This is a genomic window from Caulobacter sp. P1_D6, assembly GCF_056406095.1.
Genome location: NZ_JBFUAW010000006.1, coordinates 55,232 through 107,914 on the forward strand (window position 1 = coordinate 55,232; position 52,683 = coordinate 107,914).

59 protein-coding genes (1 of these 59 running past the window's edge) are annotated in these 52,683 nt (G+C 68.0%); 26 read left to right on the forward strand and 33 right to left on the reverse strand.

The features are described from left to right. The first annotated feature begins 52 nt into the window (after positions 1-52). The gene (gene secB, locus AC1DYP_RS03805) at positions 53-547 is read left to right on the forward strand and encodes a protein-export chaperone SecB (RefSeq protein ID WP_477034445.1); all 495 of its coding nucleotides are present in this window, start codon (positions 53-55) and stop codon (positions 545-547) included. Between the two features lie 56 nt (positions 548-603). Here the strand turns inward: secB and AC1DYP_RS03810 are convergent, their stop codons facing one another. After that, positions 604-873 carry a hypothetical protein gene (locus AC1DYP_RS03810; protein ID WP_477045200.1) on the reverse strand — a complete coding sequence of 90 codons (270 nt, stop codon included), beginning with the start codon at positions 871-873 and terminating at the stop codon, positions 604-606. A gap of 57 nt (positions 874-930) precedes the next feature. Continuing rightward, a complete protein-coding gene (locus AC1DYP_RS03815) occupies positions 931-1,617 on the reverse strand; it encodes a response regulator transcription factor (protein WP_477045201.1) in 687 nt (228 codons plus the stop codon). Positions 1,618-1,702: 85 nt separating this feature from the next. On the opposite strand from AC1DYP_RS03815, the gene AC1DYP_RS03820 reads away from it, so the two are divergent. Further along, the gene (locus tag AC1DYP_RS03820; protein ID WP_477045202.1) at positions 1,703-2,233 is read left to right on the forward strand and encodes a L,D-transpeptidase family protein; all 531 of its coding nucleotides are present in this window, start codon (positions 1,703-1,705) and stop codon (positions 2,231-2,233) included. On the opposite strand, the gene AC1DYP_RS03825 is transcribed toward AC1DYP_RS03820, so the two are convergent. Further along, complete coding sequence (locus AC1DYP_RS03825; protein ID WP_477045203.1) at positions 2,230-2,874, reverse strand: YggS family pyridoxal phosphate-dependent enzyme; 645 nt, start codon at positions 2,872-2,874, stop codon at positions 2,230-2,232. The two genes, AC1DYP_RS03820 and AC1DYP_RS03825, sit on opposite strands and share 4 nt — an antisense overlap. Between AC1DYP_RS03825 and AC1DYP_RS03830 the strand changes: the two genes are divergently transcribed. Next, positions 2,873-3,502, forward strand: a complete 630-nt coding sequence (locus AC1DYP_RS03830) for a thiamine phosphate synthase (protein ID WP_477045204.1) — start codon at positions 2,873-2,875, stop codon at positions 3,500-3,502. The two genes, AC1DYP_RS03825 and AC1DYP_RS03830, sit on opposite strands and share 2 nt — an antisense overlap. A 32-nt stretch (positions 3,503-3,534) precedes the next feature. On the opposite strand, the gene AC1DYP_RS03835 is transcribed toward AC1DYP_RS03830, so the two are convergent. Beyond that, entirely contained in the window at positions 3,535-3,930 is a 396-nt protein-coding gene (locus tag AC1DYP_RS03835; RefSeq protein WP_477034449.1) for an NtrZ family periplasmic regulatory protein, read from the reverse strand. A gap of 280 nt (positions 3,931-4,210) precedes the next feature. Between AC1DYP_RS03835 and AC1DYP_RS03840 the strand changes: the two genes are divergently transcribed. From AC1DYP_RS03840 to holA, 4 genes are all read left to right on the forward strand, one after another. Next, positions 4,211-4,738 (forward strand): DUF3576 domain-containing protein, encoded by a 528-nt coding sequence (locus AC1DYP_RS03840; protein ID WP_477034450.1) that lies wholly within the window; start codon positions 4,211-4,213, stop codon positions 4,736-4,738. Positions 4,739-4,886: 148 nt separating this feature from the next. After that, complete coding sequence (leuS, locus tag AC1DYP_RS03845) at positions 4,887-7,487, forward strand: leucine--tRNA ligase (RefSeq protein ID WP_477045205.1); 2,601 nt, start codon at positions 4,887-4,889, stop codon at positions 7,485-7,487. 3 nt (positions 7,488-7,490) lie between these two features. Continuing rightward, positions 7,491-8,003 (forward strand): LPS assembly lipoprotein LptE, encoded by a 513-nt coding sequence (lptE, locus tag AC1DYP_RS03850; protein WP_477045206.1) that lies wholly within the window; start codon positions 7,491-7,493, stop codon positions 8,001-8,003. Positions 8,004-8,015: 12 nt separating this feature from the next. After that, on the forward strand, positions 8,016-9,068 hold the full coding sequence (gene holA, locus AC1DYP_RS03855) for a DNA polymerase III subunit delta (protein ID WP_477045207.1): 1,053 nt from the start codon (positions 8,016-8,018) through the stop codon (positions 9,066-9,068). Between the two features lie 252 nt (positions 9,069-9,320). On the opposite strand, the gene AC1DYP_RS03860 is transcribed toward holA, so the two are convergent. From AC1DYP_RS03860 to AC1DYP_RS03885, 6 genes are all read right to left on the reverse strand, one after another. After that, positions 9,321-10,214 carry a ParB/RepB/Spo0J family partition protein gene (locus AC1DYP_RS03860; protein ID WP_477045208.1) on the reverse strand — a complete coding sequence of 298 codons (894 nt, stop codon included), beginning with the start codon at positions 10,212-10,214 and terminating at the stop codon, positions 9,321-9,323. A gap of 86 nt (positions 10,215-10,300) precedes the next feature. Then, entirely contained in the window at positions 10,301-11,113 is an 813-nt protein-coding gene (locus AC1DYP_RS03865) for a ParA family protein (RefSeq protein WP_477034455.1), read from the reverse strand. Further along, positions 11,097-11,762 (reverse strand): 16S rRNA (guanine(527)-N(7))-methyltransferase RsmG, encoded by a 666-nt coding sequence (gene rsmG, locus AC1DYP_RS03870; RefSeq protein WP_477045209.1) that lies wholly within the window; start codon positions 11,760-11,762, stop codon positions 11,097-11,099. The genes AC1DYP_RS03865 and rsmG overlap by 17 nt, the downstream gene beginning before the upstream one ends. Then, positions 11,762-13,618: a tRNA uridine-5-carboxymethylaminomethyl(34) synthesis enzyme MnmG gene (mnmG, locus tag AC1DYP_RS03875; RefSeq protein ID WP_477045210.1), complete on the reverse strand. Its 1,857-nt coding sequence runs from the start codon at positions 13,616-13,618 to the stop codon at positions 11,762-11,764. The genes rsmG and mnmG overlap by 1 nt, the downstream gene beginning before the upstream one ends. Before the next feature lie 167 nt (positions 13,619-13,785). Then, a complete protein-coding gene (gene mnmE / locus AC1DYP_RS03880; RefSeq protein ID WP_477045211.1) occupies positions 13,786-15,129 on the reverse strand; it encodes a tRNA uridine-5-carboxymethylaminomethyl(34) synthesis GTPase MnmE in 1,344 nt (447 codons plus the stop codon). Then, on the reverse strand, positions 15,126-15,383 hold the full coding sequence (locus AC1DYP_RS03885; RefSeq protein ID WP_477045212.1) for a DUF6489 family protein: 258 nt from the start codon (positions 15,381-15,383) through the stop codon (positions 15,126-15,128). The genes mnmE and AC1DYP_RS03885 overlap by 4 nt, the downstream gene beginning before the upstream one ends. A 127-nt stretch (positions 15,384-15,510) precedes the next feature. On the opposite strand from AC1DYP_RS03885, the gene AC1DYP_RS03890 reads away from it, so the two are divergent. Beyond that, positions 15,511-16,218, forward strand: a complete 708-nt coding sequence (locus tag AC1DYP_RS03890; RefSeq protein ID WP_477045213.1) for a dienelactone hydrolase family protein — start codon at positions 15,511-15,513, stop codon at positions 16,216-16,218. A gap of 5 nt (positions 16,219-16,223) precedes the next feature. Further along, a complete protein-coding gene (locus AC1DYP_RS03895) occupies positions 16,224-17,189 on the forward strand; it encodes a quinone oxidoreductase family protein (RefSeq protein WP_477045214.1) in 966 nt (321 codons plus the stop codon). Positions 17,190-17,301: 112 nt separating this feature from the next. Here the strand turns inward: AC1DYP_RS03895 and rho are convergent, their stop codons facing one another. The 4 genes from rho to hemE form a co-directional block, all read right to left on the reverse strand. Further along, positions 17,302-18,714, reverse strand: coding sequence for a transcription termination factor Rho (rho, locus tag AC1DYP_RS03900; protein WP_477034462.1), 1,413 nt, complete (start codon positions 18,712-18,714; stop codon positions 17,302-17,304). Positions 18,715-18,988: 274 nt separating this feature from the next. Beyond that, positions 18,989-19,456, reverse strand: a complete 468-nt coding sequence (locus AC1DYP_RS03905) for a CopD family protein (RefSeq protein WP_477045215.1) — start codon at positions 19,454-19,456, stop codon at positions 18,989-18,991. After that, positions 19,453-20,496, reverse strand: coding sequence for a ferrochelatase (hemH, locus tag AC1DYP_RS03910; protein ID WP_477045216.1), 1,044 nt, complete (start codon positions 20,494-20,496; stop codon positions 19,453-19,455). The genes AC1DYP_RS03905 and hemH overlap by 4 nt, the downstream gene beginning before the upstream one ends. Then, on the reverse strand, positions 20,493-21,533 hold the full coding sequence (hemE, locus tag AC1DYP_RS03915) for a uroporphyrinogen decarboxylase (RefSeq protein ID WP_477045217.1): 1,041 nt from the start codon (positions 21,531-21,533) through the stop codon (positions 20,493-20,495). Before hemE ends, hemH begins: the two co-directional genes overlap by 4 nt. Positions 21,534-21,987: 454 nt before the next feature. On the opposite strand from hemE, the gene AC1DYP_RS03920 reads away from it, so the two are divergent. From AC1DYP_RS03920 to dnaQ, 5 genes are read left to right on the forward strand one after another with little or no spacing between them, the layout of a single operon-like run. Further along, positions 21,988-22,890 carry a pyruvate, water dikinase regulatory protein gene (locus AC1DYP_RS03920; protein WP_477034466.1) on the forward strand — a complete coding sequence of 301 codons (903 nt, stop codon included), beginning with the start codon at positions 21,988-21,990 and terminating at the stop codon, positions 22,888-22,890. Beyond that, entirely contained in the window at positions 22,887-23,486 is a 600-nt protein-coding gene (locus tag AC1DYP_RS03925; RefSeq protein WP_477034467.1) for a Maf family protein, read from the forward strand. Before AC1DYP_RS03920 ends, AC1DYP_RS03925 begins: the two co-directional genes overlap by 4 nt. After that, entirely contained in the window at positions 23,483-24,340 is an 858-nt protein-coding gene (gene aroE, locus AC1DYP_RS03930; RefSeq protein WP_477045218.1) for a shikimate dehydrogenase, read from the forward strand. The genes AC1DYP_RS03925 and aroE overlap by 4 nt, the downstream gene beginning before the upstream one ends. After that, positions 24,337-24,960 (forward strand): dephospho-CoA kinase, encoded by a 624-nt coding sequence (gene coaE, locus AC1DYP_RS03935; protein ID WP_477045219.1) that lies wholly within the window; start codon positions 24,337-24,339, stop codon positions 24,958-24,960. The genes aroE and coaE overlap by 4 nt, the downstream gene beginning before the upstream one ends. 6 nt (positions 24,961-24,966) lie before the next feature. After that, positions 24,967-25,683 carry a DNA polymerase III subunit epsilon gene (gene dnaQ, locus AC1DYP_RS03940; RefSeq protein ID WP_477045220.1) on the forward strand — a complete coding sequence of 239 codons (717 nt, stop codon included), beginning with the start codon at positions 24,967-24,969 and terminating at the stop codon, positions 25,681-25,683. Between the two features lie 10 nt (positions 25,684-25,693). On the opposite strand, the gene AC1DYP_RS03945 is transcribed toward dnaQ, so the two are convergent. The 5 genes from AC1DYP_RS03945 to AC1DYP_RS03965 form a co-directional block, all read right to left on the reverse strand. Then, positions 25,694-26,167, reverse strand: a complete 474-nt coding sequence (locus tag AC1DYP_RS03945; RefSeq protein WP_477034471.1) for an SRPBCC family protein — start codon at positions 26,165-26,167, stop codon at positions 25,694-25,696. Beyond that, positions 26,160-26,510 (reverse strand): ArsR/SmtB family transcription factor, encoded by a 351-nt coding sequence (locus AC1DYP_RS03950; protein WP_477045255.1) that lies wholly within the window; start codon positions 26,508-26,510, stop codon positions 26,160-26,162. Before AC1DYP_RS03950 ends, AC1DYP_RS03945 begins: the two co-directional genes overlap by 8 nt. Positions 26,511-26,624: 114 nt before the next feature. Beyond that, complete coding sequence (locus tag AC1DYP_RS03955) at positions 26,625-27,431, reverse strand: exodeoxyribonuclease III (RefSeq protein ID WP_477045221.1); 807 nt, start codon at positions 27,429-27,431, stop codon at positions 26,625-26,627. A 257-nt stretch (positions 27,432-27,688) separates the two neighbouring features. After that, a complete protein-coding gene (locus AC1DYP_RS03960; protein WP_477045222.1) occupies positions 27,689-28,342 on the reverse strand; it encodes an outer-membrane lipoprotein carrier protein LolA in 654 nt (217 codons plus the stop codon). A 242-nt stretch (positions 28,343-28,584) separates the two neighbouring features. After that, positions 28,585-30,996: an FtsK/SpoIIIE family DNA translocase gene (locus tag AC1DYP_RS03965; RefSeq protein ID WP_477045223.1), complete on the reverse strand. Its 2,412-nt coding sequence runs from the start codon at positions 30,994-30,996 to the stop codon at positions 28,585-28,587. A 79-nt stretch (positions 30,997-31,075) separates the two neighbouring features. On the opposite strand from AC1DYP_RS03965, the gene AC1DYP_RS03970 reads away from it, so the two are divergent. Next, entirely contained in the window at positions 31,076-31,312 is a 237-nt protein-coding gene (locus AC1DYP_RS03970; protein ID WP_477045224.1) for a hypothetical protein, read from the forward strand. Between the two features lie 19 nt (positions 31,313-31,331). Here AC1DYP_RS03970 and AC1DYP_RS03975 read toward each other — a convergent pair whose 3' ends face one another. After that, positions 31,332-31,838, reverse strand: a complete 507-nt coding sequence (locus AC1DYP_RS03975; RefSeq protein WP_477045225.1) for a DUF1993 domain-containing protein — start codon at positions 31,836-31,838, stop codon at positions 31,332-31,334. A 233-nt stretch (positions 31,839-32,071) separates the two neighbouring features. Here AC1DYP_RS03975 and AC1DYP_RS03980 point away from each other — a divergent pair, with 233 nt between their 5' ends. Both AC1DYP_RS03980 and AC1DYP_RS03985 read left to right on the forward strand, forming a co-directional pair. Beyond that, a complete protein-coding gene (locus tag AC1DYP_RS03980; protein WP_477045226.1) occupies positions 32,072-32,920 on the forward strand; it encodes a hypothetical protein in 849 nt (282 codons plus the stop codon). A 90-nt stretch (positions 32,921-33,010) separates the two neighbouring features. Next, positions 33,011-33,445, forward strand: a complete 435-nt coding sequence (locus tag AC1DYP_RS03985) for a CBS domain-containing protein (protein WP_477045227.1) — start codon at positions 33,011-33,013, stop codon at positions 33,443-33,445. A gap of 82 nt (positions 33,446-33,527) precedes the next feature. Here AC1DYP_RS03985 and mdh read toward each other — a convergent pair whose 3' ends face one another. Continuing rightward, the gene (gene mdh / locus AC1DYP_RS03990; protein ID WP_422181023.1) at positions 33,528-34,490 is read right to left on the reverse strand and encodes a malate dehydrogenase; all 963 of its coding nucleotides are present in this window, start codon (positions 34,488-34,490) and stop codon (positions 33,528-33,530) included. A gap of 134 nt (positions 34,491-34,624) precedes the next feature. Between mdh and AC1DYP_RS03995 the strand changes: the two genes are divergently transcribed. Both AC1DYP_RS03995 and AC1DYP_RS04000 read left to right on the forward strand, forming a co-directional pair. Next, a complete protein-coding gene (locus AC1DYP_RS03995; RefSeq protein WP_477045228.1) occupies positions 34,625-35,674 on the forward strand; it encodes a MaoC family dehydratase in 1,050 nt (349 codons plus the stop codon). After that, positions 35,667-36,092 (forward strand): HIT domain-containing protein, encoded by a 426-nt coding sequence (locus AC1DYP_RS04000; protein ID WP_477045229.1) that lies wholly within the window; start codon positions 35,667-35,669, stop codon positions 36,090-36,092. The genes AC1DYP_RS03995 and AC1DYP_RS04000 overlap by 8 nt, the downstream gene beginning before the upstream one ends. A gap of 15 nt (positions 36,093-36,107) precedes the next feature. Here the strand turns inward: AC1DYP_RS04000 and AC1DYP_RS04005 are convergent, their stop codons facing one another. Continuing rightward, positions 36,108-36,842: a 3-oxoacyl-ACP reductase family protein gene (locus tag AC1DYP_RS04005; RefSeq protein ID WP_477045230.1), complete on the reverse strand. Its 735-nt coding sequence runs from the start codon at positions 36,840-36,842 to the stop codon at positions 36,108-36,110. A gap of 111 nt (positions 36,843-36,953) precedes the next feature. Between AC1DYP_RS04005 and AC1DYP_RS04010 the strand changes: the two genes are divergently transcribed. Beyond that, positions 36,954-37,535: a TetR/AcrR family transcriptional regulator gene (locus AC1DYP_RS04010; RefSeq protein WP_477045231.1), complete on the forward strand. Its 582-nt coding sequence runs from the start codon at positions 36,954-36,956 to the stop codon at positions 37,533-37,535. Here the strand turns inward: AC1DYP_RS04010 and AC1DYP_RS04015 are convergent. Further along, entirely contained in the window at positions 37,532-38,575 is a 1,044-nt protein-coding gene (locus tag AC1DYP_RS04015; RefSeq protein WP_477045232.1) for a hypothetical protein, read from the reverse strand. The two genes, AC1DYP_RS04010 and AC1DYP_RS04015, sit on opposite strands and share 4 nt — an antisense overlap. An 11-nt stretch (positions 38,576-38,586) precedes the next feature. Then, positions 38,587-39,465: an HpcH/HpaI aldolase/citrate lyase family protein gene (locus AC1DYP_RS04020; protein ID WP_477045233.1), complete on the reverse strand. Its 879-nt coding sequence runs from the start codon at positions 39,463-39,465 to the stop codon at positions 38,587-38,589. 128 nt (positions 39,466-39,593) lie between these two features. Here AC1DYP_RS04020 and AC1DYP_RS04025 point away from each other — a divergent pair, with 128 nt between their 5' ends. Beyond that, on the forward strand, positions 39,594-39,974 hold the full coding sequence (locus AC1DYP_RS04025; protein ID WP_477034483.1) for a DUF2237 family protein: 381 nt from the start codon (positions 39,594-39,596) through the stop codon (positions 39,972-39,974). Beyond that, a complete protein-coding gene (locus AC1DYP_RS04030; RefSeq protein WP_477045234.1) occupies positions 39,971-40,414 on the forward strand; it encodes a hypothetical protein in 444 nt (147 codons plus the stop codon). The genes AC1DYP_RS04025 and AC1DYP_RS04030 overlap by 4 nt, the downstream gene beginning before the upstream one ends. On the opposite strand, the gene AC1DYP_RS04035 is transcribed toward AC1DYP_RS04030, so the two are convergent. The 3 genes from AC1DYP_RS04035 to thpR form a co-directional block, all read right to left on the reverse strand. Next, on the reverse strand, positions 40,411-41,796 hold the full coding sequence (locus tag AC1DYP_RS04035) for an FAD-containing oxidoreductase (protein ID WP_477045235.1): 1,386 nt from the start codon (positions 41,794-41,796) through the stop codon (positions 40,411-40,413). The two genes, AC1DYP_RS04030 and AC1DYP_RS04035, sit on opposite strands and share 4 nt — an antisense overlap. A gap of 3 nt (positions 41,797-41,799) precedes the next feature. Continuing rightward, entirely contained in the window at positions 41,800-42,276 is a 477-nt protein-coding gene (locus AC1DYP_RS04040) for a DUF4126 domain-containing protein (RefSeq protein WP_477045236.1), read from the reverse strand. Positions 42,277-42,378: 102 nt separating this feature from the next. Continuing rightward, on the reverse strand, positions 42,379-42,915 hold the full coding sequence (gene thpR, locus AC1DYP_RS04045; RefSeq protein ID WP_477034486.1) for an RNA 2',3'-cyclic phosphodiesterase: 537 nt from the start codon (positions 42,913-42,915) through the stop codon (positions 42,379-42,381). Between the two features lie 118 nt (positions 42,916-43,033). Between thpR and AC1DYP_RS04050 the strand changes: the two genes are divergently transcribed. Continuing rightward, positions 43,034-43,807, forward strand: a complete 774-nt coding sequence (locus AC1DYP_RS04050; protein WP_477045237.1) for a TonB family protein — start codon at positions 43,034-43,036, stop codon at positions 43,805-43,807. A 7-nt stretch (positions 43,808-43,814) separates the two neighbouring features. Here AC1DYP_RS04050 and AC1DYP_RS04055 read toward each other — a convergent pair whose 3' ends face one another. Beyond that, on the reverse strand, positions 43,815-44,867 hold the full coding sequence (locus tag AC1DYP_RS04055) for an aldo/keto reductase (protein ID WP_477045238.1): 1,053 nt from the start codon (positions 44,865-44,867) through the stop codon (positions 43,815-43,817). Between the two features lie 146 nt (positions 44,868-45,013). Between AC1DYP_RS04055 and AC1DYP_RS04060 the strand changes: the two genes are divergently transcribed. Continuing rightward, the gene (locus tag AC1DYP_RS04060; RefSeq protein ID WP_477034489.1) at positions 45,014-45,766 is read left to right on the forward strand and encodes a Bax inhibitor-1/YccA family protein; all 753 of its coding nucleotides are present in this window, start codon (positions 45,014-45,016) and stop codon (positions 45,764-45,766) included. 64 nt (positions 45,767-45,830) lie between these two features. Here AC1DYP_RS04060 and AC1DYP_RS04065 read toward each other — a convergent pair whose 3' ends face one another. The 4 genes from AC1DYP_RS04065 to acnA form a co-directional block, all read right to left on the reverse strand. Beyond that, complete coding sequence (locus tag AC1DYP_RS04065) at positions 45,831-46,391, reverse strand: HdeD family acid-resistance protein (protein WP_477034490.1); 561 nt, start codon at positions 46,389-46,391, stop codon at positions 45,831-45,833. An 86-nt stretch (positions 46,392-46,477) separates the two neighbouring features. Then, positions 46,478-46,816 carry a DUF2794 domain-containing protein gene (locus AC1DYP_RS04070; RefSeq protein WP_477034491.1) on the reverse strand — a complete coding sequence of 113 codons (339 nt, stop codon included), beginning with the start codon at positions 46,814-46,816 and terminating at the stop codon, positions 46,478-46,480. A 698-nt stretch (positions 46,817-47,514) separates the two neighbouring features. Then, complete coding sequence (locus AC1DYP_RS04075; protein WP_477034492.1) at positions 47,515-48,231, reverse strand: DUF1223 domain-containing protein; 717 nt, start codon at positions 48,229-48,231, stop codon at positions 47,515-47,517. Between the two features lie 182 nt (positions 48,232-48,413). Continuing rightward, positions 48,414-51,101, reverse strand: a complete 2,688-nt coding sequence (acnA, locus tag AC1DYP_RS04080; protein ID WP_477045239.1) for an aconitate hydratase AcnA — start codon at positions 51,099-51,101, stop codon at positions 48,414-48,416. Between the two features lie 193 nt (positions 51,102-51,294). Between acnA and ccmA the strand changes: the two genes are divergently transcribed. Both ccmA and ccmB read left to right on the forward strand, forming a co-directional pair. Then, entirely contained in the window at positions 51,295-51,909 is a 615-nt protein-coding gene (gene ccmA / locus AC1DYP_RS04085) for a heme ABC exporter ATP-binding protein CcmA (RefSeq protein WP_477045240.1), read from the forward strand. Continuing rightward, positions 51,906-52,571 (forward strand): heme exporter protein CcmB, encoded by a 666-nt coding sequence (gene ccmB, locus AC1DYP_RS04090; protein WP_477045241.1) that lies wholly within the window; start codon positions 51,906-51,908, stop codon positions 52,569-52,571. Before ccmA ends, ccmB begins: the two co-directional genes overlap by 4 nt. On the opposite strand, the gene AC1DYP_RS04095 is transcribed toward ccmB, so the two are convergent. Then, positions 52,568-52,683 carry the final stretch of a DMT family transporter gene (locus AC1DYP_RS04095; RefSeq protein WP_477045242.1) on the reverse strand. It continues 772 nt past the right edge of the window, so 116 of the gene's 888 nt are visible here — the last part of the coding sequence; the start codon falls outside the window, past its right edge; it ends in the stop codon at positions 52,568-52,570. The genes ccmB and AC1DYP_RS04095 overlap by 4 nt on opposite strands.

Below are 52,683 nucleotides of genomic sequence, written 5' to 3' on the forward strand. Positions count from 1 at the left end.
CCCGGCTCTCTCCTAGCGGCCAATTTCGACGCCGAATACGGATTTATCGCACATGACCGACACGACCGCCGCTCCGCCCGCCGCTTCGGACGACTCCGCGGCCACCGAAACGGGCATCCGCATCATCGCCCAGTTCGTGCGCGACTTCTCTTTCGAGAGCCCGCACGCCCCCGACTCCCTGCGCGCCGGCGGCGCTCCGCCGGCCATCGACATGGGCGTCGAGATGAACGCCCGCGGCCGTCCCGACGGCCTGTTCGAAGTGGACCTGAAGCTGTCGGCCCGCGCCACCCGCGACGAACAGCCCGTGTTCCACGTCGAGGTGATGTACGGCGGCCTGTTCCACATCGCCGGCGTGCCGGAAGACCAGCTGGAGCCGGTGCTGCTGATCGAGTGCCCGCGCTTCCTGTTCCCCTACGCCCGCCGCCTGATCTCGGACGTCACCACCGAAGGCGGCTTCCCGCCCTTCCTGATCGATCCGATCGACTTCGCCGGCGTCTACGCGGCACGCAAGGCTCAGGCCGAGGGCGTGGTGGTCGGCAACGCCTGATCACGCCTAGAGCGCTGAAGACAAAAGCCCCGGTCGCAGCAGCGGCCGGGGCTTTTTCATGTGTCCGCCTGAGGCTTGTCGTAGTTAGATATATTCGACAAAAGATAGCCGAATATTCCGCCGAGGAGCGTTCCAACAACGGCACCTTCCAGGGCCTTTTCCAGCGCCAATATGGCTATTATCGGAATGCCTAGTGACACTGCTAGGAACTGTATGGCCCGAACACCGAGGCCCTTATTTGTGAGTATTCTGTTCAATATCATCCCTACCACCGTGGCGGGGATGGTTATCGCCAGTACTATTTCGATCCAATCGCGTAACGTCATCTCCGCCCCCAGGTAGTGTCCCTTAGGGCGAGTATGCGCATGCCTTGAACTTTAACGCTACGGCTGCAGCCGATACCCGCCCATCTCGGTGATCAGGATCCGCGCCACGGCCGGGTCGGGCTCGATCTTCTGGCGCAGGCGATAGACGTGGGTCTCCAGCGTGTGGGTGGTGACCCCGGCGTTGTAGCCCCAGACCTCGGTCAGCAGCTCCTCGCGCGACACCGGCTTGGAGCCGGCGCGATAGAGGTACTTGAGGATGTTGGTTTCCTTCTCGGTCAGCCGGACCTTCTTCTGCTTCTCGTCGACCAGCAGCTTGGCCGACGGCCGGAACTCGTAGGGGCCGATGCGGAACAGGGCGTCTTCCGAGGCCTCGTAGCTGCGCAGCTGGGCGCGGATGCGGGCCAGCAGCACGCCGAAGCGGAAGGGCTTGGTCACATAGTCGTTGGCGCCTGATTCCAGGCCCAGGATGGTGTCGCTGTCGCTGGCCGCCGCCGTCAGCATGATCACCGGCGCGGTGACGCCGTTCTTGCGCATCAGGCGGCAGGCCTCGCGGCCGTCCATGTCGGGCAGGTCGACGTCCAGCAGGACCAGGTCGGGCTTGAGCTCCTTGGCCATCCGCACGCCCTCGCCGGCCGTCGGAGCCTCGGCGACCGCGAACTCCTCGTGGAGGGCGAGCTGCTCGGCCAGAGCTCCGCGCAGATCATCGTCGTCGTCGACCAGGAGAAGGGTTTTGCGTTGCGCCATGAGCGGGAACATGCACCGCTGCGGCCCCCGGCGCCAAGGGCGGTTCTCGCTCCCGGCGCCACGCAACGCCCTTGGAGACCTCGTCTTGACGATCTTTCGCGCCCGCCCCGATGGTTCAAACCCCTGGGACGGCCGGATCGAGTGGGACGACAAGTCCACGCGGGCCGCGCTCGGCAAGGCCGGCACGATCGCCGGAGCCGACAAGCGCGAGGGCGACAATCGCAGCCCGACGGGCGTCTGGCCGATCCGCTACGTGCTTTTCCGCCCCGACGTCTATCCTGACGGCCCGGCGACCGCGCTCAAGACCAGGCCGATCGCGCCGGACGACGGCTGGTGCGACGCACCGGGCGACCCGGCCTACAACCAGCCGGTCAAACTGCCCTACCCGGCCAGCGCCGAGCGGCTGTGGCGCGACGACGCCGTCTACGACCTAGTGGTGGTGCTGGGCCACAACGACGACCCGCCGGTCCCCGGCTTGGGCTCGGCGATCTTCCTGCACCTGGCGCGCGACGGCTATCCCGGCACCGAGGGCTGCGTGGCCCTGGCGCGGGAGGATGTCGAGGCCCTGCTGGCGATCGCAAAGCCCGGCGACGCGGTCGAGATCGCCGCGACCTAGGTCCGGCTTCCAAACAGCGCCGAACCCACGCGCACCGAGGTCGCGCCGCAGGCGATGGCGGTCTCGAAATCGTCGCTCATGCCCATCGAAAGCTTTTCCAGCCCGTTGCGGGCCGCGATCTGGCCCAGCAGGCGGAAATGCGGGGCGGGGTCCAGGTCGGCCGGCGGAATGCACATCAGGCCCTCCACGGGCAGCTCCAGGCCCCGGCACAGGGCGATGAAGGCGTCGGCCCCGCCGGGCGTCACGCCGGCCTTCTGCGGCTCCTCGCCGGTGTTGACCTGGACGAACAGCCGAGGCGCCCTGCCCTGGGCCTGGACCTCGTCGGCCAGCACGCGCGCCAGCTTCTCGCGGTCCAGGCTCTCGATCACGTCGAAGAAGGCCACGGCGTCGCGAGCCTTGTTGCTCTGCAGGGGCCCGATAAGGCGCAGCTCGATCTCGCCCCGGCGCTCGCTCCAGCGGCCCATGGCCTCCTGGACGCGATTTTCTCCGAACACCCGCTGGCCCGCGTCGAGAATGGGCGCGATATGGTCCCAGGGCTGCAGCTTGGACACCGCCACCAGGGTGACCGCATCGGCCGGGCGGCCGGCGGCCACGGCGGCGGCGCGGATGCGGGATTGGATGGAGGCGTAGACGTCAGACATGGGCTCGGAACACGTGATCGACCAGATGGAGGCCCTGTCTAGAACGGTCGCGCGCCTTCGCCCATGGCCGGTGCGCGGAAAGCCGCTGCCGAACCTGCTGTTCTTCACCGATCCCGAGCGCACGCCCGATCCCGAGCGGGTCGCCGAGCGCCTACCGGCCGGCGCGGCCGTGGTGTTCCGGGCCTTTGGCGCGTCGGACGCGGCGGAACGGGGAGCCCGATTGCGCGAGATCACCCGGCGGCGTGGCCTGAGGCTGCTGGTCGGCGCGGACGAGACCTTGGCGCTGCAGGTCGAGGCCGACGGCGTTCACCTGCCCGAACGCCTGGTCCCGACCCTGTCCGGCCTGCGCGCGGCCCATCCTGACTGGCTGATCTCCTTGGCCGCCCATGACATGGAGGCGGCCCTGGCCGGCGCCGGGGCGGGAGCGGACGCGCTGGTGGTTTCGCCCATCTTCCCCAGCAACAGCCCTTCGGCGGGCGCGCCGCTGGGCGTGGAGGGCCTGAAACGGATCGTGGAGGCGGTGGAGACGCCGGTCTATGCTCTGGGCGGCGTGCGCGCGGATACGGCGACGCTGCTGCTGGACACGGGGATTGTCGGGATCGCGGCGGTGGAGGCGCTCAGCGCCTGATTGGGGCGCCTGATTGGACGCCTAGCCGGGACTTAGAACTTGAACGCGGTTTCCAGCTTCACCCGGGGCGCGGGCTCCTGGATCTCGTTCTTGCGGGCCGCCAGGGCCGGGTTCTGGTCGCCCAGGGCCACGGCGCCGCCGACGCGGATCGACGGGGTGACGCTGTAGTAGGCGCCGGCCTGGACGTCCCGTCCCTCCATCTCGCGGCCCACGGGCTGTTCGAGATCGAGCTTGAGGCCCCACTTGCCCTTCTTGTCGTCCCATTTCAGGGACTTCTTCGGGCCTTGCTGCGGGTTGAACGGCGCGATCGGAGTCGAATTGCTGAAGTCGCTCTTCACGGCGAAGTCGGGCGAACTCGTGCGCGGCTTGCTTTGGGCATACACGCCCGAAGCCGATCCCATCAGGATCAGCGCGGCGGCCCCTGCCATGAAATACCGTGCGGCGAACATATTACTCGAACCCAATCCCCAACCCGCGCCTCATAGAGTCAAACCCTATATAGGAGCCGGCTCCCTGAACATCGATTAAAGACCCTAGTACAACGCGGTCAACCGCAGTTGGATTGGACTCAGGGTCGCAAGAGTCGATTCAAGCGGCGCCTGTGGCGGTCCTGCCACGCGATTCCTGTTTTGACGCAGCGCGACCATGCTATAGACCGCTTCCGGCTGCGGGGGCGCGCCTGGGTGCGCGCAAGCGCCGGCTGATACATTGGAGCGAGGTACTATGGCGTTTGAGCGTGGGTCGGTGTTGCGCGGCGTCGCCGCTGGCGTTCTGGCGCTGACTGTTCTGACGGGCGTTTCGGCCTGTGGCGGCAACAAGGGCGGCGGAACCTTTGTCACCCAAGACAGCGATCCGGGTTTCAATCCCTTCAAGGGTCGCGGCGGCTCCAAGTCGGCTCCGCAAGCCGGCGCGATCGGCGTCAACGGCTTCCTGTGGCGCGCGAGCCTGGACACCCTGGCCTTCATGCCCCTGGCCTCGGCCGATCCCTACGGCGGCGTGATCGTCACCGACTGGTACACCAATCCGGAAAAGCCGGACGAGCGCTTCAAGGCGACCGTCTACATCCTGGACACCCGCCTGCGGGCCGACGGCCTGAACGTCACGATCTTCAAGCAGGTCAAGGACGCCAGCGGCGGTTGGGTCGACACCGCCGCCACCGAACAGACGGCGACCGACGTCGAGAACGCCATCCTGACCCGCGCCCGTCAGCTTCGACTTTCCAACATCAAGAACTAGGGCCTTTCCTGGTTCTTCGCGGGAGCCCTTTGTCCTGGCGACAAACGGCTCCCGTTCGCACTTTTAGAACCGCGCCCCGGCCGAAACCGCTTATGACTTCCGCGGAACGCGCCTGAGGCGCGAGCCCCCGCACCTACAGTCTGGTTTCATGGCCCGCTACAATCCCAAAGACACCGAGCCGAAGTGGCGCGCCGCCTGGGCGACCGCGAACACCTTCCTGACGCCGATCACCCCCGATGCGCGTCCGAAGTACTACGTGCTCGAGATGTTCCCCTATCCGTCAGGGCGCATCCACATGGGCCATGTGCGCAACTACGCCATGGGCGACGTCGTGGCCCGCTACAAGCGCGCCCAGGGCTTCAACGTGCTGCACCCGATGGGCTGGGACGCCTTCGGCATGCCGGCCGAGAACGCCGCCATGGAGCGCGGCGTCCACCCCAAGGGCTGGACCTACGACAATATCGCCGCCATGCGCGAGCAGTTGAAGGCCCTGGGCCTGTCGGTCGACTGGTCGCGCGAGTTCGCCACCTGCGACCCGGAATACTACGGCAAGCAGCAGGCCTGGTTCCTGCGCCTGCTGAAGCGCGGCCTGGTCTATCGCAAGGAGGCCTCGGTCAACTGGGATCCGGTCGACATGACCGTCCTGGCCAACGAGCAGGTGATCGACGGCAAGGGCTGGCGCTCGGGCGCGACCGTGGAGAAGCGCAAGCTGACCCAGTGGTTCCTGCGGATCACGGATTACGCCGACGCCCTGATCGACGGCCTGAAGACCCTGGATCGCTGGCCCGAGAAGGTCCGCATCATGCAGGAGAACTGGATCGGCCGGTCCAAGGGCCTGCGGTTCACGTTCAAGTTCGATGGAGCCGCGCCCGCCGGCCACGCCGACGGCCTGGAAGTCTACACCACCCGCCCCGACACCCTGTTCGGAGCCAGCTTCGTCGGGATCGCCCCCGAGCATCCGCTGGCCGAGCAGCTGGCGGCGGCAGATCCGGCCGTGGCCGCCTTCGTCGCCGAATGCCGCAAGGGCGGCACGTCCGAGGCCGACATCGAGGGCGCCGAGAAGCTGGGCCGCGACACCGGCCTGCGCGTCGTCCATCCGCTGGACCCGACCCTGACCCTGCCGGTCTGGATCGCCAACTTCATCCTTATGGACTACGGCACCGGCGCGATCTTCGCCTGCCCGGCCCACGACCAGCGCGACCTGGACTTCGCCCGCAAGTACGACCTGCCGGTGCTGCCCGTCGTCCTGCCCCCCGGCGAGGACGCCGCGACCTTCCAGGTCGGCAAGGAGGCCTATGTCGGCCCCGGCGCGATCTTCAATTCGGAATTCCTGGACGGCCTGGACATCGAGGCCGCCAAGACCGAGGCGGTGAGCCGCATCGAGGCCATGGACCAGGGCCAGGGCGCCACGGTCTATCGCCTGCGCGACTGGGGCGTCTCGCGCCAACGCTATTGGGGTTGTCCGATCCCGGTCATCCATTGCGCGGCCTGCGGCCCCGTCGGCGTGCCGGAAGACCAGCTGCCGGTGGTGCTGCCCGACGACGTCGCCTTCGACAAGCCGGGCAACCCGCTGCTGCGCCACCCGACCTGGCGTCACACCACCTGCCCGACCTGCGGCGGCAAGGCCGAGCGCGAAACCGACACGCTGGACACCTTCGTCGACAGCAGCTGGTACTTCGCCCGCTTCACCGATCCGACCGCCGCCGAGCCGATCGACAAGGCCGCGGCCGACCACTGGATGGCGGTCGACCAGTATATCGGCGGCGTCGAGCACGCGGTGCTGCACCTGCTGTACGCCCGCTTCATCACCCGCGCCCTGAAGGACGAGGGCCTGGTCTCGGTGGAGGAGCCGTTCGCCGGCCTGTTCACCCAGGGCATGGTCACCCACGAGGCCTACAAGAACACCGCCGGCGAGTGGGTCGAACCCTCGGACGTGGTCATCGCCGTCGAGGGCAACGCCCGCTCGGCCAAGCACGCGACGACGGGCGAGCCGATCACCATCGGCGACATCGAGAAGATGTCGAAGTCCAAGAAGAACGTCGTCGCCCCCGAGGATATCTTCGAGGCCTACGGCGTCGATGCCGCGCGCCTGTTCGTGATGAGCGACAGCCCGCCCGAGCGCGACGTGCAGTGGACCAACAGCGGCGTCGAAGGCTCGTGGCGCTTCACCCATCGGGTCTGGAACGAGTTCGAGAGCCAGCCGGCCGGCGATTTCGCCCATGACGACGCCGACGCGGCGGCCGTGGCCCTGCGCAAGGGCGCTCACCGCCTGATCGGCTTCGTGACCGACTCCATCGAGGGCTTCCGCTTCAACAGCGGCGTGGCGCGCCTGTACGAGTTCCTGAACATGCTGAAGGCCGCGCCGGCCGCCCAGGCTGATGGAAGCGCCGCGTCCCAGGGCGTCCTGGCGGCCCGCGCCGAGGCCCTGGAGATCCTGGCTCGCCTGATCTCGCCGTTCACGCCCCACCTGGCCGAAGAGGCCTGGGCCCACCTGGGCAAGGCCGGCATGGTCGTCGACGCGCCGTGGCCCAAGGCGGATCCCGCCCTGGCCGCCGACGACGAGCGCGTGCTGCCGATCCAGATCAACGGCAAGCGCCGCGGCGAGATCAAGGTCAAGGCCGGCACGGCCGAGGCCGAGGTCGAGAAAATCGCTCTGGCGGACGCCGCCGTGCTGGGCCACCTTGAGGGCTTGACCGTTCGCAAGGTGATCGTGGTGAAAGACCGTATCGTCAACATCGTGGCCGGCTGATCCATGAAGCGTTTCCCGCTCTCCAACACCCTCACCGCCGCTCTTCTGGCCATCGCCGCCCTCGGCTTGTCGGCCTGCGGCTTCACGCCCCTGTATGGCCCCCAGTCGGTCACCAAGGGCCTCAGCGCCATCGAGGTGGTCGCGCCCCCGGGTCGCGCCGGCTACCTGCTGCGCGAAAAGCTGGACGACGCCTTCGCGCGCGACGTCAACGTGCTGCCGTCCCATCGGTTAGTCTACACCATCAAGGAACAGCGCTACGCGCGCGGCGTCCGCGTCGACAACGTCGCCAACCGTTACGAGCTGAGCCTCACCGCCAACTGGTTCCTGATGGATTCCAAGACCGGAAAGGCCGTACGGGGCGGCACCACCAGCGCGGCGGTGACCTATGACTCCGCCGACCAGCCGTACGCCTCCATCGCCGCCCAGGAAGACAGCCAGGAACGCGCCGCCACGGAACTGGCGCGCAGGATCCAGCTGGAACTGGCCACCTGGCTCGCGGGCAAGGCCAAGGCCTAGGATCTTTTCGCCATGATCCTGTCGAAACGACCGGATATCGAACGCTTCCTGCGGGATCCGGCCGCCGACATCCGCGCCGTGGTCATCTATGGCCGCGATCGCGGCGTGGTGCGCGACCGCGCCGACCAGCTGGTCAACAAGCTGTTCGCGCGCCCCGACGATCCGTTCGACACCGCCCAGCTGACCGAGAGCGACCTGGACAGCCAGGCCGGCAAGCTGGAGGACGAGCTTTCGGCCCTGTCGATGATGGGGGGCCGGCGCCTGGTGCGCCTGCGCCTGACCGGCGAGAAGGGCGGCCCCGACAAGCAGGCGGCCGAAGCCCTCGCCCGCCATGTCGAAGGCCAGCTGAACCCGGACGCCTTCTTCCTGATCGAGGCCGGCGCCCTGGGTCGCGACTCCACCCTGCGCAAGGTCGCCGAGAAGGCCAGCGGCGCGGCGGTGATCCCCTGCTACGAGGACGAGGCCGGCGACCTGGCACGGCTGACCCGCGAGACCCTGACCAAGGACAAGGTCAGCCTGAACGGCGAGGCCCTGGACCTGTTCGTCTCGCGCCTGCCCAAGGAGCGCGGCGTGGCCCGCGCCGAGATCGAGCGCCTGGCCCTCTACCTGAAGCCCGGCAGCGGCGTCGTGGCCACGCCGGCCGATCTGACCGACTTCCTGGGCGTCGAGCCCGAGGCTTCGCTGGGCGACGCCGCCATCGACGCGTTCGGCGGCCGTGTGGGCCCCGCCCAGGCCGGCCTGCGCCGCGCCGCCGCCGAGGGCGAAGGCGGACCCGCGGCCGTGCGGGCCATGGGCTATCACCTGGGCCGTCTGCGCCGCACCCTGACCCTGCACAAGAACGGCGTCGACCTGGCGGCCGCCGCCAAGGCCTCGGGCGTGTTCTGGAAGAGCGAGCGCGAATTCCTGCGCCAGGCCCGGGCCTGGACCCTGGATCACCTGCTGGTGGTCCAGGCCGAGGTGCTGGCGGCCGACAAGGCCTGCAAGACGTCCGGCTCGCCCGACCAGCTGATCTCCGAGCGCCTGGCCCTGCAGATCGCCGGCAAGGCTCGGCGGCTGGGGCTCTAGCGCCGACGCGCTTGCTTCGATCAGCGAGTCGCCGGCTTCGTCAAACCGTCTGCGTCTTCATCCACAGGAATCTGCCGATTTCGGCTTTCGGCGGCCCCGACCAAATTATCGGCCGAGCACGCCGTTTCCTTTGGTTTTTCAGCAGCTTGCACGAGAATTGGCGTTCCTGAGGGGTCAACTCTGGCGAACAGCTCGACCAGGGACACGGTCGAGCCGCCTTCCGTGCGCGACAGAGGACCCTCGAAGAAGGCCTCAAGCGCCCCGCGTCAGACGGTTGCAGAGATCGTCCAGTTGCTCGAGCGTCGCGTAGCGGATGGTCAGGGCGCCGGCGCCGCCGCGATCGTCGATCTCGACATCGAGGCCGAGCAGCGACGACAGGTCGGCTTCCAGCGACTGGGTGTCGGTGTCCTTCGACTTCGGCGGCCGCCCGCCGCTCGACTTGGCGCGGACCTCGCCGTCGGCGTTCGGCGTGCGCCGGGCCAGGGCCTCGGCGTCGCGCACCGACAGGCCCTTGGCGATGACCTCGCGGGCGAGGACCGTCGGGTCCGGGGACGAGGCGATCGCGCGGGCATGGCCGGCGGTCAGTTCGCCTGAGGTCAGGTATGACTGCACAGCTTCGGGTAGGGCCAGCAGGCGCAGGGTGTTGGCCACGTGGCTGCGGCTCTTGCCCACGGTCTGGGCGATCGCCTCCTGGGTGCGACCGAACTTGTCCATCAGCACCTTGTAGCTCAGCGCCTCTTCCAGGGCGTTTAGGTCGGCGCGCTGGACGTTCTCGATGATGCCGATCTCCAGCACCGCCAGATCGTCCAGCTCGCGGATCATGATCGGGATGGTCTTCAGGCCGGCGCGCTGGGCGGCTCGCCAGCGGCGCTCGCCGGCGACGATCTGGTATTCGCCGGGAGCGCCCGGCGCGGGTCGCACCAGGATCGGCTGCAGGACGCCCTTCTCGCGGATCGAGTCCGAAAGTTCCACCAGGTCTTCCTCGCGGAAGGTCCGGCGCGGCTGATCGGGATTGCGGCGGATCAGTTCGATTGGCGCCTCGCGCGAGCCGGCGCCGGTGTCGCCCGGGGCTTGGGCGGGCGCGGAATCGACTTCGCCGAGCAAGGCGGAAAGGCCGCGACCCAGACCACGACGACCTTCAGACATCCCCGGCTCTCCCACCACGACCGACTCCTTCACGCGCTCGATACTCAATTTGGACAATGACTTGGATGGCTATCCTCAGACGGACCTCAGGCCGCCTGGGAGAGTCTCGACTTCTCGCGGCTGATCACCTCGCGCGCCAGCCGCAGATAGGCCTGGCTGCCGGCGCATTTGAGGTCGTAGAGCAAGACGGGCTTACCGAAGGACGGCGCCTCCGACACCCGGACGTTGCGCGGTATGACCGCGTCATACACCTTGTCGCCGAAGTGCTCCCGGACATCCTTGGCCACCTGATCCGACAGGCTGTTGCGGCGATCGTACATGGTCAGAACCACGCCCTGAATCTCGAGCTTGGGATTGAGGCTGCCCCGCACCCGCTCGATGGTCCGCATCAGCTGGGTCAGGCCTTCCAGGGCGAAGAACTCGCACTGCAGCGGCACGAACACCGCGTCGGCGGCGGTCATGGCGTTGACGGTCAGCACGTTCAGCGACGGCGGGCAGTCGATCAGCACATAGGTGTAGGGGCCGTTGGCGCGCAGCGGCTCCAAGGCGTCGCGCAGGCGGTAGGAACGCCGCGCCTGCTGGCCCAGCTCGATCTCCACGCCCGACAGGTCGGCATCGGCGGGAATCACGTCCAGGCCTGGCAGCTCGGTCGGCACCGCCGCATCGACCACCGGCTTCTCGCCCATCAGCACGTCATAAAGGGTGGTCCGACGCTGCATGCGGGTGATGCCCAGGCCGGTGGAGCAGTTGCCCTGCGGGTCGGCGTCGATCAGCAGCACGCGTTCGCCGCAGGCCGCCAGGGCGGTGCCCAGATTGATCGCGGTCGTGGTCTTACCCACCCCGCCCTTCTGGTTGGCGATGGCGAGGACGCGCAGCGGTTGGTCAGACTTTACGGACACTCTTAAGCCCCTTCACTTGCACGATCTGGCCTCGCGGGTCGCTCAGGGATGACCGCAGGGTCGACTCGAATTTCCAATATGTAGCGGCCTCGGCCAGCTCCGAAGCGACATCTTGTCCCTTCAAGAACCAGGCGACCGCGCCGCGCTTCAGGTAGGGCTGGGCGTACCCGAGCAGTCTGACCATCGGCGCGCAGGCGCGCGCGGTCACGATGTCGACTTTCAGGTCCAGCTCTTCGGCGCGGGCGTTATGGATCTCGGCGGGCAGGTTCAGCGCGTCGACGACCGCCCGCAGGAACTTGCAACGCTTGGCCATGCTCTCGACCAGGTGGACCTTGGCCCCCGGCGTGTCCTTCAGCAGGATCGCCAGCACCACGCCGGGCAGGCCGGCGCCGGCCCCGAGGTCGGCCCAGGTCCTGGCGCCCGGCGCCAGCTGCAGCAGCTGGGCGCTGTCCCAGGCGTGACGGTTCCAGTAGGTGGCGATCGTCGCCGGACCCACCAGGTTCATCACTTCGTTCCACTCGGCGAGCAGGGCCTGGAACCGCACAAGATCGGCCAGTTGGCTGTCGGAACAGCCCGTCAGCCGCTGGAATGCGGCGGCGTCGACGGGATCGAGGTCCTCGATGACCAGGGGCGAAACGACAGCCGACATCAAGCGGCCTTCGCGCGGCGGACGTGGGCCAGCAGCGCGGTCAGGGCCCCGGGCGTCACACCTTCGATCCGCGCCGCCTGGCCCAGGGTCAGGGGCTTCACGCGCGCCAGCTTCTCGCGTACCTCGTTCGACAGGCTGCCGACCAGGCCGTAGTCCAGATCGGCCGGCAGGCGCAGGTCCTCTTCCTTGCGGAAGGCCTCGGCGTCGTTGCGCTGGCGGTCGAGATAGCCGGCATAGGCCGCCTCGATCTCGATCTGCTCGCGAGCCATCGGGCTCCACGTGGAAATCTCCGGCCATACCGCGGTCAGGCCGTCAAGCGTGACATCGGGCAGGGCCAGCATGGCCAGGACATCGCGACGCTGGCCGTCGTGATTGACCTTGAAGCCGGCGCGATTGGCCTCGGCCGGGGTCAGGGTGACCGACCGGGCGAAGGCGCGAACGGTTTCCAGCTCGGCCTTCTTGGCCGCCCAGAACTCGCCGCGGACCGGACCCACCACGCCCAGGGCCAGGCCCTTGTCGGTCAGGCGCTGGTCGGCGTTGTCGGCCCGCAGGATCAGGCGGAACTCGGCGCGGCTGGTGAACATCCGATAGGGCTCGGTGACGCCCCGGGTGACCAGATCGTCGATCATCACGCCTATATAGGCCTCGTCGCGGGCGAAGACGGCGGGCTCCCGGCCCTGCGCCGCCAGCGCCGCGTTCAGCCCGGCCATCAGGCCCTGGGCTCCGGCTTCCTCGTAGCCCGTCGTGCCGTTGATCTGGCCCGCCAGGTAGAGCCCGGTCAGACGCTTGGTCTCCAGGGTCGGGTAGAGCTCGCGCGGATCGACATAGTCATACTCGATCGCATAGCCGTACCGGATGACCTCGACGTTCTCGAGACCCGGCATGGTGCGCAGGAACAGCAGCTGGGTCTCGGCCGAGACCGAGGTCGAGATGCCGTTCGGATAGACGGTGTCGTCGTCCAGGCCTTCCGGCTCCAGGAACACCTGGTGGCTGGTCTTGTCGGCAAAGCGGACGACCTTGTCCTCGATCGACGGGCAATAGCGCGGGCCGATCCCGGTGGCGCGACCGCCATAGACCGCCGACTCGCCCAGGCGCTCGGCGATGATCTTGTGGGTCTGCGCCGTCGTGTAGGTGATGCCGCACTGGATCTGCGGCACGTCCACGTGGGTCGTCAGGAACGAGAACGGCTCGGGCTTCTCGTCGGCGGCCTGCATCTCCAGGCGATCCCAGGCGATGGTCTTGCCGTCCAGGCGCGCGGGGGTGCCGGTCTTCAGGCGGCCCATGTCGAACCCCAGGGCGTAGAGCCGGTCCGACAGGCCGATCGACGGCGCGTCGCCGACCCGGCCGGCCGAGATGCGGGTCTCGCCCTGATGGATGACGCCCTTCAGGAAGGTGCCGGTGGTCAGGACAACACGAGAAGCGCGGTAGATCCCGCCCTCCCCGTCGATCACCCCAGCCACGACGCCGTCCTCGACGATCAGGTCTTCGGCCGCGGCCGCGATCACGTCGAGATTCGGATAGGTGAACAGCTCGGCCTGCATGGCTTCGCGATAGAGCTTGCGGTCGATCTGCGAGCGCGGGCCGCGCACGGCGGGGCCCTTGGAGCGGTTCAACAGCCGGTACTGGATGCCGGCCTTGTCGCCGATCCGGCCCATCAGGCCGTCCAGGGCGTCGATCTCGCGGACCAGGTGGCCCTTGCCCAGGCCGCCGATAGCCGGGTTGCACGACATCTCGCCGACGGTTTCGCGCTTGTGGGTCAGCAGCAGGGTGCGCGCGCCGGCGCGGGCCGACGCAGAGGCGGCCTCGCAGCCGGCGTGACCGCCGCCGATGACAATGACATCCCAAGTGTTGGACAAGCTTGCGCGCCTCGAATGCGAACGCCCCCGTCTCGGCGGGGGCGTGTTAGCCTTATACGCGAGACTCCCCGCAGCGGCGAGTCGGTCCCGGGTGTTTCACGTGAAACACGCCCGAGACATCTGTGATCAGCCTGTGGACAGTTCAAGCCGATGTTTCACGTGAAACATCACTTCCCGATGCAGAAGGTTGAAAACACTCGATCCAGCACGTCTTCCGGATCGATGCGCCCGGTGATCCGCGACAGCGACCGCGCGGCCAGTCGCACATCCTCGGCGGCGAGCTCAACCTCGAGCCCGACATCGGAAAGCGCGCGCTGAAGATAGGCCCGCGCCTCGGTCAGACTTTCAGCGTGGCGGATACGAGTGGCGGCCGGGAACTCCGCGCCAGACAGGGCGTCAACCACGTGCGCCGTAAGCGCCGCCCTCGCCTGCTCCGTACCGCCCGGTTTGCGGGCGGCCAGTTCGATCACCGCCAAGCCACGGGTCGACAGGACTTCCCGCAACTCCTCCAGACGATACGCGTCGACCAAGTCGATCTTGTTGATCACAGCCCAATCGCCGGGCTGAACCACCGCCAGCTCCTCGTCCTGTTTCACGTGGAACATGGCGGCGTCTATAACCCAGAGACGGAGGTCAGCCTCGGCCGCCCAGGCCCGCGCCCGGCGCACGCCCTCGGCCTCGATGGCGTCCTCGGTGGCGCGCAGACCGGCGGTGTCCGCCAGCAAGGTCTTGTAGCCGCCGAGGGTCAACGGGACCTCGATGATGTCGCGGGTGGTGCCCGGCGTTGAGGTGACGATGGCCGCGTCGCGCTCGGCCAGGGCGTTCAGCAGAGTGCTCTTGCCGGCGTTTGGCGCGCCGACCAGGGCGATCCGGAAGCCGTCCCGGACACGGCGGCCCCGCGAAGAATCCTCCAAGGCCACCCCAATCTCGGCCTCCAAGGCCGCCAGTCCGGGGCGAGCGCGAGCCGCGACATCCTCGGGCAGTTCCTCGTCCGGGAAGTCGACCGCGGCTTCGAGCATGGCCAAAGCCTGGACCAGCAGACCGCGCCAGGCGTCGTAGCGCTGGCTCAACGCGCCGCCCAGCTGACCCAGCGCCTGGCGACGCTGCGCCTCGGTCTCGGCGTCGATCAGGTCGGCCACGCCCTCCGCCTGGGTCAGGTCCAGCTTGCCGTTCTCGAAGGCTCGCCGCGTGAACTCGCCTGGCTCGGCCAGGCGCAGACCCTCGGCGGCGAGGGCTTCAAGCAAAGCCTCGACCACGGCCCTACCGCCGTGCACGTGAAACTCGGCGGCGTCCTCGCCGGTATAACTGGCCGGCCCCTGGAACCAGAGCACCAGAGCGTCGTCGAGGGCGACCCCGTCGCGGGTCAGTTGGCGCAGGGCCGCACGACGCGGCTTGGGCAGATCGCCCGCCAGCGCGCGCACGGCGTCGGCGGAGCGCGGCCCAGAGACCCGGACCACGGCAACCGCCGCCCTGCCCGCGCCCGTGGCCGGCGCGTAGATCGTGTCGTTCATTCGGACTTGCCGCCCATACCGCCGACCGCCGCCCCGGCCGCCGCGGTCATCAACTTGCGGAACTGGTCCTGGGCCCCCGCCCCGAACGCCATCCAGTTCTTCATCAGCTCCTCGGGCGCCAGCATGGCCATGTTAGAGGTCATGCGATCCTGCATCTCCTTGACCAGGTGATCGTTCAGGGCGCTCACGTCCGGCAGGCCCAGGAAGGCGCGGGCCTCCACCGGCGTGCAGTCAATCTCAATGGTCATCTTCATGATCTGGGGTTCCCTGCCGCGGAAGCACGATGTTGTTATGCCTCGACCGCAACGGCGCACGTTAGAGCGCTTCGGTCGAAAGTCCCATCGACGCCCTGAAGATCCATGCCTGGATACGGAGAGCCCCATGTCCGAGACCCTCACGATCACCACGCCCGACGGCGCCTTCTCGGCCTATGTCGCCCGCCCCCCAATGGCTTCGGCGGCGGCGTCGGCTCCGGCCATCGTCGTCATCCAGGAGATCTTCGGCGTCAACAAGGTCATGCGCGACGTCTGCGATGACATCGCCGCCCAGGGCTTCGTCGCCGTCTGTCCCGACCTGTTCTGGCGCATCGAGCCGGGCATCGACATCACCGATCAGAGCGAAGCCGACTGGAAGCGCGCGTTCGAGCTCTACAACGCCTTCGACGTCGACGCCGGCGTTTCGGACATCGCCGCGACGATCGCCGCCACCCGCGCCCTGCCCGGCGTCAACGGCAAGATCGGCGCGGTCGGCTATTGCCTGGGCGGCCTGCTGGCCTTCCTGACGGCGACCCGCACCGACGCGGACGCCAGCGTCTCCTACTACGGTGTCGGAACCGACAAGTACGTGGCCGAGGCCGAGAAGCTGGCGCGACCCCTGCTGATCCACATCGCCGAGGAAGACCAGTTCGTGCCGAAGGAGGCCCAGAAGGTGATCCTCGACGCGCTGAAGGATCACCCTCAGATCGAGATCCATACCTATCCAGGCCGCGACCACGCCTTTGCGCGGGTGGGCGGAGCGCACTACGACGCGGCCGACGCCGGTAGGGCCAACGCCCGCAGCCTGGCCTTCTTCAAGTCCAACCTGGGCTGACCGTCATGCTGGCCATACAAGCCGTCCGCACCGGCGGCCCCGAAGTGCTCGAAGCCGTCGACCTGCCCGTCCCCTCGCCGGGTCCTGGCCAGATCCTGGTCCGCCACCAGGCCGTGGGTCTGAACTTCATCGACACCTATCACCGCAGCGGCCTCTACCCGATGAAGATGCCGGCGGTCCTTGGACTGGAGGCGGCGGGCGTCGTCGAGGCGCTGGGCGAAGGCGTCACCCGGTTCAAGGCCGGCGACCGTGTCGCCTATAACGGCACGCTCGGCGCCTATGCCGAAGCCGCCGTGGTCCCGGCCGATCGCGCGGTGAAGGTCCCGGATGCGGTCAGCCTGGAGACCGCCGCGGCCGTCCTGCTCAAGGGCATGACCGCCGAGTTCCTGGTCCGCCGTTGCCACGAGGTCGAACCCGGTCAGACCGTTCTGATCCACGCGGCCGCCGGCGGTGTCGGCTCCATCCTGGTGCAATGGGCCAAGGCGCTGGGCGCGCCCGTGATCGCCACGGTGGGTTCGGAGGCCAAGGCCGCCCTCGCCCGCGATCACGGCGCCGACCATGTGATCCTCTACGGCGAGGAGGACGTCGCGGCCCGGGTGGCGGAGATCACCGGCGGCCAGGGCGTGGCCGTGGTCTATGACGGGGTCGGCAAGGACACCTTCGAGGCCAGCCTCAAGAGCCTGGGCCGGCGCGGCATCCTGGCGACCTTCGGCAACGCCTCGGGTCCGGCCCCGGCGATCGCGCCGCTGGAGCTGGGAACCAAGTCGCTGTTCCTGACCCGGCCGCGCCTGTTCGACTACATCGGCACGACGGCCGAACTCGATGAGAGTGCGGCGGCCTTGTTCGCGGTGCTGGCGTCGGGGGCGGTGAAGATCGAGGTCGGGCAGACGTTCCCGCTGGCGGACGCCCGCGCGGCGCACGAGGCGCTGGAGGGACGGCGGACGACCGGGGCGACGCTGCTGATCCCGTAGGCGCGACTTCCCCCTCCGGCCCTTTGGCCACCTCCCCCACAGGGGAGGAGCTAAAAGAAAGGGCGGCTGGATTGCTCCAGCCGCCCTTCGTGTTTCACGTGAAACACCAAGCTTAAGTGTTCATGCTCTGGAAGAAATCGCCGTTGGTCTTCGACTGGCGCATCTTCTCCAGCAGGAACTCGATGGCGTCCGAGGCGCCCATCGGGTTGAGGATGCGGCGCAGGACGTAGGTCTTCTGCAGCTGGTCGCGCGGGGTGATCAGCTCTTCCTTGCGGGTGCCGGACTTCAGCACGTCGATGGCCGGGAAGATGCGCTTGTCCGCGACCTTGCGGTCCAGGACGATTTCCGAGTTACCGGTGCCCTTGAACTCTTCGAAGATCACTTCGTCCATCCGGCTGCCGGTGTCGATCAGGGCGGTGGCGATGATCGACAGCGAGCCGCCCTCCTCGACGTTCCGCGCCGCGCCGAAGAAGCGCTTGGGGCGCTGCAGGGCGTTGGCGTCGACGCCGCCGGTCAGCACCTTGCCCGACGACGGGACGGTGGTGTTGTAGGCGCGGCCCAGACGCGTGACCGAGTCCAGCAGGATGACGACGTCGCGCTTGTGCTCGACCAGGCGCTTGGCCTTCTCGATGACCATCTCGGCCACCTGCACGTGGCGGGTCGCCGGCTCGTCGAAGGTCGAGGCGATGACCTCGCCCTTCACCGTGCGCTGCATGTCGGTGACTTCTTCCGGGCGCTCGTCGATCAGCAGGACGATCAGGTAGCACTCGGGGTGGTTGGTCTCGATCGACTTGGCGATGTTCTGCAGCATCACCGTCTTGCCGACCCGCGGCGGGGCGACGATCAGGCAGCGCTGGCCCTTGCCCAGCGGGGCGACGATGTCGATGACCCGGCCCGAACGATCCTTGATGGTCGGATCGGGCAGTTCCATGTGCAGGCGCTCTTCGGGATAGAGCGGCGTCAGGTTGTCGAAGTGGACCTTGTGCTTGACGTTGTCCGGGCTCTCGAAATTGATCTTCGAGACGCCGGTCAGGGCGAAGTAGCGTTCGCCTTCGCGCGGCGAGCGGATGGCGCCCTCGATGGTGTCGCCGGTGCGCAGGCCGAACTTGCGGATCTGCGAGGGCGACACGTAGATATCGTCAGGACCCGGAAGATAGTTGGCTTCCGGCGAGCGCAGGAAGCCGAAGCCGTCCTGCACCACTTCCATCGTGCCCGAGCCCGAGATCTCCACGCCTTCCTCGGCGAGGGTCTTCAGGATCGCGAACATCATGTCCTGCTTGCGCATGGAGTTGGCGTTCTCGACCTCGAAGGTCTCGGCGAAGGCCAGCAGGTCGGCCGGGGATTTCTCCTTCAGCTCCTGCAGGGACATGGTCTTCAGGCCCATGGCCGCCACGGTGGCGCCCACTTCGGATTCATCGTCGCCGCCGTCGCCTTCGGGCGCGTCCTGCGGATCGCTGGAAACCTCGGCCGTCGTGTCGATGACGGGCTCTTCGGTCTCGGATTGGTTTTCGGTTTGGTCGGTCATAGTTGACACTCAACGTCGCGCGGCCCGCGGGGATGCGAGCCGAGCCTTGGTTCTAAAACGGACTCGTCGCGGTGAGGCGGCGAGCAGGTCGCGCCATGACGACGGCGCGTATCGATCGGGGGACAGACCTTCGAAGCGAGAGGCTCCGGGGGCGCGTCAGGACGAGCGCCGGTCCGTAAGAGGCGGGGAACAGGCCGCGAGGCGACCTGTCTGTCTGGATGGGAACCACAAGCGGCCCCGCCGGTCAAGCGAAGCCGCCCGGGTCGCCGCTGGGCTAGTGGCCCAGGAACTTGGTCGTCACCGACAGCACGATGACGATCGCGGCCAGGAACGGCAGCTCGTTGGTCATCCGCCAGAACTTCTCCGAGCGGGTGTTGGTCCCGGCGGCGAACTGGCGGCGGGCTTTGGAGACGAAGCCGTGCCAGGCGAACAGGAAGATCAGGGCCGCGATCTTGGTCAGGGCCCAGGGCTTGAGGAAGAAGTCGTGGCCCAGCCGCTCGGTGTCGATCATCGCCAGCAGCAGGCCCATCAGCAGGGCCAGGATCATCGCCGGATTGATGATGATCCGCAGGGTGCGCAGCTCGGCCAGCTTGAACGTCGCGTCCATGTCCGAGCCGGGCTCGGCCTTCATGTGATAGACGAACAGACGCGGCAGGATCAGCATGCCGGCGATCCAGGCCATCACGAAGATGATGTGCAGCCCGCGGATCAGGTCGAAATGCGGGGCCAGGAAATCGATCACGCCGAAGCTCCCTGCTTGTTCGGACATTGGGTGCGGTCGCCGCCGCAGCGCCAGGCGCAGGCGGTGACCAGGCGATCGGGCGCGCCAAGGGCGCCTTGAATGGTGCGGCCGAGGCCCGCGATGAAGCCCGGCGTCACGCCCAGGGCCGGCACGCGGACATAGACCGGGCAGCCGGCCTCGAACGCCACCTGGCGGTATTCGTGATCCAGCTCGACCAGGGTCTCGATGTGCTCGGAGACGAAGGCGATCGGCGTGACCACCAGCGCCAGGCCCTGTTTGCTGGCGGCCTTGATCTCGTCCTCGGTCGAGGGCCCGATCCACTTCATCGGACCGACGCGGCTCTGATAGGTCACCCGCCAGTCCCAACCTTCGCCCAGCCTGGCAGCCACCGCCGCGGCGGTGGCCTCGATCTGCTGCTGATAGGGATCGCCGCCCAGGATCACCTTTTCCGGCAAGCCGTGCGCCGAGAACAGCAGGCGCGCCGAACCGGGACGTCCGGCCTTGTCGTAGGCGGCCTTGATCAGATCGGCATGGGCCTGAACCAGATCTTCGTTCACCGGATAGCAGCAGACGGTCGAGACCCGGCCGGGACCCTTGCGATAGGCCCGCTTCCACGCCTTCAGCGACGAGCCGGTCGTGGTCGACGAATATTGCGGATAGAGTGGCAGCAGCACAACCTCGTCAGGCGCGAAGGCCTTCACGGCCTTGGCCGTCTGGTTGGTCAGCGGCTTCCAGTAGCGCATGGCGATGAAGCAGCGGGTTTCCGCGTCCGGGAAGCGCGCGGCCAGGTCCGCCTCAAGCGCCCTCGCCTGCTTTTCGGTCTCCGGCAACAAGGGCGAGCCGCCGCCCATCAGGGCGTAGTTTTCCTTGGCCAACTTGGCGCGCGTCCCGGCGATCAAGGCGGCGATCGGATAGCGCAGGGGCGCCGGCAGGCCGATGATCGCCTTGTCGCGAAACAGGTTGAACAGGAACGGCCGCACCGCGTCCGGCCCATCAGGCCCGCCCAGATTGAACAGGACGACGGCTATGCGCTTGGTCACTTGCCGGTGACCCGCGCCAGCACCGCCTCGACGTGGGCGATCGGCGTGTCGGGCAGGATGCCGTGACCCAGGTTGAAGATGTAGGGACCCTGCCCCCACTGTTCCAGGAGCTGGTCGACCCGCGCCAGCAGGGCGTCGCCGCCGGCCCGCAGCAGCAGGGGATCCAGCGCGCCCTGGATGGCCTTGGTCTTCTGGATGGACTGGCCCAGCGCCGCGGAGGCCTGGGTGTCCAGCGCCACGCCCTGGACGGGCGCCAGCTTGGCGTAGGTCTCGACCAGCGTGCCGGCTCCGCGCGGGAAGCCGATCACCGGCGTGGTCACGCCCTTGGCGCGCAGGCCTTCGATGATCGCGGTGTGCGGCTTGGTCACCAGGCGGTCGAACAGCGGCTCGGACAGGCCCTCGGCCCAGCTCTCGAACAGCTTCAGCACCTGGGCGCCCGACGCCGCCTGCATGGCCAGGTAGTCGATGGTCGCGTCGACCAGCACCTGGATCAGGGCGTCGAGCTTCTCGGCGTTCTGGTAGGCGTAAGTCCGGGCGCCGGAGCGATCGCTGGAGCCGCCTTCGATCATGTAGGTCGCCACGGTCCAGGGCGCGCCGGCGAAACCGATCAGGGTCCGCTCGGGCTCCAGGGCCGAACGTACGCGGCTCAGGGTCTCGCCCACCGCGCCCAGCGCCTGGCCGGCCTGACCCGTCAGCTCGCGCATCGACTCGATCGACGGCAGCTCGCCCAGCTTGGGACCCTCGCCCGCCTCGAACCACACCTTCTGGCCCAGGGCCTGGGGGATCAGCAGGATGTCGGCGAAGACGATGGCCGCGTCATACGGAAACCGCCGCATCGGCTGCAGCGTGACCTCGGCGGCCTTCTCCGGGTTCAGGCAGAAATCGATGAAGGTCGGCTCGGTGGCGCGAACGGCCCGATACTCCGGCAGATAGCGTCCGGCCTGCCGCATGAACCACACGGGCGGACGTTCGGCCTTGTGGCCATCCAGGACGGAAAGGAGCTTGGGCTGGATCGGGGGCTTCGAAAGCGAGGTCATGTCAGGCCTTAAATCCCGTCAGGCCCGTGGGCTCAAGCCCGTATCTCCCCGGAGGCCTTCTTCCCTTCTTCCTTCTCTCTTTAAGAAGATTTTAAGGAAGACTGTAGGAGATGGTGAGCAAGTGCCTAACGGGGAAAACCCGCGTGCGGCGCACCATGCCCCCCGACCATCCGAAATCCATCCAAGCGTGACCCACATGTGGGCGCGAGCCTGTGAACTATGGGGATAGTCCGCTAGCGCTTCGTAATTCCTAATGAAACGTTAAGATGGCTAACGGCGCCGTAACCATGAGCGTTCGCTCATCCCACCTTGGGGGAATCGGAAACGCACCGGCTGTGGAGCTCATCCGAGACTGGGGATTGTCCGGCATCAATGTGACCGTTTAACACAGGGTCAGTTCGACGCGCCGTAACGAGCCGGGATTCACCCCCGCTCATCCCCAGGGGCCAAGCCAGTGGTTAAGCAACCGTTAACGGATGATCCACAGGAAGCTGGCGCCCCCGAGGGTGAAAGAGCCGCGCCGCGCTTCGCGACCTACTTCCACATTCACCTGGTGTCGGACTCCACGGGCGAGACGTTGAACGCCATGGCGCGCGCCGTTTGCGCCCGTTTCACCGATATCCTGCCGATTGAACACATCTACGCCCTGGTCCGTTCCACGCGCCAACTCGACCGGGCGCTGGAGGAAATCGCCGGCGCGCCGGGCGTGGTCATGCACACGATCATCGACCCGAACCTGCGCTCGGCCCTGGAGGAAGGCTGCCGGCGGCTGGAGATGCCCTGCATCGCCGCCCTCGATCCGGTGGTCAGCGCCATGTCGCGCTATCTGGGCGCGCGGATCTCCACCCGGGTCGGCGCCCAGCACGCGCTGAACAACGACTATTTCGATCGGATCGAGGCGCTGGACTACGCCATCGCCCACGACGACGGCCAGGGCGGCCAGGACCTGACCCAGGCCGACGTGATCCTGGTCGGCGTGTCGCGCACCTCCAAGACCCCGACCTGCATCTATCTGGCCCACCGCGGGGTGCGCGCCGCCAATGTGCCGCTGGTGCCCGGCCGACCGCCGCCCGAGGAGCTGTTCACCCTGAAGAACACCCTGATCGTCGGGCTGATGACCTCGCCCGAGCGGCTGATCCAGATCCGCCGCAACCGCCTGCTGTCGCTGAAGGAGAACCGCGAGAGCGACTATATCGACACCGACGCGGTGCGGCAGGAGATCATCGGCGCCCGCCGGTTGTTCGAGCGTCAGGGCTGGCCGATCATCGACGTCACCCGGCGGTCGGTCGAGGAGACGGCGGCGGCGATCATCAACCTGCTGTCTGGCGGCCGCGGCCAGGTCGAGGTGCTGGGATGAGCCCTCCCCCCATTACCCTGGCGTCCACCAGCTCGGCGCGCCAGGCGATCCTGCGCAACGCCGGCGTCGCCTTCGAAGCGGTCGGTTCGGGCGTCGACGAGGAGTCCGCCAAGGCCGGCCTCCTGGCCGAAGGCGCTTCGCCGCGCGAAGTGGCCGACGCCCTGGCCGAGCTGAAGGCGTTCAAGGTCTCGACCAAGCGCCCCGGCCTGGTGATCGGCTCGGACCAGACGCTGGAGCTGGACGGCGCCCTGTTCGACAAGGTCGACACGGTCGAGGCCGCCCGCGAGCGGCTGAAAGAGCTGCGCGGCAAGGTCCACAAGCTGCACTCGGCCGTGGTCGTGGCCCGTGACGGCCGGCCGATCTGGCGGGTGGTCGAGACCACAAAGCTGTCGGTCCGCGACTTCAGCGACGCCTGGTTGGAAGGTTATCTGCAGCGCAACGCGCCTGACGTCCTGTCCTCGGTCGGCTGCTACTTCCTCGAGGGCGAGGGGGTGCAGATGTTCGACCGCATCGATGGCGACTATTTCGCCATCCTCGGCCTGCCCGTGGTGGGCCTGTTCGATTTCCTGCGCCTTCACGGAGCTCTCGAGGCATGAGTATTACGGGAGCCGCGATCGTCGCCGGCGTCTGCGGCCAGCCGATCCGCCACTCGATGAGCCCGGTGATCCACAACGCCTGGATCGCGGCGGCCGGGCTGAATGCGGCCTACGTGCCGTTCGCGCCGGGCGAGGACAATTTCGAGACCTTCGTCGAGGGCCTGCGCGGCGGGGCGATCCGGGGCCTCAACGTCACCATCCCGTTCAAGGAGCAGGCCCTGGCCTGTGCCGACCGCTGCAGCGACCTGGCCAAGCTGGCCGGCGCGGCCAACCTGCTGATCTTCGAGACCGACGGCACGATCACCGCCGACAACACCGACGGTCCCGGCCTGATCGGGGCCATCGCCGTCCAGGCGCCGGGTTTCGACCTGACGTCGTCGTCGGTGGTGATCCTGGGCGCGGGCGGTGCGGCCCGGGGCGCGGCCGCCGCCCTGGCCCTGGCCGGCGCCCCGCGCGTCAGCATCGTCAACCGCACCTTCGTCCGCGCCGAGGCCATCGCCGTCTCGATCGGCGGCGTGGTCGAGGCCGCGTCGGAGGACGAGCTAGACGCTCTGCTCTCCCAGGTTGGCCTGGTGATCAACGCCACGTCGTTGGGCCTGGGCGGCGGCGCGGGTCCCGCCGCGCGCCTGGAGCTGACGCCGAAAAACGCCGTGGTCGTCGACATGGTCTACAAGCCGCTGCGCACCGAGTTCTTGAACCGCGCCGAAACCGCCGGCCGCCGCACGGTGGACGGGCTGGAGATGCTGCTGCGCCAGGCGGTTCCCAGCTTCGAGGCCTTCTTCGGCGTGACGCCGCCGGCGCAGGTCGACGTCCGTGCCCTGGCCCTGGCCCAGATCGGGGACGCGGCGAAATGATCGTCCTGGGCCTCACCGGCTCCATCGGCATGGGCAAATCGACGACGGCCAGGATGTTCGTCGAGGCCGGCGTGCCGGTCTACGATTCCGACGCCGCCGTCCATGCGCTCTACGCCACCGGTGGGGCCGCGGTCGCGCCGGTGGAAGCCGCCTTTCCGGGCGTGGTGGTCGACGGGGCCATCGACCGCACCCGGCTCAGCGCGGCGGTGATGGGCAATTCCGAGGCCTTGGCGGTGCTGGAATCGATCGTCCATCCGCTGGTCGGCGCCCATCGGATCGGCTTCTTCGAGGACGCCAAGGCCCAAGGCGCCGACATCGTCGTGCTCGACATCCCCCTCCTCTACGAGACCGGCGGCGAGAAGAAGGTCGACAAGGTGGTGGTGGTCTCCGCTCCGGCCGACGTGCAGCGCGAACGCGTCCTGGCGCGGACGGGCATGGATCCCGCCAAGTTCGAGGCCATCCTGGCCCGCCAGACTCCGGATGCCGAAAAGCGCGCTCGGGCCGATTTCGTGATCGACACCGGCCGGGGCCTGGACGCGGCCCGCGACCAGGTCCGCGACATCCTGACCAGCCTTCGGGCCTCGGCCCCGCTTGAAGGCGGCGGCGAACAGGGTCATTGAAATCCGATGGCGCGGGAAATCATCCTCGATACCGAAACCACCGGCTTCGACCCCAAGACCGGCGATCGGCTGGTCGAAATCGGCTGCATCGAGGTGGTCGACTACATGCCCACGGGCAAGTCGTTCCACGAATATTGCGATCCGCTGCGCGACATGCCGGCCGAGGCCCAGAAGGTGCACGGCCTCTCGTCCGAGTTTCTGACCGGCAAGCCGAAGTTCCACGAGATCGCCGACCGGTTCCTGGAGTTCGTCGGCGATTCGCCGGTGATCGCCCACAACGCCGCCTTCGACCGCAGCTTCGTCAATTTCGAGCTGGAGAAGTGCAATCGCGGCCCGCTGCCGGAAAGCCGCTGGGTCGACACCCTGGCCATGGCCAAGAAGCGCTTTCCGGGCATGTACAACTCGCTCGACGCGCTCTGTAAGCGGTTCAAGATCAGCCTGGACAGCCGCGACAAGCACGGCGCCCTGATCGACGCCCACTTGCTGGCCGAGGTCTATCTCGAGCTGCAGGGCGGCAAGGAACGGGCGCTGGAGCTGACCCAGGTGGTCGCCGTCACCGCCGTCTCGGCCGCCCGCCAGGGTTCGTACGGCGCCCGCCCCCGGCCCCTGGCCCCGCGCTCGACCGAGGAAGAGCGCGAGATCCACGCCGCCTTCATCCAGAAGAACCTCAAGGACAAGGCCGTGTGGCTACAGTTCGGCGTGGGGCTCGTGGTCGAGGGCTGAGCCCGCGGCGTTACGCGCTCTCGCCCAAAGTGACGAGCAGAGCGTCCAGCTGCTCGAACTGCTCGGGCAGCCCATCCGCCGCTCCGGCGGACGCGTCGAGGGCCTCCTTCGAGGGATAGAGTTCGTGCAGGACCAGCAACGTCTGGCCGTCCTTTTCCTCGAAGGTGACCGTGGTCACGGGGCCGTCTTCACTCTCGTCGTTGGTCCAGACGAGGCGCGAGGGCGGCGTCACTTCGATGTACTTGCCGAAAAAGGCCATGGTGTTCGCGGCGTCGTGTCCGAATTCGAGGCGGTAGCCGCCTCCGACCCGAACATCCAGCTCGCAGGACCGCAGGTTCATTCCCAACGACTTCGGGACCCACCAGAGCTTGAACAGGTCGGACCGGGTCCACGCCTCGAACACGATGCGGGCGGGGGCGTTGAAGGTGCGGGTGACCACGAGCTCGCGCTCGGACTTCCGGTCGATCGCCGTGTGGTTAGTCATCGATTTTCTCCCTGCGTTTCAAATCCTCGACAATCCCGTCCAGCGCGTCGAAGCGCGTGGCCCAGAGCTGTCGGTAGCTTTCGATCCAGGCCGCCTCTTCCTCGAGCCTGCGCACGCCGAGCCGGCAGGTGCGCACCCGCCCGACCTTCCGCGTCGTGACGAACCCCGCATCCTCCAGGACGCCGACGTGCTTCTTCATGCCCGTGAGGGTCATGTGGAACTTGTCGGCGAGCTCCGTGATCGAGGCGTCCGAACGTCCGAGCTGCTCCAGGACGCCGCGTCGGGTGGCGTCCGAGAGCGCGGCGAACGAAGCATCGAGGCGATCTATCGTATACTGAACCATATGGTTCAGTATTAGCGCGCGGATTTGCGACATGCAAGAGGCCGCCGGGCCTGGCCGCCGACTGACCGGCTACAGGCGGACCTTCCTAGGGTCGAACGGGATGGAGGGTCGGCGCTAGACCCGCAGATCCGCCGTGACGGGCGCGTGGTCGCTGGGGCGTTCCCATTCACGGACAGTGTCGTGGACCTTGGCGGTGACCCTGCCGTCGACGATGGCCGCGTCGCGCAGGCCGGGGCTGGCCAGGATGTGGTCCAGGCGCAGGCCGCGGTTGGACTTGCGGAAATCGGCGGCGCGATAGCTCCACCAGCTGAACAGCTTTTCCGGCTCGGGCGTGGCCAGGCGCGGCAGGTCCAGCAGGTTCATCGACTTGATCATCGCGTCGAAGGCTTCGAGCTCGGCCGGCGTGTGGCTGACAACCTTCAGCATCTGGCGGTGACTCCAGACGTCGTTCTCGCCGGGCGCGATGTTCAGGTCGCCGGTGACGATCAACGGCGCCTTGGGATCACGCTTCCTCAGGGCGGCGGTCAGGGTCTCATAGAAGTCGAGCTTGTGGTCGAACTTCGGATTGCCGATGCGATCGGGCGTGTCGCCGCCCGCCGGGATGTAGAAGTTCTGGATGTCGACGCCGGCCACCTTGACCGCGACGCAGCGGGCATGGCCCTCGCGGCAGTTCATCAGCGTCGGCACGTCCTCGAATGGCAGGCGCGAGGCGATGGCGACGCCGTGCCAGCCCTTCTGGCCCATGATCTTGAGGTGCGGCAGGCCCATGGCGATGAAGGCCTCGCGGGGGAATTCCCCCTCCTGGCACTTGATCTCCTGCATGCAGAGCACGTCGGGCGCCTGCTCGTCGACGAAGCGGGCGGCCTGCTCGGCGCGCAGGCGGACGGAATTGACGTTCCAGGTGGCGATACGGAGGCGCATGCCGTTCCTCTAGAGCTTGGGATCCCCAAACCACAACGAAAAACGCCCAGGCGCTGAGCGCCTGGGCGAAAGTCGGGTCTCTCATGCCGCCGCCGGGAGGGGATAGGTCCGGCACGGTTGCGAAGAGCGGGTCGGGCGCTCCTCGCCATGCGTGTTAAATCTGCCACGCCAGGAATCTAAGTCAAGGACAATCGCGTTAACATCTTGCATGTTGTGAAATTGTCGCATTTGGGCCGTGTTGGATGGCCTAAATACAACTAGGGCTTGCCGACCCGGCGCCTCGGATCGGTTAGGACGAAAAGTTTCGGGGCCAGGCCCGAGGTCTTTTCGAAGTCCACCAGGCGCACGCGGGTCTCGCCGCCCTTCACGTCGGTCACGGTCCAGCCGATCAGGGCGGGCGCGTTGCTGAAGTCCAGGGCGATGCGGCCCAGGGTCTGGCGCTTGGCGTCGACGGCGGTGATCGTGAAGCCGTCCGACAGCTTGCGCACGCCGGTGATGGTCACGCCGCGGTCCAGCCGCACCTCGCGGGCCAGCAGCAGGACCAGGGGCGTGCGGCTCAGCGGATAGCTCTCGAAGGTCTTCAGCCGGGGATCGAAGATATTGACGGCGCTGCCGTTGCTGACGACCAGCAGCCCGTTGGGGCCGTCATAGGCGAAGCGGGCCTTGCCCGGACGCTGCAGATAGAAGTCGCCTTGGGTCTGGGTTCCCCGCGCGTCGGTCTGGACGAAACGGCCCTTGGCCGAGCCCAGCGCCTGGATATAGGCGGTGGCCTTGTCGACCAGGGCCTGGTCCTCGGCCGAGAGCTTGGCCGCCGGCGGTTGGGCGGCGAGGGCTTGGCCGGTCACGGCGGCGGCCAGGCCAAAGCCGGCGGCGGCGAGGATCAGGCGACGGGTCGGGGTCGTGGTGGTCATGCGATCTCCCAAGGGCGTTCCGCGAAAGTGAGCGGTTTCGCGAGTGGAACGCCCGTCAATAATGCCCCCAACCTTTGCCCTGCCCGCGCGTCGGACGAAAGGCCACGGCGCGACCATTTTCCGGCGCTCCGATGAAGCGTCGTTCAGGTTCGGAAGGTTGGAGGCAGGAGAAACGCGGTCGAACGGCCTAGGTTTCCGGATGCGGTCGGGGACATGCACATGTGCATGTCCCCATCAGCTGATCACATCGGAGGCGGCGGCGGGGCCAGGATCTCGCGCTTGCCGGCGTGGTTGGCGGCGCCGACGACGCCTTCCTTCTCCATCCGCTCCATCAGCGAGGCGGCGCGGTTGTAGCCGATCTGCAGGCGGCGCTGGATGTAGCTGGTCGAGGCCTTGCGGTCGCGGGTGACCACCGCCACGGCGTGATCGTAGAGGTCGTTGGCCCCGCCCTCGCCGGCGAACGCGCCCTCGACGGCCTCTTCCTGTTCCTCGTCGCCGCCGGCGGTGACTTCTTCCAGATAGTTGGGAATGCCCTGGTCGCGCAGGAACTTGGCCACGGCCTCGACCTCGCCGTCCGACACGAACGGGCCGTGCAGGCGGGTGATGCGGCCGCCGCCGGCCATGTACAGCATGTCGCCCTGGCCCAGCAGCTGCTCGGCGCCCTGCTCGCCCAGGATGGTGCGGGCGTCGATCTTGCTGGTGACCTGGAAGCTGATCCGGGTCGGGAAGTTGGCCTTGATGGTGCCGGTGATCACGTCGACCGACGGACGCTGGGTGGCCATGATCAGGTGAATGCCGGCGGCGCGGGCCATCTGGGCCAGGCGCTGGACGGCGCCTTCGATGTCCTTGCCGGCCACCATCATCAGGTCGGCGACCTCGTCGATCACCACGACCAGGTAGGGCATGGGCTCGGGACGGATCTTCTCGGTCTCGTAGATCGGGCGGCCGGCGTCGTCGAAGCCGGTCTGGACGGTCCGCTCGAAGTGCTCGCCCTTCTCCAGGGCCTCGTTGGCCTTCTCGTTGAAGCCGCCGATGTTGCGCACGCCGATCTTCGACATCCGGCGATAGCGGTCCTCCATCTCGCGGACGGTCCACTTCAGCGCCACCACGGCCTTCTTCGGATCGGTGACGACCGGGGCCAGCAGGTGCGGGATGCCGTCATAGACGCTGAGCTCCAGCATCTTCGGGTCGATCATGATGAAGCGGCACTTCTCGGGCGGCAGCTTGTAGAGGATCGACAGGATCATGGCGTTGACGCCGACCGACTTGCCCGAGCCGGTGGTGCCGGCGATCAGCAGGTGGGGCATCTTGGCCAGGTCGGCGATGTAGGTTTCGCCGCCGATCGTCTCGCCCAGGGCCATGGGCAGGATGTGGGTGGCCTTGTCGTAGTCGGACGACGACAGCAGGTCGCGCAGATAGACGGTCTCGCGACGCGAGTTGGGCATCTCGATGCCGATGGCGTTGCGGCCCTGGGCCACGGCGACGCGGCACGAGATCACGCTCATCGAGCGGGCGATGTCGTCGGCCAGGGCCACGACGCGGGCGGTCTTGGTGCCGGCGGCCGGCACCAGCTCGTACATGGTGACCACGGGGCCAGGACGGATCTGGTCGATCTGGCCGCGCACGCCGAACTCGGCCAGCACGCTTTCCAGCAGGCGGGCGTTCTGGCGCAGGGCCTCCTCGTCGAACTCGGCCGAGCGCGGCTTGGGCTTGGCCAGCATGGCCAGTTCGGGCAGCTGGAAGCCCTCGGCGTCGAAGTCGAAGGCCTTCTGCTGTTCGCGCTGCTCGCGGGCGTTGGACTTGCCCGGGACCTTGGGCTGGGCGATGGCCAGGGGGCGGACTTCGAAGCTGGGCTCGAAGGCGTCGTCGTCCTCGACCGGAACCGGCGCGGCCTTGGCCGGCTTGGCGGCGGCCTTGCTGGGCGCGGCTTCGGGCTCGACGACCGGGGCGGCCTTCCGCGGGGCGCGGGGACGGGCGGCGGGTTCGGGTTGCGGGGCCGAGACGGGCGCGGCGGCACGTTCGCGCGGCTGCATCAGGCCGTGGATCAGGTCGCCGATCGCCTCGGGGTCGATGCGGCGCACGCCGATCGCATAGCCCAGGGCCACGACGGCGCCGATCGCCAGCAGCAGGGCGGCGATCAGGTGGGCGCCGGGCAGGCGGGCGAAGCCGAGCAGGCCGGCCAGCAGGTTCAGCAGGCCGTCGCCCCAGAACCCGCCCAGGCCCTTGGCCAGCGGCCAGGCAGCGGGACGCGGCGGAGCGGCCAGCAGACCGGCCAGGGCCAGCAGGCCCAGGCCCCCGACCAGGGCGCGGACCCGCAGGTCGCGGCGATGGGCGGCGGGATCGGGCTGGGTGACGCGCGACATGCCGAACACCAGCATCAGGGCGGCGGCCATCCAGCCGGCCAGGCCCATCGACTGCATGACGATGTCGGCCAGGGCCGCGCCGGCGCCGCCGAGCGCGTTGGTGGCGGGCAGACCGGTGGCGGCGTTCAGGCTGGGATCGGCGGCGTTGTAGGTGGCGACCGACAGCAGCAGGCCCGCGCCGACCACGCAGATCACGCCGCCCCGGAACCGCGCCGACCACGGCTGGGCCCAGCCGTAGCGCACCGCGTCCCAGACCAGTTCAACGCTCGATCGCCGCGCCGCTCGCGCCATCAGAAGTCACCTTGCACTCGTAGAACCGCCTACTTGTGCCCCAAGAGGGTTAAGAGCCGTTTACGCTGATGGGGCGATCGTGCGGTTTGAGGTCGCGGAATCGACGGCGACCAAGTCGGAACAAAAAGCGAACATACGTCCGGACTCGACGTGGCCGGGAGTCATTCTGGCGCGTAACCCGCTGTTGGTTGGCGGGTCAGTGGGTGCGGTCATGGACAAGGAGCTTTTGAGTCAGTTGCCGATCATTCTGTCGGCGGTCGCGACGGTGTTCACCGCCCTGGCGACCTTGGTGTGGGCGTTCCGGCGGCGGCCTTGAGCGCCGCCGGAAGCTCGGCTCAGGCCGTGCCCAGATAGTCCTTCTTGCCGATCTCGACGCCGTTCTTGCGCAGGATCGCGTAGGCGGTGGTCAGGTGGAAGAAGAAGTTCGGCTGGGCTTGGGTCTGCAGATAGGCCAGGCCCTTGACCACGCTGGTCTCGCCGCGGCGGGTCAGGGTGATGTCGCGGTCCTCGGCGTTCTCGAACTTGGCGGGGTCCAGGCCCTCGACATAGGCGATGGCGCGGTCGACACGGGCGATCAGGCCGGCGAAATCGGTCTCGACGTCGTCCCAGGCCGGAACCTCCTCGCCGGCCAGGCGCGCGGTGCAGCCCTTGGCGAAGTCGGTGGCGATCTGCGCCTGGCGCAGCAGCGGGAACATGTCGGGGAACAGGCGGGCCTTCAGCAGGCTGTCGGGGTCGAGCTTCTTGGCTTCAACATGCGCGGCGGCCTTGGCCAGCACGCCTTTCAGGCCTTTCAGCCCCTGAACGAAGACGGGGACGCTGGCCTGGTGGATGGTGATGGTCATGGGAACTCCGGCTGGAGCATTTTCGAGCGAAGTGGACACCGGTTCGCGTGAAGAAAATGCGTGAAACAAAAATCTAGAGCCAACCTGATGCAATCAGGTCGGAGCTCTAGGGGGAGCCGTGAGCCATAACGTGCACCGCCGTCCGGAGCCAGACCGCCCAGAAAAAGCCGTCACCGTGCCGCTCGATCCGGCGAACATCGGTTTTCGAACCGTCGCCTGGGGAGCACAAGTCTATGGTCGCCGCCTCGTTCCACCGTCTGGTCCTGGTCGCTTCGGCCCTCCTGGCCGCGAACGCCGCCTCAGCCCAGGTCCCGGCCGCGCTTCAGGCGTCCGAACAGGCGGTCTATGCCGGGAAATTCGACGCGGCGGTCGCGCCGCTGAGCGCGGCCTTGGCGCGGACCGAAACCCCGGAAGACCGCATGCAGCTGCTGCTGCAACAGATGCGCGTCCACCAGACCCAGCGGCTGTCGGGCAAGATCAGTCCGGACGAGGCGTCCGTCGCGGCGGCGGTCAAGGCCCTGGCGCCGCGCATCCAGGACCCCGCCCTGCTGGGCCTGATCGGCCTGCGCGAAACCACCTCGGACTATTTCGAGCGCCTGACCACGGATCGCACGTCCGACGTGATGAGCCTGCAGCCCGCCTATCGCCTGGCGGCCGACCGCCTGACTGACCCCTGTCTCAAGGCCGAAGCCCAGTTCTTCGTCGGTCTAATGCCGCAGATCGGCGGCGACATCGCGACCTCGGGTCCGCCCCTGGCTGAGGCCCTGCGGATCGCCACCGCCGGCCATTGCGACCTGGAGGTCTCCTACGTCCTGCGCCACCAGGCCGCCGAGCGCGACGCGGCGGGCGACAAAATCCGGGCGCGGGACCTGATGGCGCGGTCCCTGGCGATCCGCCAGCGGATCGGCTTCCAGGTCTTCGTCCCCTACTCGCTGCTGTCCCTGGCCGACGCCGAGCAGGCCGTGGGCGAGACCCAGGCGGCGCGAGCCCACCGGCAGGAGGCGCTGGACCTGGCGCGCAAGCTGGATCTGCCCGCCCAACAAGCGGCCGCGCGCGAGGCTCTGGGCGAAAAAGCGGCCTAGCTCGGATCGTTCAAGCGCGGCCGGAACGGAACGGGGTTCGCCGCGCGGGGTTTCTCAGGGGTTCAATTCACTCCCTCAGGAGCATTCCCCATGAAAGTCAGCGACGCGATGACCAGCCAGGTCTCCACCGCCGCCCCCACCGACACCGTGCGCAAGGTCGCCCAGGTGATGGCCCATGTCGAAACCGGCGCCGTGCCGATCGTCGAGAACGGCAAGGTCGTCGGCCTGGTCACCGACCGCGACATCGTCCTGCGCGTGGTCGCCGAAGGCCGCAGCTTCGATTCGCCCATCTCGGAAGCCATGAGCGAGGGCGACGTCCAGAGCGTGCGCGAGGACGACGTCCTGGCCGACGCCACCGCCAAGATGGCCAGCCATCAGATCCGCCGCCTGGTCGTGCTCAACGAGGCCGGAAACCTGACCGGCATCCTGTCGCTGGGCGACGTCGCCAAGGACTACGGCGCCAAACAGGTGGGCAAGACGCTGGAGGACATCTCGGCGGAACCGGCGGACGCGGCGGCTTCCTAACCTTCTCCCATAGGGAGAGGGCGAAAAGAAAAAGGGCGGCCCCGTGAGGAGCCGCCCTTCCCGTATCTGGATGCTGGAAGCTTTAGACCAGCGAGCTGTCGATGCCCTTGCAGGCTTCCATCAGGCCCTTCACCGACTCGACGGACTTGGCGAACATCGCCTTTTCCGCGTCGTTGGTTTCGAACTCGACGATCTTCTCCGCGCCGCCGGCGCCGATCACGACCGGCACGCCGACATAGAGGCCGTCCAAGCCGTATTGGCCGGTGAGGAAGGTGGCGCACGGCAGGACGCGCTTCTTGTCCTTCAGGTACGACGTCGCCATGGCGATGGCCGATTCCGCCGGAGCGTAGAAGGCCGAGCCGGTCTTCAGCAGGGCGACGATCTCGCCGCCGCCCTTGCGGGTGCGGTCGACGATGGCGTCCAGCTTTTCCTGGGTCAGCCAGCCCTGCTTGACCAGTTCCGGCAGCGGCAGGCCGCCGACCGTCGAGTGACGGACCATCGGCACCATGTCGTCGCCGTGACCGCCCAGGGTCCAGGCGTGGATGTCTTCCACCGACACGCCGGTGGCTTCGGCCAGGAAGTAGGCGAAGCGCGCCGAGTCCAGGACGCCGGCCATGCCGATGACCTTTTCCTTGGGCAGGCCCGAGAACTGTTGCAGGGCCCAGACCATCGCGTCGAGCGGGTTGGTGATGCAGATGACGAAGGCGTTGGGGGCGTGGGCCTTGATGCCCTCGCCGACGGCCTTCATGACCTTCAGGTTGATGCCCAGCAGGTCGTCGCGGCTCATGCCCGGCTTGCGCGGCACGCCGGCGGTCACGATGCAGACGTCGGCGCCGGCGATGTCGGCGTAGTCGTTGACGCCCTTCAGCGTGATGTCCTTGCCGAACACGGCCGAGGCTTCGGCGATGTCGAGGGCCTTGCCCTGCGGGGTGCCTTCGGCGATGTCGAACAGCAGGATGTCGCCCAGCTCTTCGCGTGCCGCGATGTGGGCCAGGGTGCCGCCGATCATGCCGGCGCCGATGAGGGCGATCTTCGCGCGAGCCATGGGGTCTCCGTCAAGGCTGTGGACGATGAATGTCGGGGCGCGGTCTACGCCCGCTGAGGCTTAGTCTCAAGCCCTCTTTCCCGTTTCGCTGCAGTGCGGCAAAACTGCCTGAACAACGATAAGGAGACGCGGGGATGAGCAAGACCGATCCGGGGAACTATTTCGAGGACTTCCGCCTGGGCCAGGTGATCGTCCACGCCACCCCCCGCACCGTCACCGCCGGCGACGTGGCGCTGTACACGGCGCTGTATGGACCGCGTTTTTCGCTGTTCTCGTCCGACGTCTTCGCGCGCGATTGCGGGCTGGAGACCGCGCCGGTCGACCCGCTGATCGCCTTCCACGTCGTCTTCGGCAAGACCGTGCCGGACATCAGCCTGAACGCCGTGGCCAATCTGGGCTACGCCGAGGGCCGGTTCCTGGCCCCGGTGCATCCGGGCGACACCCTGTCGGCGAGATCCGAGGTGATCGGGCTGAAGGAGAACTCCAACGGCAAGACCGGCGTCGTCCATGTGCGCACCACGGGGGTGAACCAGCGCGGCGTGGCCGTGCTCAGCTATGTGCGCTGGGTGATGGTGCGCAAGCGCGACCCGGCCGCGGCGGTCGAGGGGCAATCGATCCCACAGCTGGCCGCGGTCGTGGCCGCCGCCGACCTCGTGCCGCCGCCCGGCCTGGACTTCAGGAAATACGACTTCGCCCATGCCGGCGCGCCCCACGCGTTCGAGGACTATGCGGTGGGCGAGAAGATCGACCACGTCGACGGCATGGTCGTCGAGGAGGCCGAGGCGCAGATGGCCACGCGGCTGTGGCAGAACACCGCCAAGGTCCATTTCAACCAGTTCGAACGCGCGAAAGACCCGTCGGGCCGGCGGCTGGTCTATGGCGGGGTGGTGATCTCGACGGCCAAGGCCCTGTCGTTCAACGGCCTGCAGAACGCCGGCCTGATCCTGGCGATCAACGGCGGGCGCCATGTCAGCCCCTATTTCGCCGGCGGCACGGTGTTCGCCTGGAGCGAGGTGCTCGACAAGGCCGACCTGGGCCATGGGATCGGGGCGCTACGCCTGCGCCTGGTCGCGACGGTGGACCGGCCCTGCGCCGACTTCCCCGACAAGGACGAGGCGGGAGCCTATGCTCCGGGCGTCATCCTCGACTTCGACTATTGGGCGGCGGTTCCGAAACGTGGCTGAGTTCATCCTCGATCCGGCCTTCACGGCCACGTCCGCCGAGCTGGGCGACCTTTCGCTGTGCCACGCCCGCCTGCAGCTGGACGCCCGCTATCCGTGGGTGGTGCTGATCCCCCGCATCGGCGCGGCGCGCGAGCTGGAGGACCTGTCCGTCGCTGACCGTGCGCGTCTGATGGAGGAAACGGTGCTGGCCGGAGCCGTCGTCCGCGCCGTCGCCGATGTCCTGGGCCTGGCGGTCGACAAGCTCAATGTCGGCGCCCTGGGCAATGTGACGCCGCAGCTGCACGTCCACGTCCTGGGCCGCCGGGTCGGCGATCCGGCCTGGCCGGGTCCGGTGTGGGGGCACTCGCCCGGCGTGGCCTATGAGCCCGTGGTGCTGGGCCGTGCGGTGGCGGCGACGCGTGAGACCCTGGGTCTCTGACGCCGCCGCGCGCCCTCAGGCCACGTAGCCGCCGTCGATGGTCAGGCTGGCCCCGGTCATGAAGCCGGCCTCCTCGCGGACGAGATAGGCCACCAGGCCGGCGATCTCGCGGGTCTCGCCCATGCGGCCCAGGGGGATCAGCGGCTTGACGAAGTCGATGATGCCGTCGGTCATGTCGGTGGTGGTCGGGCCGGGCTGGACGTTGTTGACGGTGATCGCGCGCGGCGCCAGGTCGATGGCCGCGCCCCGCACCAGGCTGGCCACGGCCGCCTTGGTCATGGCGTAGGCCCCGCCCCCGGGCACGCCCACGCGCAGGGCGGTGTTGCTGCCGATCGTCACGATCCGGCCGCCGTCGGTCAGGAGCGGCGCTGCATGGTGGATCGCGGCGAACACTCCGCGCACGTTGATCGCCACCATGCGGTCGAAATCGTCCAGCGACAGCTGGTCGATCGCGCCCCGGGTCAGGACCCCGGCGTTGACCACCAGGATGTCCAGCCGGCCGAACTGCGCCACGGTCTGGTCGATGGCGGCCTTGATCTGGTCGGCGTCGGCGCTGTCGGCCTGGAAGGCGGCGGCGGTTCCGCCCTCGCTCTCGACCTTCGCCCGCAGCGTCTGGGCGCTGTCCGGCGAGGCGGCGTAGGTGAAGGCCACCCGCGCGCCGTCCTTGGCCAGCCGCTCCACGATCGCCGCGCCGATGCCGCGCGAGCCGCCCAGCACCAGGGCGACCTTGCCGTCTTGATCTCGTTCCATCTGGCATCTCTTTCTTGACTGTTCAGTCCATAACGAGATCGCATATGGCATTGTGGATCGTTCAGTCAAGAACGTTATGGACGGATCGGTCAATTATCGCTAGAAGGCCTCATGGCCAGACCGACGGAATTCGATCGCGACGAGGCGATCGGCAAGGCGATCGAGGTGTTCGCCGACCACGGCTACGAGGGGTCCTCGACCACCGAGCTGCTGGCGCGCATGGGCATCGGCCGACAGAGCCTGTATGGCGCGTTCGGCGACAAGAAGCGGCTCTTCCTGCAGGCGCTGGAACGCTACAGCGCCGGCAGTCTGGCGCAGATGGAGGTCGCCCTGGCCGCCGAGAGCTCGCCTCGCGCCGCCATCGAGGCCGCCCTGCTGGCCTTCGCCGCCGGACCGGACGCCGCGCCCCAGACCGGTTGCCTGGGCGTCGGCTCGATCGCCGAGTTCGGACGCGCGGACGCTGACATCAACGCCATCAACGACGCCGCCGGCCGTCGCTTCAAGGCCGCGTTCGCCGCGCGGCTGGTGGACGGCGTGGCGGCGGGCGAGTTCGCGTCCGACTTGGATGCGCAGGTCGCCGCCGAGTTCCTGCTCACTGTCCGGTCCGGCCTGAAGATGGCCGCCCGTGAAGGCGCGAGCCTGGATCGGCTGCGGTCCTCGGTCCGGCTGGCGATGCGGGGCCTGGAAGCCTAGCGCTTCTTCTTCTTGCTCGAACCCTTGGCCGTCGCCTTGCCCTTGGCTTTCGAGCCCTTCGACGCCACGGCCTTGCCCTTCGCGCCCTTCTTGCCCTTGGCCGTCGTCGCCTTGCCCTTGCCGGACTTCTTGGCGGCGGCCGCGCACTTGGCCTTGGCGGCTTTCAGGGCCTTGCCCTTCTTGCCCTTGGTCGAGCAGGCCGCGGCCTTGGCGGGCGCGTCGGCGACCACGCGGGGCGCGGCGGGGCGAGCGCCCCAGATCACCGGGCCTCGGCCGGTCGGGACGTAGCCCGGCGGCAGGGTGGCCTGGGCCACGCGATGGGCGGTGACCCGGGTCTCGACGCCGTTCTCGTTGAGCTTGCCGCTCCACGACCCGTCGCCGCGCGGCGTCAGGTCCAGGGTCGCCAACTGGCCGGGGCGCGGCGAGAACCGGGCCAGGAAGCCGCTGTAGGACCGATCGACGAAATCGATCAGGCCGGTGGAGCTCACCGTCCCGGGCCGGCGCGGGTCGCGCCAGGCGCCTTCCAGCCCGTCATAGCCGCCGACCTTGTCGACCAGCTGCAGCGCATAGAGCGTCACGCCGTCCGGACCCTCGATCGCCCAGCCGCCGTCCAGCGGGCCCTGCAGGCCCTGGGCGGCGAGGATAGAACCCTTGACCCGCAGGTCGTAGGCCTCGGCCGTCGGCATGTAGCCGCCTTGCGGGACCGCTTCGGGTCCGGGGATCGGCAGGATGGTCGGCTTGTGCGGCGGCAGCGGCGCCTGGGGCGCGGCGTCCTCCTCGTCGGTGGTCTGCGGGCCGCTCTGGGCGATCAGGTCGGCCAGGGGATCGACGGCCTGGTCGGCCGAGACCGCCGTGTCCGGGGCCGCCGGGGCGGCCACGACGGGCGGGGCGTTTGGATCGACGGGCGCGGTCTGGGCCGGCGGGACGGCGGTCGGCGCGGGAACAGGCGCCGTCGCGACCGGCGCCTCCTGGGCCAGGACTTGCCCAGAAAGGACGGGGGCGGCGGCGAAGGCCAGCAGGGAGATCAGGAGCGCGCGCATGAGGCCTTCGTCTAGGCGGCCGAGCGTTCGGCGATGGCGGCGGCCACCGCCACCAGCCGTTCGGCCTGAACCAGGTGCAGCCGCTCGGCCATCTTGCCCTCGACCCGCAGGGCGCCCTTGCCGGCGTTCTCGGGTGCGGCGAAGGCGGCGATCACCGCCTGGCTCCAGGCGATCTCGTCGGCGGTCGGCGAGAAGGCGCGGTTGCAGATTTCCAGGTGTTTGGGGTGGATCAGGGTCTTGCCGTCGAAGCCGAAGTCGACGGCCTGGCCGCAGACCGCCTCCAGGGCGTCCAGGTCCTCGATGTCGTTGTGCACCCCGTCCAGGATGGTCAGGCCGTGGGCCCGGGCGGCGGCCACCGACAGCGACAGGATCGGCAGGAACGCTTCGCGCCCCGGCGTCTGGCGGGCCCGCATCTCCTTGGCCAGGTCGTTGACGCCCATCACCCAGCCGCTCAGCCGGGTGGTGCGCGAGGCGGCGGCGATCTCCCACAGGTGGAAGGCGGCCTTGCCGGTCTCGATCATGGTCCAGAGCTTGGTGTGGACCGGGGCGGCGTGCAGGGCGGCCTGGTAGGCGTAGACGTCGGCCGCGTCATTGACCTTCGGCACGAGCACCGCGTCCGGGCCCGCCTCGGCGGCGGCCTTCAGGTCGGCCTCGCCCCAGGGGGTGTCCAGGCCGTTGGCGCGGATGACGATCTCGCGCGGGCCGAAGCCTCCGGCCTTGACCGCCGCCACGGCGGCCTCGCGGGCGGCGTCCTTCATGTCCGGGGCGACGGCGTCCTCGAGGTCCAGGATGATCACGTCGGCGTCCAGCGAGCGCGCCTTGTCCACCGCCTTGGCGTTGGAGGCGGGCATGTAGAGGGCGCTGCGGCGCGGCCGGGCGAGGTCGGACATGAGGCTCCCGCGGGAATTCTTGGTCTTGTTCTTCCTCTTAAGCATCTGAATGGGCGCACCGGAAGCCGTCACACGCGACAACAGCAGAACGGTGTCCAGATTCACCGGAACGGGGTTAAGCTGACCGCATGACCACGCGCTATGACGACACCGCCAAGAACGTCCTGGGCCAGGAGCTGCAGCCCTGCTCGCTGAACCCGGTGACCGGTTTCTATCGCAACGGCTGTTGCGAGACCGGGCCGCACGATCTTGGCCTGCATACGGTGTGCGCGGTGATGACGGCCGAGTTCCTGGCCTTCTCGGCGGCCACCGGCAACGACCTGTCGACTCCGCGCCCCGAATACGCCTTCCGAGGTCTGATCCCCGGCGACCGCTGGTGCCTGTGCGCCGGCCGCTGGAAGGAGGCTCTGGACGCCGGCGTCGCCCCGCCCGTGGTGCTGGAGGCCAGCCACGAGGAGATGCTGGCGGTGGTCCCGCTGGGGGTGCTGAAGGACCACGCGGTCGCATGATCGAGACGGCCGAGGAATTCGTCCGATTGAGGACCAGCCAGGAGGTTTCTGACTACAACCGCGCCGCCCGAGAACCGGCGGCTCTGGAGGTCTGGTTGGACGTGATCGCCCGTTTTCCCGACATGCGGCAGTGGGTGGCGCACAACAAGACCATTCCCATGGAGATCCTGCGCCATCTTGCGGACGACCCCGACCGCGATGTTCGTCTCTCCGTTTTGGCGAAGAGAAAAGTGCTCAGTCGCAGTCAGGTCGACCGACCCTTAGTCGAAAAGTTCTCACGCGATCCCGACGTAATGATCCGAGTAGGTGTCGCGTTTCACCGTAGTACACCGCGCGACATCATCGAGCGCTTGGCCAAGGAGGACCCTTCGTCCTGGGTTCGTGGCAAGGCGCTGGAGGCTCTGGCCGTATTAAACGACGAGGCCGCCCAGAAGGCTTAGATCAGCGGCTTCAATTCCCCCAGCATCGTCGGGATCAACTCCGACACCGTGGGGTGGATGTGCACCGCGCGCTGGATCGTGGTGTAGGGCGCCTTGGCGTACATGATGTCGATCATGCCGTGGATGGCCTCGTCGCCGTTCAGGCCCAGGATCGCCGCGCCGAGGAGCTGTTTGCTCTCGGCGTCGACCACCACCTTCATGAACCCCTGCGTCTCGCCCTTCTCGGTCGCCCGGCCGACGCGGGTCATCGGGCGCTTGCCGACCAGCAGCGGCCGGCCGGTGGCGCGGGCCTCGGCCTCGGTCATGCCGACGCGGCCCAGGGGCGGGTCGATGAACAGGCCGTAGCAGGTGATGCGGTCGCTGACCTTCCGAGGATCGTTGTCGAGCAGGTTGGCGGCGATGATCTCGAAGTCGTTGTAGGCGGTGTGGGTGAAGGCGCCCTTGCCGTTGCAGTCGCCCATGGCCCAGACGCCGGGATTGCTGGTCTTCAGCTGGTCGTCGACGACCACATAGCCGCGCTTGTCCAGCTCGACCCCGGCCTTGTCCAGGCCCAGGTCGTCGGTGTTGGGCTTGCGGCCGATGGCCAGCAGGGTGTGCGAGCCGATCACCTGCGGCGCGCCGTCCTCGCAGGTGACGTGGACGCAGACGCCTTCCGGACAGGGCGCGAACGAAATGCATTCGGCGTTGAGGCGGATGTTCACCCCCTCGGCCTCGAGGATCTCGCGCACCGCGTCGGAGATCTCCGGGTCCTCCCGGCCAATCAGGCGCGGGCCCATCTCGACCACGGTGACCTCGGCCCCGAAGCGCCGGTACATCTGGGCGAACTCCAGGCCGATATAGCTGCCGCCGACGATGACCAGGTGCTTGGGCAGCGCCTCGACCTCCATCATGCCGACATTGGTCAGGTACGAGATGTCGTTCAGCCCCGGCATGTCGGGCGCGTTGGCCCGGCCGCCGACATTGAGGAAGATCTTCGGGGCGGTCAGCAGCGCATCGCCGACCCTCACGGTGTCGGCGCTCTCGAAGCGGGCATGGCCGCGGAAGACCGTGCAGCCCTTCATGCCGCCCAGCCACTTTTCCAGGTTGCCCCGGGCGTTGAGGGTGACGGTCCGGGCGCGGTCATGGACGCGCTTCATGTCGACGCCGACTTCACCGCCGCCGAGCGTGACGCCGTATTCCGCCGACCGCCGCGCCAGATGAGCGGCGTAGGCGCTGGCCACCAGGGTCTTGGTCGGCATGCAGCCGGTGTTGACGCAGGTGCCGCCGAAGTCCTTGCGTTCGACCAGGGCGACGGTCCAGCCGGCGTCGGTCAGCCGGCCGGCCAGGGACGGCCCGGCCTGTCCGGCCCCGATGACGATGGCGTCGAAGCTTTGGGCGGCCATGGGTCAGAGGGCCGAAACGATCAGGGCCGCGCCGACCACGGCGACGACGTCTTCCAGCAGGCCGGCCGGCAGGTCCTTGCCGAACGCCTTGGCCAGGCGGCCGCGCAGATCGGCGCCGCCCAGGGTGCCGATCACCGCGCCGATCGTCCCGGCCACCGCGCCGCCGATCCAGGCGCCTCCTGAAGAGCCTGGGGCCGTCATGCCGATGGCCGCGCCGCAGAAGGCGCCGCTGACGACGCGTGTCCCGAACTGCACGGGCACCTTGCGGCTGGGGGTCTGGGGCAGCTGGTCGCCGACCAGCTCCAGCACGGCCAGGGCGGTGAACACCCAGGTGGCGATCGTCCCGCCCACCCACGCCAGCGGCGTGCCCTCAAGAGAGAAGAGCCCCAGATGCGCGCCCCAGGCGACGGCGGCCGGAGCGGTCATGGCGCGCAGGCCGGCGACAACCCCGATCAGCAGGGCGAACAGGTAGAGGGACATGCAGGTCTCCGGCTCGTTAGCGCTGCCTTGATCTGGCGCGCGGCCGGATAAAACCGCAAGGGCGAACGCCGTTCTTGGACGTTTCCGCTTTGGTTGAGGGCTTCAGCCCAGCGGATACTCCGCTTCCAGCCGGTAGGCCGAACCCTCGTGGGTGCGCCAGCTGGAATAGAGGCCGAAGCGGTCGACGCGGAACGGCGGCGAGTGCAGCAGGTTGTTGCCCTGAATCCACGCGGCGACCTCAGGCACGGCCGGCCGCTTCAGATAGGCCAGGGTGACGTGCGGCGTGTAGACCCGGGTCTCGGGCTTGAGGCCCGCCCGCCGCGCGGCGCTTTCGTTGGCCTTGGCCAAGTGGCGCAGGTCCGGATTCTCGGCCACCCCGGCCCAGACGGCGTGGATCTCGACCCCTTCGCCGAAATGACCGACGCCCTGGAGCTCGAGATCGAAGGCCGAGGCGTGGATCTCCCGCAACTCCTCGTCCAGGTCGGCGGCGGTGGTCTCCTGCACGTCGCCGATGAACTTCAGAGTGATGTGGAACGCCTCGCGCGGCCGCCAGCGCGCGCCCTCGATCCCATGCTGGCGGGGCAGCAGGTGATCGCCGACCTCGGCGGGAATGGCGACGGCGGTGAACAGGCGGATCATGAGGCCGATTTAGCGAGGCACAAGGCCCCGGTGCAAGGCGAGCGTCCGCAATTGCGAGGGCTGGTGGCGACTGCTACCCAAGGTGAAGCTAGGTGAGGGTCGTGTTGTGAGAGTTGGTTTGCAGGTCGCGTCGGCGAGCTTGATCGCTCTGGTGTTGACGGCGTCGGCGCACGCCACACCGCAACCGGTCATCTCACCACCGGACTGGTTGCGAAAGCCCACCGGCGAGGAAGTGGAGGGCTTCTATCCCGAACGCGCTCGACGCGAGCAGGTGTCGGGGCAAGTTTCGATTGCCTGTCATGTGACGATCGAAGGCCTCCTGACGATGTGCCAAACGTCCGGCGAAAAGCCGACCGGCTTTGACTTTGGCCGGGCGGCGGTTGAACTGAGCAGCTTGTTTCGGCTGAACCCCAAACTGGTCGACGGCCAGGCGGTGGACGGCGGGACCATCACGATCCCAATTGTTTTTCATCCTCCGCGCAAACCCGCAGTCGGCGACGAAGCGATTGTGCTCACCAAGTTCGATCCGGACTCGCCGCCGGCCAAGACAGAAGCCCCGGTCGTCACTTGCCCGAACGGCGAGGGCGAATGCCAAGGGCACTACCTTGATTGGCTGGCGCGTCCAGACAGGAAGACAGCAGCGCAAATCCTGGCGTCGGTGACGCCAAGCGAGCGTGGGACGGGCGCTGTTTGCACTGTCGCACCCGATGGTTTGCTCAAGGACTGCGAGTTCGGCGGCGACGATCTGCCAGACAACGTGGCGGTAGCCCAAAAGGCCGTCGCCCTCATGCGGGCCTCCTCCACGACGGAGGATGGCGTTCCAACGGCGGGACTGACGGTTCTTATTCCATTCAAGTGGGAGTGGTGGGCCGGGGGATACGACCGGCCCTAGTCATCACCTACGGACAGGGATTGGGCTGCAGCGCGTGCAAGGCGTTGACCGCCTTTTCCATCTCCTCGGTCCAACTCAGGTCGAAGGCGGCGATGTTGGTCTTCAGCTGGTCCATCGAGGTCGCGCCGATGATGGTGGCGGTGACGAACTGGCGGGTGTCGCAGAACTTCAGGGCCAGCTGGGCCGGGTCGAAGCCGAACCGGGCGGCCAGGTCCACATAGCCGCGGATCGCCTCCTCGGCGCCGGGGCCCTCGTAGCGCTGCATGCGGTTGTAGAGCGCCTTGCGCGAGCCGGCGGGCAGCTTGCCGTCCAGGTACTTGCCGGTCAGGGCGCCCTGGGCCAGGGGCGAATAGGCCAGCAGGCCGACCTGCTCGCGCATGGCGATCTCGGCCAGGCCGTATTCGAAGGTGCGGTTGGCCAGGTGATAGGCGTTCTGGATCGAGGCGATGCGCGGCAGGCCTTTCGCCTCGGCCTCGGCCAGGAAGCGCATCACGCCCCACGGAAACTCGTTGGAGACGCCGATCGAGCGGATCGTGCCCTTCTTCACATGGGCGTCCAGCGCCTCGAGGATGTCGCCGAAGGCCTCGAAGTCCTGCTCGTAGTCCTTGAAGGTCTGGCCGCCGAACACCCGGACCGGGCGGTCGGGCCAGTGCAGCTGGTAGAGGTCCAGATAGTCGGTCTCCAGGCGCTTGAGCGACTGCTCCACCGCATAGTCGATCTGGGCCTTGGTCTGGCGGGTCGAGCCGCCGTCCGGCCGCATCCACGACAGGCCGCCGAACGCCGCGCCCCGACCGGCCACCTTGGAGGCCAGGACGATCTCCCGACGCTTGCCGGTTTTCTTCAGCCACGAGCCGATATGGCGCTCGGTGTTGCCCTGGGTCTCCGGGTTGGGCGGGCTGGAATACATCTCGGCGGTGTCCCAGAAGGTCACGCCCTGATCGAGCACGTAGTCCATCTGTTCATGGGCCTCCGCCTCGCTGTTCTGCGAGCCCCAGGTCATGGTGCCCAGGCAGCAGCGCGAGACCTGGATGCCGGTCCGGCCGAGTTCCACGTAATCCATGTGATCCCCATCGTAGATGCGTGGAAACTGAATAGAGGCTGGCGTGCGCCGCATAAAGCGCAACATCTTGCATGATACTCGCGGGACCCCGATATTCGGGGAGCGTCCATGACGGGCGCGCTGCTTTTTCGAAGGGCCTTATCCCGATGAACGACTTCAACCGCGGCTACGCGCGCTCGATCCCCGCGGATCGCGCCGACATGTCGGTTGACGCCGGCCTGCGTAGTTTCATGCTCGGCGTCTACAATAAGGTGGCGTTGGGTCTTCTGCTTTCCGCCGCCCTGGCCTTCCTGACGACCGCCTACGCGCCGGTCGCCAACATGCTCTATGTCCTGACCCCGGACGGCCGCCTGGCGGGCTTCACGATCCTGGGCACGGTGCTGCGGTTCGCGCCGCTGGCCATGATCCTGGTGTCGATCTTCGCCATGCGTAACCCGACCGCCCGCTCGTCCGGCGCGCTCTACTGGGCGCTGGTGGCCTCGATCGGCGCGGGCCTGGGTCTGTGGCTGCTGGTCTATCAGATCCAGTCGGTGTTCACGACGTTCCTGATCACCTCGATCGCCTTCGGCGGGCTGAGCCTGTTCGGCTACACCACCAAGAAGGACCTGACCGGTTTCGGCAGCTTCCTGATCATGGGTCTGATCGGCCTGGTCCTGGCGTCGCTGGCCCAGATGTTCCTGCATCTGCCGGGCCTGAGCTTCATCATCAGCATCCTGGGCGTGTTCATCTTCGCGGGCCTGATCGCCTACGACACCCAGCGCCTGAAGATGGCCTATTACGAAATGGGCGGCGACCAGAACTCGATGGCGGTTGCCACCAACTACGGCGCGCTGAACCTGTATCTGAACTTCATCAACCTGTTCCAATTCCTGCTCAGCATCTTCGGCTCGCGCCGCTAGACGCCGGACACGGAAATCGAGACGAAGGGCCCCGGCGGGAAACCGCCGGGGCCTTTTTCTTGGTCTACAGCAGACGGCGCACCTGGCGCAGCCGCAGGGCCAGGACCACGATCAGCACGCCCAGCGCGATGGCCCACAGGCCGATCAGCCAGGCCAGGGCCAGGGCGCCAGCGCGCGGCGCCAGGATCACCCCCGCCCCGAACAACACCGAGATCGTTCCCGAGGCGATCAGCGTCCATTCGTTGTCGATGACCTTGCGCATCTGGACGGCGCCGACGATCTCGAACAGGCCGCGCGTCACCGCCGAGGCGCCGATCAGGATGATCAGCAGGATCGCCGTCAGCGCGGGCCAGGCCAGGGCGACGGCGCCGGCCACGAGGTTGCCGACCCCGATCACCACCAGCCACCAGCGCGGGATCAGGCCGCCGCCGCGCACCGCCTCGGCCAGGGCGAACACCCCGTCGCTCAGGGCGTAGACGGCATAGAGGATCACCAGGATGACCAGGGTCAGGTGCGGCCACAGCAGGGCCAGGGCCCCGAACAGGATCGCCGCCAGGCCGCGCAGCAGCACCAGCCACCAGGTGCGCGCCAGCAGGTGGGCCACGGAAAGGGGTTCGGCGATCATGCGGGGCTCCCTCAGGCCGAGCTTGCGCCCGGTCCTTCAGAAACGCCGGCCGCGCGGCGTTCGGCTCAACACCGCTTGAAGAGCGGTCAGTCGACGACCTTGAACCGGCCCTTGTCGAACATCCGCAGCACCTGGGCCAGGTCGTGGCCGCGTTTCAGGGTCAGGCCGCCCTGGCCGATCACCACCCATTGTCCTTGCTTGCGGGCCAGGGCCGGGTGCTTCTCGATGCGATAGAGCGGGGCCTCGGCCGCATGGCGGAACACCGAGAAGGCCGCGTGGTCGCTCGTGCCGCCCATGCCGTAGTCGCGCCACTCGCCGGCGGCGACCATCCGGCCATACAGCCTCAGGAGCTGGTCGATCTCGCGACGCTCGAAGAAGACGACACCGGCCTTGCCGGTGATTGGGGGGCTGGAATCCAAGGCCATCGGACGAATCCTAAACCCAAATCAGGCCCGAAGGCGAGCAGCGGAAATCCGTCCGTCAGAGCCCCCTTCACCCAAGCGTTGCCGTGGCGCTACAGGGTCTTCCGATAATTTCCCGCCTGTCTCAGGCCGCCACGGAATGACCTTAATTCAGACTTTCGACGGCCCACTTGCCCCAGCAATTTGACGGTGTCGGCTGATCGGACATCCTGCGGTTCAGGATCCTGAACAGCCCCCCCAGCCCCCTCGATCGTGGGCCGGTCGGCCGACAGACTACCCTCAAAAGATATTCTCGAGACCCCGCGTGGCGCCCCTCTCCACGCGGGGTTTTCGCGTGGGCCTTGCACCTGGGCTCGAACACATCCCCGACACGAACCGCCGCGAAACGACCTTTATCACGCCCTTCCAGCGCCGGCTTGCCCCGCCATAAGGTCAGTGTCGGCTGATCGGACGCCTCGGGTCCGGACCCTGATTGCCCCCCAGCCCCCCGATCCGGGGCGCCGGTCGGCCGACGGACTAGACATTCCCCCTCCCCTAAGAGGCCCGCGCGGTGTCCCCTCCCCGCGCGGGCTTTTCTTTGTTCGGGGAGATGTCGGCGTAGCCGACGGAGGGGGGAGTGATCGGAGGAGGGCGCGGCTCGGATCGATCCCAAAGCTCTCCACACCGGCCTTCGGCCGCCTCCCCCACAGGGGGAGGGCCTTCTACTTCTCAGCCGCTTCCTGCAGCACGCCGATCACCCGGCCGCCCTTGGCGCCTTGGACGATGATCACGGTCTTGAAGGCCTCGTCCGCCGCGGCGGGCAGGCGATAGAGTTTGGGCCGGCCGTTCCAGGGACCCAGGCGGACCAGCTCGCGCACGACGTTGCGGTGGACCAGGGTCTGGCCGCGATTGTCGCCGCGCTTGACGGCGATGTCCTGCTCGCGCGGGTCGTAACGCACCAGCCAGACCTCGCCCCCGCCGCGCGGTGCAGGGCCGGAGCCGACGGCGACGCGGCCGCCGTCGCCGATGAATTCCATGTCCGGCGGATTGGACGGGGCCTTAGCGGCGTCCTTGACCAGGGTCTCGACCGCTTCGGCCTTGGCGCCCGAGGCCTGCTGGCGCCCTGCGACCACCACCTGCGGGGTCGGCACGTCGCGCAGCGAGAACTTCTGGGCGTAGGCGCGCTGGCGGGTCGCGAAGGCCGGCTTGGCGAAGGTGTCGGTCCAGCCGAGATAGTCCCAGTAATCGACCGAATAGGTCAGGGCCAGAACGCCCTTGTCGTCGGCCATGTCGGCGATGACCTGGTTGGCCTTCCCACAGGAAGAACAACCTTGAGCGGTGAACAGCTCGACGACCACCGGCGGTTTCGCGGCGAGCGCGGGCGCGGCTGAAAAACCCGCGAGGGTGGTGAGAGCGAGAAAGAGCAGGGCCTGACGCATGTGCGGGGCACTTAAGCCAAGATCGTGGCCAATGGCCGTTCACGAGGCCGTGAAGGCGGCTTTCTCGCGCAAAAGAAGAAATTTCCTGGATGAAAACCCAAAGAAAAAGCCGGGCCCCCTCGTGAGAGGGAGACCCGGCTTCGTCTTTCCGGCCCCTCGGAGAGGGGCTCGATGTGCGTCGCTTAGTCGGCCTTGGCCAGGTTGCGCAGCACGTAGTTCAGCACGCCGCCGTTCTTGAAGTATTCAAGCTCGGTCGGGGTGTCGATGCGGCAGCGGACCGGGAAGCGGGCGATGCGGCCGTCGGTCGGGCGGTAGAGCTCGACGATCAGCTGCTTGCGCGGGGCCAGGTCCTGCAGGCCGCGGATCGAGACGATCTCCTCGCCCGTCAGTTCCAGCTTCTGCCAGCCTTCCTGGATGAACTGCAGGGGCAGGACGCCCATGCCGACCAGGTTCGAGCGGTGGATGCGCTCGAAGCTTTCGCAGATCACCGCGCGGACGCCCAGGAGCTTGGTGCCCTTGGCGGCCCAGTCACGCGACGAGCCGGTGCCGTATTCCTTGCCACCGAACACCACCGCCGGACGACCCTCGGCCTGGTACTTCATGGCCGCGTCGTAGATCGACATCACTTCGCCCGTGGGGAAGTGTTTGGTCACGCCGCCTTCGATGTCCGGGGTGATCTTGTTGCGGATGCGGATGTTGGCGAACGTGCCGCGCATCATCACCTGGTGGTTGCCGCGACGGGCGCCGTAGCCGTTGAAGTCCAGCGGGTCGACGCCGTGGTCGATCAGGTACTGGCCAGCGGGGCTGGTCTTCTTGATCGAGCCGGCCGGGCTGATGTGGTCGGTGGTGATCGAGTCGCCGAACACGGCCAGGACGCGGGCTTCCACGATGTCGGTGACCGGGGTCGGGGTCATCGACATGTTCGGGAAGTAGGGCGGGTTCTGGACGTAGGTCGAGTCACCTTCCCAGGCGTAGGTCTGGCCGCCGGTGATCTTGATCCCCTGCCAGTTCTTGTCGCCCTTGAAGACGTCGCCGTAGCGGCTGGCGAACATCTTCTCGGTGACCGACTTGCGCTGCAGGGCGGCGATGTCCTCGTTCGAAGGCCAGATGTCCTTCAGGTAGACGTCGTTGCCCTTCTTGTCCTGGCCCAGCGGCTGGGTGGTCAGGTCGATCTTCATCGAGCCGGCCAGGGCGTAGGCCACCACCAGCGGCGGCGAGGCCAGGTAGTTGGCGCGGACGTCCGGGTTCACGCGGCCTTCGAAGTTGCGGTTGCCCGACAGCACCGAGCAGGCCACCAGGTCGGCGTCGTTGACGGCCTTGCTGATGTTCTCGGGCAGCGGGCCCGAATTGCCGATGCAGGTGGTGCAGCCATAACCCACGAGATTGAAACCCAGGGCGTCGAGGTGCTTGGTCAGGCCGGCCTTCAGCAGATAGTCGGTGACCACCTGCGAGCCGGGGGCCAGCGAGGTCTTCACCCACGGCTTGGCCTTCAGGCCCTTGGCCACCGCGTTCTTGGCCAGCAGGCCGGCGGCGATCAGGACCGAGGGGTTGGACGTGTTGGTGCAGCTGGTGATGGCCGCGATGACCACGTCGCCGTGGCCGACGTCGAAGTTCTCGCCTTCGACCGGGACGCGGGCGTCGGGAGCCTCGGCCTTGCCGAACTCGCCGACCAGGCTCTCGGCGAACTTGGCGGCGGACTCGGTCAGCAGGACGCGGTCCTGCGGACGCTTCGGACCGGCCAGCGACGGCAGCACCGACGACAGGTCCAGCTCCAGGGTGTCGGTGAAGGTCGGCTCGGCGACGCCGGGCTCCCACCACAGGCCCTGCTCCTTGGCGTAGGCTTCGACCAGGGCGACGCGGGCGGCGTCGCGGCCGGTGCCCTTCAGATAGGCCACGGTCGAGGCCGAGATCGGGAAGAAGCCGCAGGTGGCGCCGTATTCCGGCGCCATGTTGGCGATGGTCGCCTGGTCTTCCAGGGTCAGGTTGGCCAGGGCGTCGCCGAAGAACTCGACGAACTTGCCGACCACGCCCTTCTTGCGCAGCATCTGGGTGACGGTCAGCACCAGGTCGGTGGCCGTCGCGCCTTCCGGCATGGCGCCGGTCAGCTTGAAGCCGATGACTTCGGGGATCAGCATCGGGATCGGCTGGCCCAGCATCGCGGCCTCGGCCTCGATGCCGCCCACGCCCCAGCCCAGGACCGACAGGCCGTTGACCATGGTGGTGTGGCTGTCGGTGCCGACGACGGTGTCGGGATAGGCGGTGGTCTCGCCTTCGGCTTCGTTGGTCCAGACGGTCTGGGCCAGGTATTCCAGGTTCACCTGGTGACAGATGCCGGTGCCGGGGGGCACGACGCGGAAGTTGTTGAACGCCGACGAACCCCAGCGCAGGAAGCGGTAGCGCTCGATGTTGCGCTCGTATTCCTTGGCGACGTTCTCGTCGTAGGCCTTGGGCGAACCGAAGTTGTCGACCATCACCGAGTGGTCGATGACCAGGTCGACGGGGTTCAGCGGGTTGATCTTGGCCGGGTCGGCGCCCAGCGACACCATGGCGTCGCGCATGGCGGCCAGGTCGACGACGGCCGGAACGCCGGTGAAGTCCTGCATCAGCACGCGGGCCGGGCGGAAGCTGATTTCGTGTTCGACGCTGCCCTTGTTGTCCAGCCAGTTGGCCACGGCCTTCAGGTCGGCTTCGTTGACGGACACGCCGTCTTCGTAGCGCAGCAGGTTCTCCAGCAGCACCTTCATCGAGACCGGCAGCTTGCCGGCGCCGTTCAGACCGGCTTCCTCAGCGGCGCGAAGGCTGTAATAGACGTAGGTCTTGCCGCCGACGATAAGTTCGCGGCGGGTTTTGAGGCTGTCTACAGACGCCATTTCGAAGGATCCCTTCTCTGTCCACGGCCGCCGGAAAACCTCTCCAGGGATCGCGCGATCGAGGCGGACCCACAGCGTCCATCCTCGCGCCGCGTACGCCCCATCCAATGCGGAGGGTGACGGCCGAGGGCTTCTTAGCGGTCGTCGTGGGCAACGTCCATGCACAGGGTAGGGTCTTGAGGGCTCCGGGCCTATGTTGAGAACTATTCGCATCAAGGACTTAAGTCTTGTTCGTGGCGAACGGCGGCTGTTCTCGGGGCTAAACCTGGAGGTTTCAGCGGGACAGGCGGTCGCGCTGACCGGGCGCAACGGCGCCGGCAAGACCAGTCTTTTGCGCGCCGTGGCGGGACTGCTGCGTCCGTCGCAGGGCGTCGTTGAGTTCGGCGGCGAGGCCGGTCCGCTGGAGGCCGAGGTCGCGCGGTCCGACGGCCTGCACTTGGTCGGCCATCACGACGGGCTGAAGTCGACGCGCTCGGCCTGGGAGGAGCTGCTGTTCCAGACCCGCTGGACCGGCGGGTCCGAAGCCTCGGCCCGGGCGGCCGCTTCGAAGCTGGACCTGGACCGTCTGCTCGACCTGGAGATCCGCCGCCTGTCGGCAGGCCAGCGCCGGCGCGTGGCCCTGGCCCGGCTGCTGGCCAGCCCCCGGTCGCTGTGGCTGCTGGACGAGCCGATGGCCCCACTGGACGCCGGTCACCGCGAAGGCTTCGGCGCCCTGATGGCCGAGCACTTGGAGGTCGGCGGCATTGTCCTGGCGGCCGTGCACGATCCGCTGCCCGTGCCCTGCCGGGTCGTGGAGATCGGCGGATGAGGGCGTTCCTGATCCTTCTGCGCCGCGAACTGGCCCTGGCCTGGGGCAATGGCGGCGGCCCGCTGTTGGCCCTGGCCTTCTACGCCTGCGTCGTGACCCTGCTGCCGCTGGCGGCCGGCCGCGCGCCCGAGCGGCTGGCGTCCCTGGCGCCCGGGATCGCCTGGCTGGCCCTGGCCCTGGCCGCCCTGCTGTCGCTGGAGCGCCTGTTCGAACGCGACTTCGAGGACGGCGCGCTGGACCTCCTGGCCCTGGGTCCCGCCCCGCTCGAGGCGGTGGCCGTGGCCAAGTGCCTGGCCCACTGGCTGGCGGCCGGCGCGCCCCTGGCCCTGGCCGCCCCGATCGCCGCCCTGGCCCTGGGGGCCTCGCCGCACATCATCCCGCTGCTGATCCCCTGCGCCCTGGCTGGGGGCCTGGCTTTCTCGTTCCTGGGCGGGCTGGGGGCCAGCCTGGCGCTGGGCAGCAAGCGCGGCGGCCTGCTGGTGGCGGTGATCGTCCTGCCGCTCTACGTGCCGCCGGTGATCTTCGGCGCTGGGGCCCTGGACGCCCTGGCTGGCGGCCTGCCGTGGACGGGCGGGTTGTTCCTGCTGCTGGCTTATTCGGCCGCGGCTGTCGCGCTTGGGCCGATCGCCATGGCGGCGGCCTGCCGGAACGCGTTGGACTAGATCGGTCCCGCGCTGGCGCAGACCGGCGGCGCGCGCTTCTCGCCCAGCACGACGATGAAGCTGCCGGCGATGATCATCAGGCCGCCGAGGCCCAGGGCGAAGGTCAAGTGGT

Coding starts and splice junctions, on each gene's coding strand:
- AC1DYP_RS03835 (WP_477034449.1), bottom strand. CDS start 3,930: ATGGCAGGGGCCGCCGCGCTGATCCTGATGGGATCGGCTTCGGGCGTG.
- ccmB (WP_477045241.1), top strand. CDS start 51,906: ATGAGGGCGTTCCTGATCCTTCTGCGCCGCGAACTGGCCCTGGCCTGG.
- AC1DYP_RS03995 (WP_477045228.1), top strand. CDS start 34,625: ATGAGCAAGACCGATCCGGGGAACTATTTCGAGGACTTCCGCCTGGGC.
- rsmG (WP_477045209.1), bottom strand. CDS start 11,762: ATGTCGGCTGTCGTTTCGCCCCTGGTCATCGAGGACCTCGATCCCGTC.
- mnmE (WP_477045211.1), bottom strand. CDS start 15,129: ATGAACGACACGATCTACGCGCCGGCCACGGGCGCGGGCAGGGCGGCG.
- AC1DYP_RS03950 (WP_477045255.1), bottom strand. CDS start 26,510: ATGGTTCAGTATACGATAGATCGCCTCGATGCTTCGTTCGCCGCGCTC.
- AC1DYP_RS03925 (WP_477034467.1), top strand. CDS start 22,887: ATGAGCCCTCCCCCCATTACCCTGGCGTCCACCAGCTCGGCGCGCCAG.
- AC1DYP_RS04025 (WP_477034483.1), top strand. CDS start 39,594: ATGACCACGCGCTATGACGACACCGCCAAGAACGTCCTGGGCCAGGAG.
- aroE (WP_477045218.1), top strand. CDS start 23,483: ATGAGTATTACGGGAGCCGCGATCGTCGCCGGCGTCTGCGGCCAGCCG.
- AC1DYP_RS03980 (WP_477045226.1), top strand. CDS start 32,072: ATGGTCGCCGCCTCGTTCCACCGTCTGGTCCTGGTCGCTTCGGCCCTC.
- AC1DYP_RS03890 (WP_477045213.1), top strand. CDS start 15,511: ATGTCCGAGACCCTCACGATCACCACGCCCGACGGCGCCTTCTCGGCC.
- AC1DYP_RS03810 (WP_477045200.1), bottom strand. CDS start 873: ATGACGTTACGCGATTGGATCGAAATAGTACTGGCGATAACCATCCCC.
- hemE (WP_477045217.1), bottom strand. CDS start 21,533: ATGACCTCGCTTTCGAAGCCCCCGATCCAGCCCAAGCTCCTTTCCGTC.
- coaE (WP_477045219.1), top strand. CDS start 24,337: ATGATCGTCCTGGGCCTCACCGGCTCCATCGGCATGGGCAAATCGACG.
- AC1DYP_RS03830 (WP_477045204.1), top strand. CDS start 2,873: ATGGGCTCGGAACACGTGATCGACCAGATGGAGGCCCTGTCTAGAACG.
- secB (WP_477034445.1), top strand. CDS start 53: ATGACCGACACGACCGCCGCTCCGCCCGCCGCTTCGGACGACTCCGCG.
- lptE (WP_477045206.1), top strand. CDS start 7,491: ATGAAGCGTTTCCCGCTCTCCAACACCCTCACCGCCGCTCTTCTGGCC.
- AC1DYP_RS03885 (WP_477045212.1), bottom strand. CDS start 15,383: ATGAAGATGACCATTGAGATTGACTGCACGCCGGTGGAGGCCCGCGCC.
- AC1DYP_RS04060 (WP_477034489.1), top strand. CDS start 45,014: ATGAACGACTTCAACCGCGGCTACGCGCGCTCGATCCCCGCGGATCGC.
- AC1DYP_RS04065 (WP_477034490.1), bottom strand. CDS start 46,391: ATGATCGCCGAACCCCTTTCCGTGGCCCACCTGCTGGCGCGCACCTGG.
- dnaQ (WP_477045220.1), top strand. CDS start 24,967: ATGGCGCGGGAAATCATCCTCGATACCGAAACCACCGGCTTCGACCCC.
- AC1DYP_RS04035 (WP_477045235.1), bottom strand. CDS start 41,796: ATGGCCGCCCAAAGCTTCGACGCCATCGTCATCGGGGCCGGACAGGCC.
- acnA (WP_477045239.1), bottom strand. CDS start 51,101: ATGGCGTCTGTAGACAGCCTCAAAACCCGCCGCGAACTTATCGTCGGC.
- AC1DYP_RS03825 (WP_477045203.1), bottom strand. CDS start 2,874: ATGTCTGACGTCTACGCCTCCATCCAATCCCGCATCCGCGCCGCCGCC.
- thpR (WP_477034486.1), bottom strand. CDS start 42,915: ATGATCCGCCTGTTCACCGCCGTCGCCATTCCCGCCGAGGTCGGCGAT.
- AC1DYP_RS04005 (WP_477045230.1), bottom strand. CDS start 36,842: ATGGAACGAGATCAAGACGGCAAGGTCGCCCTGGTGCTGGGCGGCTCG.
- AC1DYP_RS03860 (WP_477045208.1), bottom strand. CDS start 10,214: ATGTCTGAAGGTCGTCGTGGTCTGGGTCGCGGCCTTTCCGCCTTGCTC.
- leuS (WP_477045205.1), top strand. CDS start 4,887: ATGGCCCGCTACAATCCCAAAGACACCGAGCCGAAGTGGCGCGCCGCC.
- ccmA (WP_477045240.1), top strand. CDS start 51,295: ATGTTGAGAACTATTCGCATCAAGGACTTAAGTCTTGTTCGTGGCGAA.
- AC1DYP_RS04020 (WP_477045233.1), bottom strand. CDS start 39,465: ATGTCCGACCTCGCCCGGCCGCGCCGCAGCGCCCTCTACATGCCCGCC.
- mdh (WP_422181023.1), bottom strand. CDS start 34,490: ATGGCTCGCGCGAAGATCGCCCTCATCGGCGCCGGCATGATCGGCGGC.
- AC1DYP_RS03975 (WP_477045225.1), bottom strand. CDS start 31,838: ATGACCATCACCATCCACCAGGCCAGCGTCCCCGTCTTCGTTCAGGGG.
- AC1DYP_RS03960 (WP_477045222.1), bottom strand. CDS start 28,342: ATGACCACCACGACCCCGACCCGTCGCCTGATCCTCGCCGCCGCCGGC.
- rho (WP_477034462.1), bottom strand. CDS start 18,714: ATGACCGACCAAACCGAAAACCAATCCGAGACCGAAGAGCCCGTCATC.
- AC1DYP_RS03945 (WP_477034471.1), bottom strand. CDS start 26,167: ATGACTAACCACACGGCGATCGACCGGAAGTCCGAGCGCGAGCTCGTG.
- AC1DYP_RS04010 (WP_477045231.1), top strand. CDS start 36,954: ATGGCCAGACCGACGGAATTCGATCGCGACGAGGCGATCGGCAAGGCG.
- AC1DYP_RS03985 (WP_477045227.1), top strand. CDS start 33,011: ATGAAAGTCAGCGACGCGATGACCAGCCAGGTCTCCACCGCCGCCCCC.
- AC1DYP_RS03955 (WP_477045221.1), bottom strand. CDS start 27,431: ATGCGCCTCCGTATCGCCACCTGGAACGTCAATTCCGTCCGCCTGCGC.
- holA (WP_477045207.1), top strand. CDS start 8,016: ATGATCCTGTCGAAACGACCGGATATCGAACGCTTCCTGCGGGATCCG.
- AC1DYP_RS04030 (WP_477045234.1), top strand. CDS start 39,971: ATGATCGAGACGGCCGAGGAATTCGTCCGATTGAGGACCAGCCAGGAG.
- AC1DYP_RS03815 (WP_477045201.1), bottom strand. CDS start 1,617: ATGGCGCAACGCAAAACCCTTCTCCTGGTCGACGACGACGATGATCTG.
- AC1DYP_RS04040 (WP_477045236.1), bottom strand. CDS start 42,276: ATGTCCCTCTACCTGTTCGCCCTGCTGATCGGGGTTGTCGCCGGCCTG.
- AC1DYP_RS04015 (WP_477045232.1), bottom strand. CDS start 38,575: ATGCGCGCGCTCCTGATCTCCCTGCTGGCCTTCGCCGCCGCCCCCGTC.
- AC1DYP_RS03965 (WP_477045223.1), bottom strand. CDS start 30,996: ATGGCGCGAGCGGCGCGGCGATCGAGCGTTGAACTGGTCTGGGACGCG.
- AC1DYP_RS03895 (WP_477045214.1), top strand. CDS start 16,224: ATGCTGGCCATACAAGCCGTCCGCACCGGCGGCCCCGAAGTGCTCGAA.
- AC1DYP_RS04055 (WP_477045238.1), bottom strand. CDS start 44,867: ATGGATTACGTGGAACTCGGCCGGACCGGCATCCAGGTCTCGCGCTGC.
- AC1DYP_RS04070 (WP_477034491.1), bottom strand. CDS start 46,816: ATGGCCTTGGATTCCAGCCCCCCAATCACCGGCAAGGCCGGTGTCGTC.
- AC1DYP_RS04075 (WP_477034492.1), bottom strand. CDS start 48,231: ATGCGTCAGGCCCTGCTCTTTCTCGCTCTCACCACCCTCGCGGGTTTT.